At 70.8% G+C, this 56,768-nt stretch carries 54 protein-coding genes, 1 pseudogene and 1 riboswitch (2 of these 56 cut by a window edge); of the genes and pseudogenes, 24 read left to right on the top strand and 31 right to left on the bottom strand.

What is annotated here, in order from left to right; all coding sequences use genetic code 11:
- The 3 genes in view from CFN78_RS09165 to mshB are tightly spaced (each overlapping or abutting the next) and all read right to left on the bottom strand, a layout consistent with a single transcriptional unit that may run on beyond the window.
- Nucleotides 1-561, bottom strand: the 5' portion of a protein-coding gene (locus CFN78_RS09165; RefSeq protein ID WP_094862196.1) for a hypothetical protein. Its footprint begins 315 nt before the window's first position; the window shows 561 of its 876 coding nt (coding positions 1-561); the start codon lies at nucleotides 559-561; its stop codon lies off the left edge, out of view.
- The gene (locus CFN78_RS09160; protein WP_094862195.1) at nucleotides 554-976 is read right to left on the bottom strand and encodes a hypothetical protein; all 423 of its coding nucleotides are present in this window, start codon (nucleotides 974-976) and stop codon (nucleotides 554-556) included. The genes CFN78_RS09165 and CFN78_RS09160 overlap by 8 nt, the downstream gene beginning before the upstream one ends.
- Nucleotides 973-1,785, bottom strand: coding sequence for an N-acetyl-1-D-myo-inositol-2-amino-2-deoxy-alpha-D-glucopyranoside deacetylase (gene mshB / locus CFN78_RS09155; protein ID WP_240519356.1), 813 nt, complete (start codon nucleotides 1,783-1,785; stop codon nucleotides 973-975). Before mshB ends, CFN78_RS09160 begins: the two co-directional genes overlap by 4 nt.
- 172 nt (nucleotides 1,786-1,957) lie before the next feature.
- Between mshB and CFN78_RS09150 the strand changes: the two genes are divergently transcribed.
- Entirely contained in the window at nucleotides 1,958-3,739 is a 1,782-nt protein-coding gene (locus CFN78_RS09150; protein WP_094862193.1) for an ABC transporter ATP-binding protein, read from the top strand.
- Between the two features lie 215 nt (nucleotides 3,740-3,954).
- Here the strand turns inward: CFN78_RS09150 and CFN78_RS09145 are convergent, their stop codons facing one another.
- The 6 genes from CFN78_RS09145 to typA all read right to left on the bottom strand — a co-directional run bounded on the left by CFN78_RS09145 (nucleotide 3,955) and on the right by typA (nucleotide 14,162).
- On the bottom strand, nucleotides 3,955-4,884 hold the full coding sequence (locus CFN78_RS09145) for an ABC transporter permease (protein WP_165777497.1): 930 nt from the start codon (nucleotides 4,882-4,884) through the stop codon (nucleotides 3,955-3,957).
- A 1-nt stretch (nucleotide 4,885) separates the two neighbouring features.
- A complete protein-coding gene (locus CFN78_RS09140) occupies nucleotides 4,886-5,902 on the bottom strand; it encodes an ABC transporter permease (RefSeq protein ID WP_094862191.1) in 1,017 nt (338 codons plus the stop codon).
- Between the two features lie 176 nt (nucleotides 5,903-6,078).
- Nucleotides 6,079-7,863: an ABC transporter family substrate-binding protein gene (locus tag CFN78_RS09135; RefSeq protein ID WP_094862190.1), complete on the bottom strand. Its 1,785-nt coding sequence runs from the start codon at nucleotides 7,861-7,863 to the stop codon at nucleotides 6,079-6,081.
- A 317-nt stretch (nucleotides 7,864-8,180) separates the two neighbouring features.
- Nucleotides 8,181-9,971, bottom strand: coding sequence for an ABC transporter family substrate-binding protein (locus CFN78_RS09130; RefSeq protein WP_094862189.1), 1,791 nt, complete (start codon nucleotides 9,969-9,971; stop codon nucleotides 8,181-8,183).
- Nucleotides 9,972-10,222: 251 nt separating this feature from the next.
- Complete coding sequence (locus CFN78_RS09125; RefSeq protein ID WP_094862188.1) at nucleotides 10,223-11,971, bottom strand: ABC transporter family substrate-binding protein; 1,749 nt, start codon at nucleotides 11,969-11,971, stop codon at nucleotides 10,223-10,225.
- A 244-nt stretch (nucleotides 11,972-12,215) separates the two neighbouring features.
- A complete protein-coding gene (gene typA / locus CFN78_RS09120) occupies nucleotides 12,216-14,162 on the bottom strand; it encodes a translational GTPase TypA (protein WP_420807866.1) in 1,947 nt (648 codons plus the stop codon).
- A gap of 237 nt (nucleotides 14,163-14,399) precedes the next feature.
- Between typA and CFN78_RS09115 the strand changes: the two genes are divergently transcribed.
- Together CFN78_RS09115 and trpS are read left to right on the top strand one after the other, a co-directional pair.
- Entirely contained in the window at nucleotides 14,400-14,675 is a 276-nt protein-coding gene (locus tag CFN78_RS09115) for a hypothetical protein (RefSeq protein ID WP_094862187.1), read from the top strand.
- A 199-nt stretch (nucleotides 14,676-14,874) separates the two neighbouring features.
- On the top strand, nucleotides 14,875-15,840 hold the full coding sequence (gene trpS, locus CFN78_RS09110; RefSeq protein ID WP_094862186.1) for a tryptophan--tRNA ligase: 966 nt from the start codon (nucleotides 14,875-14,877) through the stop codon (nucleotides 15,838-15,840).
- A gap of 235 nt (nucleotides 15,841-16,075) precedes the next feature.
- On the opposite strand, the gene CFN78_RS09105 is transcribed toward trpS, so the two are convergent.
- The 3 genes from CFN78_RS09105 to CFN78_RS09095 form a co-directional block, all read right to left on the bottom strand.
- On the bottom strand, nucleotides 16,076-16,465 hold the full coding sequence (locus CFN78_RS09105; RefSeq protein ID WP_094862185.1) for a (deoxy)nucleoside triphosphate pyrophosphohydrolase: 390 nt from the start codon (nucleotides 16,463-16,465) through the stop codon (nucleotides 16,076-16,078).
- Nucleotides 16,466-16,797: 332 nt separating this feature from the next.
- Nucleotides 16,798-18,117 (bottom strand): sensor histidine kinase, encoded by a 1,320-nt coding sequence (locus CFN78_RS09100; RefSeq protein ID WP_094862184.1) that lies wholly within the window; start codon nucleotides 18,115-18,117, stop codon nucleotides 16,798-16,800.
- A complete protein-coding gene (locus CFN78_RS09095; protein ID WP_094862183.1) occupies nucleotides 18,117-18,833 on the bottom strand; it encodes a response regulator transcription factor in 717 nt (238 codons plus the stop codon). Before CFN78_RS09095 ends, CFN78_RS09100 begins: the two co-directional genes overlap by 1 nt.
- Nucleotides 18,834-19,002: 169 nt before the next feature.
- Here CFN78_RS09095 and CFN78_RS09090 point away from each other — a divergent pair, with 169 nt between their 5' ends.
- The 3 genes from CFN78_RS09090 to CFN78_RS09080 are packed head-to-tail and all read left to right on the top strand — an operon-like array spanning nucleotide 19,003 to nucleotide 22,048.
- Complete coding sequence (locus CFN78_RS09090; RefSeq protein ID WP_094862182.1) at nucleotides 19,003-20,130, top strand: LolA family protein; 1,128 nt, start codon at nucleotides 19,003-19,005, stop codon at nucleotides 20,128-20,130.
- 8 nt (nucleotides 20,131-20,138) lie between these two features.
- Complete coding sequence (locus CFN78_RS09085) at nucleotides 20,139-21,149, top strand: ABC transporter ATP-binding protein (protein ID WP_094862320.1); 1,011 nt, start codon at nucleotides 20,139-20,141, stop codon at nucleotides 21,147-21,149.
- Nucleotides 21,146-22,048, top strand: coding sequence for an ABC transporter permease subunit (locus tag CFN78_RS09080; RefSeq protein WP_094862181.1), 903 nt, complete (start codon nucleotides 21,146-21,148; stop codon nucleotides 22,046-22,048). Before CFN78_RS09085 ends, CFN78_RS09080 begins: the two co-directional genes overlap by 4 nt.
- Before the next feature lie 18 nt (nucleotides 22,049-22,066).
- On the opposite strand, the gene CFN78_RS09075 is transcribed toward CFN78_RS09080, so the two are convergent.
- Genes CFN78_RS09075 through CFN78_RS09065 form a run of 3 tightly spaced genes read right to left on the bottom strand, consistent with a single transcriptional unit; the run spans nucleotide 22,067 to nucleotide 25,794 of the window.
- Nucleotides 22,067-23,092 (bottom strand): ABC transporter ATP-binding protein, encoded by a 1,026-nt coding sequence (locus CFN78_RS09075; RefSeq protein ID WP_094862180.1) that lies wholly within the window; start codon nucleotides 23,090-23,092, stop codon nucleotides 22,067-22,069.
- A 3-nt stretch (nucleotides 23,093-23,095) separates the two neighbouring features.
- Nucleotides 23,096-24,727, bottom strand: coding sequence for an ABC transporter permease (locus CFN78_RS09070; protein WP_420807865.1), 1,632 nt, complete (start codon nucleotides 24,725-24,727; stop codon nucleotides 23,096-23,098).
- Complete coding sequence (locus CFN78_RS09065; RefSeq protein ID WP_094862179.1) at nucleotides 24,703-25,794, bottom strand: thiamine ABC transporter substrate-binding protein; 1,092 nt, start codon at nucleotides 25,792-25,794, stop codon at nucleotides 24,703-24,705. The genes CFN78_RS09070 and CFN78_RS09065 overlap by 25 nt, the downstream gene beginning before the upstream one ends.
- A 25-nt stretch (nucleotides 25,795-25,819) precedes the next feature.
- A riboswitch (TPP riboswitch) is annotated at nucleotides 25,820-25,928 on the bottom strand.
- A 102-nt stretch (nucleotides 25,929-26,030) separates the two neighbouring features.
- Between CFN78_RS09065 and CFN78_RS09060 the strand changes: the two genes are divergently transcribed.
- From CFN78_RS09060 to CFN78_RS09050, 3 genes are all read left to right on the top strand, one after another.
- Nucleotides 26,031-26,321, top strand: a complete 291-nt coding sequence (locus CFN78_RS09060; RefSeq protein WP_094862178.1) for a 4a-hydroxytetrahydrobiopterin dehydratase — start codon at nucleotides 26,031-26,033, stop codon at nucleotides 26,319-26,321.
- Between the two features lie 149 nt (nucleotides 26,322-26,470).
- A complete protein-coding gene (locus CFN78_RS09055; RefSeq protein WP_094862177.1) occupies nucleotides 26,471-26,689 on the top strand; it encodes a hypothetical protein in 219 nt (72 codons plus the stop codon).
- Nucleotides 26,690-26,928: 239 nt separating this feature from the next.
- A complete protein-coding gene (locus tag CFN78_RS09050; protein ID WP_205660469.1) occupies nucleotides 26,929-27,327 on the top strand; it encodes a GNAT family N-acetyltransferase in 399 nt (132 codons plus the stop codon).
- 11 nt (nucleotides 27,328-27,338) lie between these two features.
- Here CFN78_RS09050 and CFN78_RS09045 read toward each other — a convergent pair whose 3' ends face one another.
- From CFN78_RS09045 to CFN78_RS08995, 11 genes are all read right to left on the bottom strand, one after another.
- Nucleotides 27,339-28,022, bottom strand: a complete 684-nt coding sequence (locus CFN78_RS09045) for a hypothetical protein (RefSeq protein ID WP_094862176.1) — start codon at nucleotides 28,020-28,022, stop codon at nucleotides 27,339-27,341.
- A complete protein-coding gene (locus CFN78_RS09040) occupies nucleotides 28,019-28,939 on the bottom strand; it encodes an MbnB/TglH/ChrH family RiPP precursor modification enzyme (protein WP_165777496.1) in 921 nt (306 codons plus the stop codon). The genes CFN78_RS09045 and CFN78_RS09040 overlap by 4 nt, the downstream gene beginning before the upstream one ends.
- A 12-nt stretch (nucleotides 28,940-28,951) precedes the next feature.
- Entirely contained in the window at nucleotides 28,952-29,104 is a 153-nt protein-coding gene (locus CFN78_RS29105; protein WP_165777495.1) for a hypothetical protein, read from the bottom strand.
- A gap of 232 nt (nucleotides 29,105-29,336) precedes the next feature.
- Complete coding sequence (locus CFN78_RS09035) at nucleotides 29,337-30,065, bottom strand: class I SAM-dependent DNA methyltransferase (protein WP_094862174.1); 729 nt, start codon at nucleotides 30,063-30,065, stop codon at nucleotides 29,337-29,339.
- Nucleotides 30,066-30,573: 508 nt separating this feature from the next.
- Complete coding sequence (locus tag CFN78_RS09025) at nucleotides 30,574-30,777, bottom strand: CopG family transcriptional regulator (protein WP_094862173.1); 204 nt, start codon at nucleotides 30,775-30,777, stop codon at nucleotides 30,574-30,576.
- Nucleotides 30,778-30,814: 37 nt separating this feature from the next.
- Nucleotides 30,815-31,231: a type II toxin-antitoxin system death-on-curing family toxin gene (locus CFN78_RS09020; RefSeq protein ID WP_094862172.1), complete on the bottom strand. Its 417-nt coding sequence runs from the start codon at nucleotides 31,229-31,231 to the stop codon at nucleotides 30,815-30,817.
- Nucleotides 31,228-31,431, bottom strand: a complete 204-nt coding sequence (locus tag CFN78_RS09015; protein WP_094862171.1) for a CopG family transcriptional regulator — start codon at nucleotides 31,429-31,431, stop codon at nucleotides 31,228-31,230. The genes CFN78_RS09020 and CFN78_RS09015 overlap by 4 nt, the downstream gene beginning before the upstream one ends.
- Nucleotides 31,432-31,491: 60 nt before the next feature.
- The gene (locus CFN78_RS09010) at nucleotides 31,492-32,730 is read right to left on the bottom strand and encodes a type II toxin-antitoxin system HipA family toxin (protein ID WP_094862170.1); all 1,239 of its coding nucleotides are present in this window, start codon (nucleotides 32,728-32,730) and stop codon (nucleotides 31,492-31,494) included.
- Complete coding sequence (locus CFN78_RS09005; RefSeq protein ID WP_094862169.1) at nucleotides 32,727-33,014, bottom strand: helix-turn-helix domain-containing protein; 288 nt, start codon at nucleotides 33,012-33,014, stop codon at nucleotides 32,727-32,729. The genes CFN78_RS09010 and CFN78_RS09005 overlap by 4 nt, the downstream gene beginning before the upstream one ends.
- Before the next feature lie 108 nt (nucleotides 33,015-33,122).
- Complete coding sequence (ychF, locus tag CFN78_RS09000; protein WP_094862168.1) at nucleotides 33,123-34,205, bottom strand: redox-regulated ATPase YchF; 1,083 nt, start codon at nucleotides 34,203-34,205, stop codon at nucleotides 33,123-33,125.
- Nucleotides 34,206-34,241: 36 nt separating this feature from the next.
- Nucleotides 34,242-34,490 (bottom strand): hypothetical protein, encoded by a 249-nt coding sequence (locus CFN78_RS08995; protein ID WP_094862167.1) that lies wholly within the window; start codon nucleotides 34,488-34,490, stop codon nucleotides 34,242-34,244.
- 116 nt (nucleotides 34,491-34,606) lie between these two features.
- On the opposite strand from CFN78_RS08995, the gene CFN78_RS08990 reads away from it, so the two are divergent.
- Together CFN78_RS08990 and CFN78_RS08985 are read left to right on the top strand one after the other, a co-directional pair.
- Nucleotides 34,607-36,178, top strand: a complete 1,572-nt coding sequence (locus tag CFN78_RS08990) for a DNA-3-methyladenine glycosylase 2 family protein (RefSeq protein ID WP_094862166.1) — start codon at nucleotides 34,607-34,609, stop codon at nucleotides 36,176-36,178.
- Nucleotides 36,175-36,678 (top strand): methylated-DNA--[protein]-cysteine S-methyltransferase, encoded by a 504-nt coding sequence (locus CFN78_RS08985; RefSeq protein ID WP_094862165.1) that lies wholly within the window; start codon nucleotides 36,175-36,177, stop codon nucleotides 36,676-36,678. The genes CFN78_RS08990 and CFN78_RS08985 overlap by 4 nt, the downstream gene beginning before the upstream one ends.
- A gap of 3 nt (nucleotides 36,679-36,681) precedes the next feature.
- Here the strand turns inward: CFN78_RS08985 and CFN78_RS08980 are convergent, their stop codons facing one another.
- Nucleotides 36,682-39,648: an AAA family ATPase gene (locus CFN78_RS08980; protein WP_094862164.1), complete on the bottom strand. Its 2,967-nt coding sequence runs from the start codon at nucleotides 39,646-39,648 to the stop codon at nucleotides 36,682-36,684.
- Entirely contained in the window at nucleotides 39,645-40,817 is a 1,173-nt protein-coding gene (locus CFN78_RS08975) for an exonuclease SbcCD subunit D (protein ID WP_165777494.1), read from the bottom strand. The genes CFN78_RS08980 and CFN78_RS08975 overlap by 4 nt, the downstream gene beginning before the upstream one ends.
- 182 nt (nucleotides 40,818-40,999) lie before the next feature.
- Here CFN78_RS08975 and rmuC point away from each other — a divergent pair, with 182 nt between their 5' ends.
- Nucleotides 41,000-41,917 (top strand): DNA recombination protein RmuC, encoded by a 918-nt coding sequence (gene rmuC / locus CFN78_RS08970; protein WP_165777493.1) that lies wholly within the window; start codon nucleotides 41,000-41,002, stop codon nucleotides 41,915-41,917.
- Between the two features lie 127 nt (nucleotides 41,918-42,044).
- Nucleotides 42,045-43,034: a DUF6542 domain-containing protein gene (locus CFN78_RS08965; protein WP_094862161.1), complete on the top strand. Its 990-nt coding sequence runs from the start codon at nucleotides 42,045-42,047 to the stop codon at nucleotides 43,032-43,034.
- A gap of 202 nt (nucleotides 43,035-43,236) precedes the next feature.
- On the opposite strand, the gene CFN78_RS08960 is transcribed toward CFN78_RS08965, so the two are convergent.
- Nucleotides 43,237-44,268, bottom strand: coding sequence for a 4-hydroxy-3-methylbut-2-enyl diphosphate reductase (locus CFN78_RS08960; RefSeq protein WP_094862160.1), 1,032 nt, complete (start codon nucleotides 44,266-44,268; stop codon nucleotides 43,237-43,239).
- A gap of 103 nt (nucleotides 44,269-44,371) precedes the next feature.
- Between CFN78_RS08960 and CFN78_RS08955 the strand changes: the two genes are divergently transcribed.
- The 5 genes from CFN78_RS08955 (at nucleotide 44,372) to glpX (ending at nucleotide 48,254) form a co-directional block, all read left to right on the top strand.
- A complete protein-coding gene (locus CFN78_RS08955; RefSeq protein ID WP_133116310.1) occupies nucleotides 44,372-45,133 on the top strand; it encodes a lipid droplet-associated protein in 762 nt (253 codons plus the stop codon).
- Nucleotides 45,130-46,401, top strand: a complete 1,272-nt coding sequence (gene xseA / locus CFN78_RS08950) for an exodeoxyribonuclease VII large subunit (RefSeq protein ID WP_094862159.1) — start codon at nucleotides 45,130-45,132, stop codon at nucleotides 46,399-46,401. Before CFN78_RS08955 ends, xseA begins: the two co-directional genes overlap by 4 nt.
- Before the next feature lie 44 nt (nucleotides 46,402-46,445).
- Nucleotides 46,446-46,874 carry a hypothetical protein gene (locus CFN78_RS08945; protein ID WP_094862316.1) on the top strand — a complete coding sequence of 143 codons (429 nt, stop codon included), beginning with the start codon at nucleotides 46,446-46,448 and terminating at the stop codon, nucleotides 46,872-46,874.
- Nucleotides 46,871-47,107, top strand: coding sequence for an exodeoxyribonuclease VII small subunit (locus CFN78_RS08940; RefSeq protein ID WP_094862158.1), 237 nt, complete (start codon nucleotides 46,871-46,873; stop codon nucleotides 47,105-47,107). The genes CFN78_RS08945 and CFN78_RS08940 overlap by 4 nt, the downstream gene beginning before the upstream one ends.
- An 85-nt stretch (nucleotides 47,108-47,192) precedes the next feature.
- A complete protein-coding gene (gene glpX, locus CFN78_RS08935; protein WP_094862157.1) occupies nucleotides 47,193-48,254 on the top strand; it encodes a class II fructose-bisphosphatase in 1,062 nt (353 codons plus the stop codon).
- Between the two features lie 15 nt (nucleotides 48,255-48,269).
- On the opposite strand, the gene CFN78_RS08930 is transcribed toward glpX, so the two are convergent.
- Nucleotides 48,270-49,256, bottom strand: a complete 987-nt coding sequence (locus CFN78_RS08930) for an NAD(P)/FAD-dependent oxidoreductase (protein ID WP_165777492.1) — start codon at nucleotides 49,254-49,256, stop codon at nucleotides 48,270-48,272.
- Between the two features lie 100 nt (nucleotides 49,257-49,356).
- On the opposite strand from CFN78_RS08930, the gene CFN78_RS08925 reads away from it, so the two are divergent.
- Nucleotides 49,357-50,754, top strand: coding sequence for a class II fumarate hydratase (locus CFN78_RS08925; protein ID WP_094862156.1), 1,398 nt, complete (start codon nucleotides 49,357-49,359; stop codon nucleotides 50,752-50,754).
- A 113-nt stretch (nucleotides 50,755-50,867) separates the two neighbouring features.
- Nucleotides 50,868-52,931, top strand: a complete 2,064-nt coding sequence (locus tag CFN78_RS08920) for an acyltransferase family protein (protein WP_094862155.1) — start codon at nucleotides 50,868-50,870, stop codon at nucleotides 52,929-52,931.
- Nucleotides 52,932-52,934: 3 nt separating this feature from the next.
- Here CFN78_RS08920 and CFN78_RS08915 read toward each other — a convergent pair whose 3' ends face one another.
- Nucleotides 52,935-53,516, bottom strand: coding sequence for a TetR/AcrR family transcriptional regulator (locus CFN78_RS08915; RefSeq protein WP_094862154.1), 582 nt, complete (start codon nucleotides 53,514-53,516; stop codon nucleotides 52,935-52,937).
- Nucleotides 53,517-53,586: 70 nt separating this feature from the next.
- Here CFN78_RS08915 and CFN78_RS08910 point away from each other — a divergent pair.
- The 4 genes and pseudogenes from CFN78_RS08910 to guaB1 all read left to right on the top strand — a co-directional run.
- Nucleotides 53,587-54,420, top strand: a pseudogene (locus CFN78_RS08910) (DMT family transporter); the annotation flags it as partial.
- Nucleotides 54,421-54,476: 56 nt separating this feature from the next.
- Nucleotides 54,477-55,988, top strand: a complete 1,512-nt coding sequence (locus CFN78_RS08905) for an ATP-dependent DNA ligase (RefSeq protein ID WP_094862153.1) — start codon at nucleotides 54,477-54,479, stop codon at nucleotides 55,986-55,988.
- Nucleotides 55,989-56,060: 72 nt separating this feature from the next.
- Complete coding sequence (locus CFN78_RS08900) at nucleotides 56,061-56,684, top strand: MBL fold metallo-hydrolase (RefSeq protein WP_094862152.1); 624 nt, start codon at nucleotides 56,061-56,063, stop codon at nucleotides 56,682-56,684.
- A gap of 73 nt (nucleotides 56,685-56,757) precedes the next feature.
- Nucleotides 56,758-56,768: the 5' end (the start) of a GMP reductase gene (gene guaB1, locus CFN78_RS08895; protein ID WP_094862151.1), read on the top strand. It continues 1,429 nt past the right edge of the window; only the first 11 of its 1,440 coding nucleotides appear in the window; the start codon lies at nucleotides 56,758-56,760; its stop codon lies off the right edge, out of view.

Below are 56,768 nucleotides of genomic sequence, written 5' to 3'. Positions count from 1 at the left end.
GGCGATGTCCGGATCGACGTCCCGCTCGAACAGCACCCACGCCACCAGCCGCACCCGCTCGCCCAGGTCGGTGACTCCGTGCTCCCCCGCGATGGCGCACAGCAGCAGGCCCTGCGCGGAAGCACCGAGCGCGTCCTGGACCGGCAGCCGGTCGGCCAGCGCCCCGCCGAGGCCGGGGATCGCGGTGATCAGCGCGGTGAACCTGCCGACCCGGTTGACCCACCAGTCGGTGCGCTGCTCGACGCTCATCGCCGCCCACGCCTCGGTGCCCGGCACCTTGACCGAGGTCAGCCCGTCCAGCAGCTTGTCCCGCAGGCCCGGCTCCACGGCCTCCAGCTCGGCCCGGTCCAGCGCGTCGGCGCTCTCGCCCCCCGCCGCGGTGCCGGAACTCGCCTCGGCCGTGGTCCCGGTCGTGGCCCCGCCCGCACGGTCCCGCCGCTCGGCCCTGGCGAGCAGGCCCACCGGATCGGAATCGCGCAGCGCGTCGAGCATCGGCCCGGTCGCGCGCACGAACGGCCGCAGTACGTTCACCACGGCCTTGTCGGAGATCGCCTCAGCCACGACTTCCCGCCTTCCGTTCCGCGTCCGCCGCGCGTGCCGCCCGGCCGAGCGCCCCGCCGAGCACGAGCGCGGCGGGCAGCACACCGGCAGCCAGCAGCACGAGTGTGCGCCAGTCCTCCAGCAGGACCACGTCACGCCCCGGCCCGAACAGTCCCAGTATCAACAGTGTCAGCACCCACGCCACCAGTGGCAGCGCCGCGTACCTCGGCGGGGCGAACCGGGCCGCCACCCGAACCAGCAGCGGAGTGGTCAGCGCGGCCACCAGCACGGTCACCGGCGCGGGCACGTCACCCAGCTTCGGCAGCACCAGACCGTCCAGCCGCAACGGCAGGAAGAACAGTTCCAGCGCGGCCAGCAGCACCGCGTCGAGGACGAGCAGCGCCAGCAGGCCACCCTGGCGAGCGGGCGCCGTCACGGGGTCAGACCACCGAACAGCTCGGCCGCGCAGCCCTCGGCAGAACCACGGGCGAGCACGTAGTGCTCGGCGTCGCCGAGTGGCTGGGCGATGCCGTTGGACAGTGCGAAGTGGTGCTCACCGACGCTCACCTGGGTGGCGTGCGCGGTCAGCGCGGCGATCTTCGCCCGCCGGTACGGCTCGACGTCGACGACCGTGCTGATCCCGGCGTCGGCAACGGTGGGCAGCTCACCGTCGGCGGCCACCCGCGCGCCAAGATCGCCCATCCCGCGCAGGCCGGCCAGCCCTCGTCGCGTCTGCTCCTCGGAGGCGACGGTGTGGAACACGCGCGCCACGTCCGCGCGGCCCTCGGTGGCGGCCGTCGTCACCTGGTGCGCCCGGATGTGGTCGGGGTGGCCGTAACCGCCGAAGGCGTCGTAGGAGACGACGACCTGCGGGCGGAACTCGTCGAGCAGCGCGGCGAGCTGTGCGGCCTGCTCGTCCAGGGTGCCCCGGGTGAACGCGCGCGGATGCTCGGCGGACGGCGTCCCGGCCATGCCGGAGTCGCGCCAGCGGCCGATCCCGCCGAGGTAACGGTGCCGGACCTGGCCCAGTGCCGCGCAGGCGGCGGCCAGCTCGCCGGAACGGTAACCGCCGAGCTGGTCGGCGGCCCAGGCCCCGAGGCCGGCCAGCGCGGGCGGGATGATCTCGCCCTCCTCGCCGAGCGTGCACGTCACCACGGTCACCTCGGCCCCCTCGGCGGCGTAGCGTGCGATGGTCCCGCCGGTCGTCAGCGTCTCGTCGTCGGGATGGGCGTGCACGAGAAGCAGCCGTTTCGACTCGGGCGAGATCGCTGAGGCCGAAGAGGTCGACGAGATCGGCGAGGTCACAGCCCAAAGACTAATTGCCATGGTCTTCCCACCTTCGGCCCTACCTCCGTTATTCTCGCCGGGTTACGACTACAGGACGTAATACCCGTACCCCCATGAAGGGCACCTCCTGGTGAGCACTGAAGCCACTACGGCGATTCCCGCCGGCACTTCGAGTTCCGTCCTCTCCATCGAGGACCTGCACATCTCGTTCCAGACGGACGACGGCGTCGTCGACGCGGTCAAGGGCATCGGTTTCGATGTGGCCCCCGGTGAGATCGTCGCGGTCGTCGGCGAGTCCGGCTCGGGCAAGTCCGTCACCTCGATGTCGGTGCTCGGCCTGCTGCCCAAGACCAGCCGGATCAAGGGCGGCCTTCGCCTGGAGGACACCAACCTCGCGGGGATGAAGGACAAGGAACTCCGCAGGATTCGCGGCAACGAGATCGCGATGATCTTCCAGGAGCCGATGACGGCGTTGAACCCCGTCTACACGATCGGCTGGCAGATCCGCGAGTCGCTGCGCACGCACCAGGATCTCTCGAAGGCCGCCGCCGACGAGCGCGCCATCGAACTGCTGGACATGGTGGGCATCCCCAACCCGGCCGAGCGGTTCAAGCAGTACCCGCACCAGCTCTCCGGCGGTCTGCGCCAGCGCGTCGTCATCGCCATGGCGATCTCCTGCGACCCGAAGGTGATCATCGCCGACGAGCCCACCACCGCTCTCGACGTCACCGTGCAGGCGGAGATCCTCGGTCTGCTGCGCAAGCTGCGCGACACGCTGAACACGGCGATCGTGCTGATCACCCACGACATGGGCGTCGTCGCCGACCTGGCCGACCGCGTCGTGGTGATGTACCAGGGCAACATCGTGGAGACCGCGCCGGTCCAGGAGCTGTTCGCGAACCCGCGCGAGGAGTACACCCGCAATCTGCTCGCCGCGGTCCCGGTGCTGGGTCAGCGGCCCGAGGGGCACCGCCTGCTCGAGGACGCCGCCGTGGTCACGGACTCGACGGCGGCCGCGAAGATCGCCGACGACGTGCGTCTCGACGACGCCGAACTCGCCGCGAAGATCAAGGCCGACGCACCCGCCCTGGAGATCAAGAACCTGGTGCTGGAGTACCCGGGGCGTCGCGGCCAGGCCAAGAACCGCGCGGTGGACGACGTCTCGCTGACCATCCAGCGCGGCGAGATCGTCGGCCTGGTGGGCGAGTCCGGTTCCGGTAAGTCGACGGTGGGCCGCTGCGCGATCCGCCTGCTCGACCCCACCGAGGGCACCGTGCACATCGCCGGGCAGGACATCACCACGCTCTCGGCCAAGGAACTGCGGCCGCTGCGCCGGTACTTCTCCATCGTCTTCCAGGACCCGGCGTCCACTCTGGACCCGAAGATGACGATCGGCGAGTCGGTGGCGGAACCCCTTGTGCTGCACAAGGTTCTGCAGGGCCAGGAGTTGACCGACCGGGTCAGCTCGCTGCTGGACAAGGTCGAGCTGTCCGGTCACTACCGCAACCGCTACCCGCACGAGCTCTCCGGCGGTCAGCGTCAGCGCGTGTCGATCGCCAGGGCGCTCGCGCTGGACCCGCAGTTGCTGATCGCCGACGAGCCGACCTCGGCACTGGACGTCTCGGTGCAGGCCAGGGTGCTCGACCTGTTCCTGGACCTGCAGCAGTCGCTCAAGTTCGCCTGTCTGTTCATCAGCCACGACCTCGCGGTCGTCGACCTGCTCGCCGACCGCGTCGCGGTGATGCAGCACGGCAAGCTGGTCGAGGTCGGCGAGCGCGACCAGGTGCTGCACACCCCGCAGCAGGACTACACGCGCAGGCTGCTCTCGGCCGCCCCGGTCGCCGACCCGGTCATGCAGGCCGAGCGCCGCAAGGCGTGGCTGGCAGGCAAGATCGCGCCCGTCGCGGACTAGCACACCTGGGCCCTGCGGCCCCCGCACACCACGAAGCCCCGGTGGGAGCCCCTGGTTCCCACCGGGGCTTCGTCGTACGTCTGGCACCCCGCCAGACACCCGCACGCCCCTGCCGGACCGGTACGGCACAGTACGGCGACGGGACTTCCCTTCGCACGCACGAACGCCCTCCACCCTGGGCGGGTGGAGGGCGTTCGGTGGTACCGAAGGGCGGGTTACGCCTTGACGCGCTTCTGCCTCGGGTCGAACGCGTCCCGCAGGCCGTCACCGATGAAGTTGATCGTCAGCGAGATCAGGACGAGCACGATGAACGGGCCGAAGAACAGCGCCGGACGCCCCTGCAGTTCCGCGTAGTTCTCCGAGATGACGCGCCCGAGCGAGGTGTCAGGGAGCGCCACACCGAGACCGATGAACGACAGCGCCGCCTCGGCGAGCACGGCCTGCGCCACGGTGAGCGTGGCGTTGACCGTGATGCTGCCGACCATGTTCGGCACCAGGTGCTTGAAGATGATCCGCCCGGTGCCGGCGCCGGATGCCCGGGCCGACTCCACGAACTCCCGCTGGGAGAGGGACATCGACTCGGCCCGGGTGACCCGGGCGATGGACATCCAGCCGAACGCGGAGAGCACCAGTGCCACCACGTACCAGGTACCGCCACCGAGGACCTGCGCCAGGATGGCCGCGGCGGCGATCTGCGGGATGATCAGGAACAGGTCGGTCAGCCGGGAGATCGCCGAGTCGGAGAAGCCCCGCAGGTAACCGGCCAGTGCACCGAAGATGACGCCGATCAGCGTGGACAGGATCGTCACGGTGAACGCGATCAGCAGTGAGTACTGCGTACCGCGCAGAACCTGGGCGAGCATGTCCTTGCCGACCTGGGTGGTGCCCAGCGGGTATTCGGCGGACGGCGCGGCGAAGCCTTCGAAGGTCTCCTCGTAACCGTGTGAGTAGAACAGCGGCCCGATGAAGGTCAGCAGCACGATCAGCAGCAACAGGGCGGTACTGGTCATCGCCAGCTTGTGCCGCAGGAACTTCCGCAGGACCAGCTTGCCCTGACTGCGCGGTTCCGGAAGCTGCTTGTCCGGATCGGCGGGGGCGCTTTCGCCAGCGGACTTGGCAGTCTCGCTCGCTAGCACGGAGTTCATGTCAGCCAACGCGAATCCTCGGGTCCAGAATGCCGTACATCAGGTCAGCGATGAGGTTGAAGACGATCACCGTCGCCGCGATGATCACCAGCCAGCCCATCATCACGTTCGGGTCGTTCTTGTTGACGGCCTCTACGAGCACCGAGCCCATTCCGTTCCAGTTGAACACCTGCTCGGTGATGATCGCGCCGGTGAGCACCGCTGCGAAGTTCACCGAGAACAGGGTGGTGACCGGGATGAGCGCGTTGCGGAAGGCGTGCCGGAACATCACCCGGCCACCGGAGAGGCCCTTGGCCCGCGCGGTGCGCACGTAGTCGGAGTTCATCGTCTCGAGCATCGAGGCCCGCTGGAACCGGCTGTACGCGGCGAAGCTGATCGCCATGATGGCCAGTGTCGGCAGCAGGTAGGCACCGACGTACGAGATGATGAAGTCACCGAACCCGTCGGCGCTCAGATTCTCCGGACTCGTCGTTCTCAGCCACGGATTGCCGAGCAGATCGGTCAGCCCGAGATCCTTGACGACCACGTTCAGTTCGATCGCGTACTGCTTCAGCACGATGGCGACACAGAAGATCGGCAGCGAGAACATGAAGAACGCGATCGTGGTGGCCAGGTAGTCGATCACCGAGTACTGCTTGACCGCGGCCAGGACGCCGACGGCGACACCGATGACGATCGCCAGGATCTCGGCACCCAGCACCAGCTTGAAGGTGACGCCGAAGGCGGTCGTGACCTTCGGATAGACCTCTTGCAGTGCCTGTCCCTGCGCGATCGAGACACCCCAGTCGCCCTGCAGGAAACTGCCCAGCCATTCGAAGTAGCGCGGGATCAGCGGCTTGTCGAGGCCGAGCTGCGCCGCGGTGGCGTTGATGGCCTCTTGGCTGATGTTGGGCTGGCTGCGCAGTTCGCCGAGCGGGTCACCGGCACCGGCGACCATCAGGAAGCACAGGAACGTGGCGATCAACAGAATCGGTATGGAGATCGCCACGCGGCGTAGTACGTACAAAACCAGGTTCACAACGACTTGCTCCTCGTCCGGGACTGGCTCGCCAAGATTAAGCCATCGCCCGGGGGTCACCGTAATGCCGGTCGGGCAGGGGTCAACAGCTACTTCCGGAGGGGATCGGGGCCGGGCTTGTGGCCCGGCCCCGACTCCACCAGATCAATCAGTGCCGCGGCACGTCAGCGGTGGAACTACTCGGTCTTCTTCCACTCGCCGGCGTTCCACAGCGCACCGTTGTACGACTGCATGTACACCCGGTCGATACCGCGGAAGCCCCACATGGACGGGGTCTGGAACAGCGGCAGCGTCGCGTAGTTCTCCGCGATCGCCTTGTCCGCCTCGGCGTAGGACTTCGTCGCGGCGGCCTCGTCCGTGGCGGACGTGGCTGCCTTGAAGGCCTGGTCGATCCTCGGGTCGGTGAGGCCCTGGTAGTTCTGGCCACCGCCGGTGATGTAGATCGACGGCTGCTCGGCCTTGAACGGAGCCGCGGACCAGCCGAAGAGGGCGATGTCGTAGTCACCCTTGTCGAGACGGCCCTTCAGGAAGTTGGCGTCCGTCTCGTCCTTGATCTCGATGCCGGCCTTCGCCGCCTGGGCGATGATGATCTCGACGGTCTGGCTGCGACGCGCGTTCTCGTTGTGCGTGATCGTCGCCGAGGCGCGCTTGCCGTCCTTGGCGAAGATGCCGTCGCCACCCTTGACCCAGCCCGCGGCCTCGAGGGTCTTGGCCGCGGCCTCCGGGCCGAGGCCCGCCTTCTGGCTGTACTGGTCCTCGAAGCCTTCCTCACCCGGGAAGAAGACGATGCTGTTCAGCGGCTGAGCGTCGGCCTGGACCTCCTTCAGCAGCTTGTCCACGACCTCCTGCCGGTCGACCGTCTCGAAGAACGCCTTGCGCAGGTCCTTGTCGGCGAACATGCGGTTGAAGTTCAGGTCGAGGTGCTCGAAGGTGAGCTGCGAGGCGGAACCGTAGGTCACGCCCTGCGAGGACAGGCCCTTGATGGTGTTGGCCGCGGTGGCGTCCGGCTGGGTCGACGCCGCGACGTCGATCTCACCGTTCTGCAGCGCGGTGGCCATGGCCTTGGTGTCCGGGATCGGCCGGACGATGATCTTGTTCGGACCACCCTTGGCGCCGACCCAGTTCGGGTTCTTCTCCAGCGTCACCGTCTGCGAGTTCTCGTCGAAGGCGGTGATCTTGTACGGGCCGGAGGACGGCATCAACTCGGCGTTGAAGCCCTTCCACTTGTTGTTCCAGAACTCCGAGATCTGGGCGACCTCGGGGCTGGTCGGCGTCACCTTGGTGATGTCGGCGACGCCGGTGTTCTTCTCCAGGACGTGGGCGGGCAGCATCGCGGTGGAGGAGAACATGCCCTTGTAGTCGAGGTACGGCTCGGAGAACTTCGCCTCGAAGGTCAGATCGTCCTTGCAGGTGGGTGCGTCGACGAGCTGGTAACCGGCCGGGGAGGCGTTCTTGAAGACCGCTTCACCGTCGGGACCCTTGGCCTTCTCGCTGTGCGAGAGCCAGGCGAGGTAGAAGTCGTCGCAGTCCCAGGCCTCGCCGTCGGACCACTTGACGTTCGGCTTGATCTTCCACTCGACCACCTGCGGGTCGCTGGACGTGACCGTCCAGGACTCCAGCACGTCGTTGTTCAGCAGCACCTTGTTGTTGCCGTTGAGCACGTCCGCGCCGGACAGCACCGAAGTCAGCACGTAGGTGTTGTACGAGCTGTTCGCGGACACCTCGTCGTTGTTGTACGACGAGAAACCCTCATCGATGCCGACGATGACCTGGTCGCTGGCTTCGGCCTCGGCGAGCTTGTAGTTGTCGCCGCTCTCGGCCTTGCCCGTCGCCATGCTTTTGACATCGGCGCTCGAGCCCGTGTTGGGGTCCTCGCTCGAGTCACCACCGCCGCACGCGCTCACCAGCAGCGCGGTCCCGGCGACCAATGCCCAAGCAGAGACAGCCTTGGATCTCCTCATTAAGTGTGCCCTCCTAGCACTGGGCCGTGCGTCTGAACCACGGACCCACCCACTCCGGTTAGATGTGCCGGAGCCTATGACACGCCAAGCGACACTCAATTGGCGCACTGCCGGTGCACGCTAGGAACTTCAGGCACACCCGGTCACCTGTTCCCGCATGATCGTGACCAAAGGGTGACTTCCGCTCCTCCGGCAGAAATACGACGGTTACCTGCCGGAACTACCAGCGCACGGGCGAATGCGAACAGGTACCGCATACGAATCGGGGCCGAACCGCGCGGCCCGACCCCGATTCGTTGCAACATCAGTTTTTTCGGCTACTTGGTGCTGGCCCACTCGCCGACATTCCAGAGCGGCCCGTTGTACGACTGGTTGTACACCCGATCGATACCTCGGAAGCCCCACATGCCGGGCGTCTGGAACAGCGGGAGCGACGCGTAGTTGTCCGCGATCGCCTTGTCCGCGTCCTGGTAGGCCTTCAGGGCCACGGCCTCGTCGGTGGCCGAGACGGCCGTGGTGAAGGCCTGATCGATCGCCGGGTCGGCGAGAGCCTGGTAGTTCTGGCCGCCGCCGGTGATGTAGATGTCCGGCTTCTCGGCCTTGAACGGAGCCGCGGACCAGCCGAAGAGGGCGATGTCGAAGTCACCCTTGTCGACGCGGCCCTTCAGGAAGTTGGCGTCGGTCTCGTCGAAGACCTCGATGCCCGCCTTCGCCGCCTGGGCGATGATGATCTCCACGGTCTGGCTGCGACGCGCGTTCTCGTTGTGGCTGATCTTGATGGAGAAGCGCTTGCCGTCCTTGGCGTAGATGCCGTCGCCACCCTTGGCCCAGCCCGCGGCCTCCAGGGTCTTCATCGCCGTCTCGGCGCCCTTGTTGGTCTTGTCGCTGTAGTTGTCCTGGAAGCCGTCCTCGCCCGGCATGAACACGATGCTGTTCAGCGGCTGAGCGTCCGCCTGGACCTCCTTGATCAGCTTGTCGGTGATCTCCTGACGGTCGACGACCTCGAAGAACGCCTTGCGGGCCGACTCGTCGGCGAAGATCCGGCTGAAGTTCAGGTCGAGGTGCTCGAAGGACAGCCGCGGCGCGGAGCCGTAGACCACGCCCTGCGAGGTGAGGCCCTTCAGCGTGTTGGCGGCGGTGGCGTCCGGCTGCACCGAGGAGGCGACGTCGATCTCGCCGTTCTGCAGCGCGGTGGCCATGGCCTTGGTGTCCGGGATGGCGCGGACGATCACCTTCGCCGGGCCGCCCTTGGCGCCGAGCCAGTTCGGGTTCTTCTCCAGGGTGACGGTCTCCGCGTTCTCGTCGAACGCGGTGATCATGTACGGGCCGGAGGCGGGCATGATGCCGGCGGTGAAGCCCTTCCAGCCGTCGCTCCAGAAGTCGCCCGCCTTCTTCAGGTCGGCAGGGGCGCTGGCCGGCGTCAGGGTCATGACGTCGGCGATGCCGGTCTCCCGCTCCAGCACGTGCGCGGGCAGCAGCGCGGTCGAGTTGAACATGCCCTTGTAGTCGAGGTAGGGCTCGGAGAACGCGGCCTCGAAGGTCAGGTCGTCCTTGCAGGTGGCGCGGTCGACGAGCTCGTAGCCCGCGGTCGAGGCGGACCGGAACAGCGGGTTCTCGCCCTCCTTGGCCTTGCCGCTGTGCGAGAGCCAGGCGAGGTAGAAGTCGTCGCAGTCCCAGGCCTCACCATCGGACCACTTGACGTTCGGCTTGATCTTCCACTCGACCACCTGCGGCGAGCTGGTGGTGACCGTCCATGACTCCAGCACGTCGTTGTTGAGCAGCACCTTGTTGTTGCCGTTGAGCACGTTGCTGCCGGAGAGCACCGAGGTCAGCACGAAGGTGTTGTACGAGGTGTTCGTGTCCGGGCTGTCGTTGTTGTAGCCCGAGTAGCCCTCGTCGATGGCCACGATCACCTGGTCGCTCGGGGCGGCGTCGGCGAGCTTGAAGTTGTCGCCGTTCTCCGCCTTGCCCGTCGCCATGCTCTTGATGTCGCTGCTCGACCCGGTGTTGGGGTCGCTCCCGGTGTCCGCCCCGCCACCGCATGCGGTCAGCAGCAGCGCGGAACCGGCCACCAGCGACCAGACAGAGACCGCTCTGGTTCTCCTCATTACGTGTGCCCTCCTAGGACCCGACCCTCGAACGCGCCATGCGATCCGCATGTCGTCGTTGCCGCGAGACGCTAGAAAGCCGGAACACCACTGGTCACCTGTTCGGCGGCGATTGTGACCAAAGGGTGACGAGCTGGGCAAAACGCCGATTCAATCCGTTACCGAACGGGGAATTGACACGTTATTCAACGCGGACGGTGTTTTCCGGAATACCCCGGAATGGTCCGGCCGGCACCACGGAATGGCCGGAATTACTTACTGCCGCGAGTCCAATTGACCGCTGATCCGAACGGTCCGGCCAATGCCGGTCCCGGCGAGACCCCGGAAACGCCGGGACCGATCACCATCGTGTCGGCGAGCTGGAACAGCGGGATGACGACGTTGCGTTCCCACAGCGCCGGTTCCAGCTCCGCGAGCGCCTCCGGCATCGGGGTACGGCCGGTGAGCGCCTCGTCGACGAGCGGCTGGAGCTCCTCGTCGCAGAACGCCGCCGGGTTCGCCGGCACCTCGGCGGGCGGCTGGGCGACGGAGTCGCCGCGCTGCGGGCGGCAACCGAAGGTGGACGCGAGCATGGACGCCGCGTCGGTGCCCACCGGACGCGGCACCACGGCGATGTCGACGCCCACGGCGCCGGCGTTGTCCTCCTCCGGCGGCGCGGGCATACCGCCGTCCTGCACCGGGACGGCGAGCTGCTCGCTGTAGAGCTCGCGCGGCGGCGGATTCACCGCGCGGGCGTCCACCCCGGCGGCGACGAGCTGGCTGACCAGCTCCTCCGCCACGCTCACGTACGGTTCCTGTTCCGCGGGGGCGGCGATGACGAGGGCGAGCGGCCTACCCTCCTTGCGCCAGGTACCCGACTCCTTGGTGTATCCGGCGGAGGTCAGCAGCTCGCCCGCCCGGCCGGCGTCGGCCGCGGAGGGCGGGCCCGGCTGCGGGATCGTCGAGGCGTAGTCAGGCGACGAGGGCGCCAGTACCTGCGCGTCGGCACGCAGCCCGGCCGAGGGCCCGCCGCCCGTGCCCTCGTCGATCAGCTTGTTCCGGTCCAGCAGGGCGGCGATCCCGGCACGCACCCGGTCGTCGGACAGCGCCTCGCCGGTGGGGCGCAGCAGCACCGAGGCGACCTCGGGGCGGGCCAGCGTGTGCAGATCGAACCCTTCGCCCAGCTCGTCGAAGAGCTGCACGCCGGTGGCATCGGTCCTGGCGAGCGCGAACTGGTCGTTGCCACTGCGCATGGCCGCGGCGAGCCCCTGCTGGTCGGCCCTGCGGAAGACGAGCTGGTCGACCGCGGCGGGCTTGTCCCAGTACCGCTCGTTGCGTTCGAGGATGATCTCGCCGCGGTCGCGGTCCAGCGTCTTGATGGAGAACGGGCCACCGTACGCGGGGAAACTGGTCTCCAGCGCGCCTTCCCAGCCACCGGGGGCGTCCTTGAACAGATGCGCGGGAAGCAGTCCGGAGAACAGGGTCTGCCAGCCCGGGTACGGCTCGCTGAAGCTGACCTCGACCCGCTTGCCGCCCTCGCCCGGCTGGATCCCGGAGATGAGCCGGTACCCGGCGGGCTCGACGGCGCCGGTCTCGTCACGCATCGCGTCGGCCAGGTAGATGAAGTCCTCGACCGCGATCGGCGCCCCGTCGGACCAGGACGCGTCCGGCCGGATCTCGTAGGCGACCGTGAACGGCTCCTGCGAGACGACCTCGGCGGAGGTCATCAGGGTCTTGTCGAGCTGCCTCGCGCCGTCCGAGGCCTGCCGGAACACCGAGGGCAGCAGGAGCTGGGAGAGCGCGGAGGTGACCGTGGAGGAGTCGGCCAGGTTGTGCGGGTTGTAGCCACCGGTGATGGCGTCGATGCCGATGACGACCTGCGAGGGCGTCTCCTCCGGCGGGGCGGAGGTCTCCACCACCGGCGAGGTGACGACCGGTGGTGGCGGCGTGTTCGTGCAGGCGACGAGCACGGCGGCGCACAGCGTCGACAGCAGCAGTGCCGCTCTCCGATTCGCCCCCACAGCGAAACCTCCGTGCCACTCGCCCCGACGCCGAACCGGTCATGATGCCACGCGATGCTCCCACGTGGCCGTCGAGGGCCTGCACGCGGACATCCACCGGACGGGCGATGAAGTACCGCTGTACGGGTGACGCACGACAGACCCCCGGGGTTCCCTCGGCAGCGCTTTCCCGAGAGGCCAGGACACGCGGACGGGCCCGCCCCTTGAGTGGGGACGGGCCCGTCTCGGCTGCGCTGTGCGCGGGTCAGCCCGCGGCGTTGTCCCGCGACTTCATCTTGGACCGCTCCTTGCCACGAGCGTTGGCGTCCAGGATGGTCTTGCGGACACGGACGGCGTTCGGGGCGACCTCGACGCACTCGTCGACGGAGCAGAACTCCAGCGCCTCCTCCAGGTCCATCTTGCGCGGCCGGGCCAGCGTCTCCATCACGTCGGCGGAGGACTGCCGCATGTTGGTGAGCTTCTTCTCCTTGGTGATGTTGATGTCGAGGTCCTCGGCGCGCGGGTTCTCCCCCACGACCATGCCCTCGTACACCTCGGCACCCGGCTCGACGAAGAACGTGCCGCGGTCGGCGAGCTGGATCATCGCGTACGCGGTGATCGGGCCGGACCGGTCGGCGACCAGCGAGCCGCTGTGCCGGGTGCGGATCTCGCCCGCCCACGGGAAGTAGCCCTCGAACACGTGGTTCGCGATGCCGGTGCCGCGCGTCTCGGTGAGGAAGTCGGTGCGGAAACCGATCAGGCCACGCGCGGGCAGCACGTAGTCCAGCTTGATCCGGCCGGTGCCGTGCCCGCCCATGTGCTCCATCCGGCCCTTGCGGGAGGCGAGAAGCTGGGTGATCGCACCGAGGTGCTCCTCCGGCGAGTCGATCGACAGCCGCTCGAACGGCTCGTGCAGCTTGCCGTCGATGGTGCGGGTGACCACCTGCGGCTTGCCGACCGTCAGCTCGAAGCCCTCGCGGCGCATCTGCTCGACGAGGATCGCCAGCGCCAGCTCACCACGGCCCTGCACCTCCCAGGTGTCCGGGCGCTCGGTCGGCAGCACCTTGATGCTGACGTTACCGATGAGCTCCTGGTCGAGGCGGGCCTTGACCAGCCGGGCGGTGACCTTGTCGCCGCCGCCGCGACCCGCCATCGGCGAGGTGTTCACGCCGATGGTCATCGAGATCGCGGGCTGGTCGACGGTGATCCGCGGCAGCGCCTCGGGGTTCTCCAGGTCGGCCAGCGTGTCGCCGATGGTGATGTCCGGGATGCCCGCGATCGCCACCAGCTCGCCCGCCCCGGCCTCCTGGGCGGGCACGCGGGTGAGCGCCTCGGTGACCAGCAGCTCGGAGATGCGGACGGACTGCGTCGTGCCGTCCTCGCGCATCCAGGCGACCGTCTGGCCCTTGCGCAGCTTGCCCGCGTGGATGCGGATCAGCGCGATACGGCCGAGGAAGTTGGAGGCGTCCAGGTTGGTGACCAGTGCGCGCAGCGGACCGGTCGAGTCGACGTGCGGCGCGGGCACGTGCGTCAGCAGCGTCTCGAACAGCGGGTCCAGGTTCTCGCTGTCCGGCACGCCACCGTCGGCGGGCTGGGTCAGGCTGGCCTTGCCCGCGCGGGCGGAGGCGTAGACGACCGGCAGCGACAGCATCGTGTCGAGCGCGGCGTCGTCCATGTCCTCGATGTCGCCCGCCAGGTCGAGCAGCAGGTCGTGGGTCTCCTCGACGACCTCGGCGATCCGTGCGTCCGGCCGGTCGACCTTGTTGACGACGAGCACGACGGGCAGGCCTGCCTGCAGGGTCTTGCGGAGCACGAAGCGGGTCTGCGGGAGCGGGCCCTCGCTGGCGTCCACCAGCAGCACCACGCCGTCGACCATGGCCAGTCCGCGCTCGACCTCGCCGCCGAAGTCCGCGTGGCCGGGGGTGTCGATCACGTTGATGGTGACCGGGCCGTCCTCGGTCTGCCTGCGAATGGCCGTGTTCTTGGCCAGGATCGTGATGCCCTTCTCACGTTCCAGCTCGCCGGAGTCCATCACGCGGTCGACGAGCTCCGCGCGCTCGGCGAAGGCACCGGACTGCCGGAGCATGGCGTCGACCAGGGTGGTCTTACCGTGGTCGACGTGCGCGACAATGGCCACGTTGCGCAGGTCGGGCCGGGTCTCCCCGGTGATGGGCCGGTCGGCTCGCGAGGCGATGACGCTGGCTGCGGGCACGGATGAACTCCTGAAACCTCGAGTGTGAGTAGGTGATCGCGCCCGCCGTGTACATCGGCCAGTCCGCCGTCGTTGGCGCGCTGCGGCCTCAGGTGCGTTCTCGAAATCTCACGATGGCCACACGCGATCTCAGGCCAGGATACCTGGCCACCCGGTGTGACTAGGCGCACGCCCGGGGAACGGTTAGCCTCGGCTGACGCAGGGCCGTCGCCAGGACCGTCGACGCTGGAGCGTGGAGTGGGCAAGAAGGACCGGGACAAGAAGGCCCCGGACAGCAAGGGCAAGAAGGGCGCCGGCAAGAAGAAGGGCGCTGAGAAGGGCCTCGGCAAGCGCAAGGACACTGTCAAGCGCAAGGACGCCGGCAAGGACGATCCCCGGACCGTCGTCCGCAAGCTGATGAAGGCCGGCAAGGTCAAGAAGAAGTGCTGCCGGTCGAAGCCACGCTGCAAGAAGTGTCCCGTCCTCGCGCTGAAGAAGGCCAGGGCGAAGGCCGAGACGGGCAAGGCCGCCTGAGGCCCCTTCCCGCTACCGGCGCGAACCCGCTCGCCAGTACGATCGGCCCGTGCGCACGCGTTCCGGTAGCTGGCAGCCGCCCCTCGGCGGCTCCGTACCCGTGCGCTGAACCCGTTCAGCAGCCAGGCCGCCCGAGTGGGCGGCCTTCGTTGTGTGTGAGGGCTTTCCACCGGTGGCACGACCTCCAGGGAAGGCACTCATGACCAGGCTCTCCGGCATCACCCCGTCCGGGCACGTCCATCTGGGCAACCACCTCGGCGCGATCCGCCGGTGGGCAGCCGAGGGGCGGGCGGACGACCTCTACTTCGTCTCCGACCTGCACGCCATGACGTCCGCGCACAACCCGGCCCGGTTGCGGGGCCTTGCCAGGGAACAGCTCGCCGTGCTCGTCGCCGCCGGGGTGCCGGAGGAATCGGTGTTCGTGCAGTCGGATCTGGTCCGCGAACTCGGTGCGCTCAACTGGGTCATGGAGTGCACCGCGACCTACGGTGAGGCCGCCAGGATGATCCAGTTCAAGGAGAAGGCGAAGGGGCGGTCCGGTGTGCGGCTGAGCCTGCTCACCTACCCCTCGCTGATGGTCGCCGACATACTGTTGCAGGGCGCGTCCGAGGTGCCGGTCGGCGAGGATCAGCGTCAGCACGTGGAACTGGCGAGGGCGCTGGCGCGGCGGTTCAACACCACCTACGGCGAGGTGTTCACCGTGCCGAGGGCCGTGCTGCCCCAGGCGGGCGCGCGGGTACGGGACCTGTCCGATCCGAGCCGGAAGATGTCGAAGTCCACCCGGGACGCGGCGGGGATCGTGTTCGTCCTCGACAAGCCGGACGCGATCGAACGCAAGGTCCGGCGCGCGGTGACCGACGGGGAGTCCACAGTGGAGTACGCACCGGACACCCGGCCGGGCGCGGCGAACCTGCTGGAGATTCTGGCCGCCTGCAAGGAAATCACTCCGGAGAAGGCCGCGGCGGACTGCTCCTCGTACGGTGCGCTGAAGGACGCGGTGACCGAGGCCGTCGTGGAGACGCTGCGGCCGATCCGGGAACGTGCGGGCGCGCTGCTGGACGACGGCGGTGAACTGGACCGGCTGCGCCGGGCTGGTGCGGACCGGGCGATCGCACGTGGCGAACACCGTCTGCGGTCGGCACTACGGCTGATCGGCGCCTGCTGACCCGGCCGTGGACCGGGGTGTGCCGGGGTGTGCCGGGGTGTGCTCGGCCGTCTCCCGCGTGTACCGGACGGTCCGCGGTGACCGCGGTCGCGGCGCCTGCCCGCGCCCCGGCATACGGTGCCCGGTGCGGTCTCCGGCTCGCGGTAACGGTCGCGGTCTGGTCCGGCGCGGTGCCAGGTATGCGGTAACGGCTCGCGAAGTGGGGCGGTGCCGGGCTTTCCGGGCCCGGCACCGCTCACGCGGCGAGCAGGAGGGCGTGCAGCGCGGGCAGGAGTACGCGGTCGGCCGGAAGCCAGTCGAGGGCGTCGATCCCATCGGCGGGCACCCAGCGAACCGCGGCGTGCTCGACGGGACGCGGTTCGGCGCGGGGGTCGGCCAGCGTTGCCGCGTAGATGCGCAACACCTTGGCGCGCGGCAAGTCCACGTCGGCACCGACGCGATCGGCGACCTCGATACGTACCGCCAGCTCCTCGTGGCATTCCCTGGCCAGAGCGTCCACTTCGGACTCCCCCGGCTCCACCCGCCCGCCGGGCAGTTCCCACTTCCCGGCGGCGTCCTCCGGGAAAGAGCGTTGCTGGGCAAGCAGCAGCCCGGAGCGCACGATGGCGGCACCGACGATCACCACAGGTCTCACGCCCCGGCAACCTACCCCCACCGCGTCCGTGTCACGCCCAACGGCACCCCGTGTCGGGCGCCCTGACACCCCGTGTCACGCCCAACGGCACCCCGTGTCGGGCGCCCTGACACCCCGTGTCACGCCCAACGGCACCCCGTGTCGGGCGCCCTGACACCCCTGCCGCACAGCGGATGCTCAGCAGCCCAGTCGGAACGGTGCCCACCCAGCGGCCGACACCGTGCGCATGCCCCACCGCCCGACACAGGGTGCCGAACCGCCCGACACGACATGCCCCACCGCCCGACACGGGGTGCCGAGACGCGCGACACGGGGTGGGTGGTTCAGGGGGTGCGCCAGTGGACCTGGACGCGGGCGCCACCCTCCGGGGACTCGCCGACGCGCACCTCCCCGCCACGACGGCGGACGGCCTCCGCGACGAGCGCGAGGCCTAGCCCGGCCCCGCCGGAAGTACGGGCGCGATCGCCGGAAACCCGGTAGAACCGATCGAGCACCCGTTCCCGGTGCTCCGGTGCGATCCCGGGACCGTCGTCGTCGACCACCACCCGCACCCGGGAACGGGATGCCAGCACCGAGACCACGATCTGCGCCTGGGCGTACCGGGCGGCGTTGCGCAGCAGGTTGTTCAGCACCAGCTCGACCTCGGCCGGGGCGGCGAACGCCCACGCGTGCGGGACGGCCGCCGTGACACGGGCCCGCGGGCAGCCCGCGGGCAGCCGGTAGACGGCCGCCCGCGCCTCGGTCACCAGCTCCACCGGCTCGCCGGGCGTCACCTCACCGGCGTCCGAACGGGCCAGCGCCAGCAGCCCGTCCAGCAGGACGGACAGTCGCTCGGCCTCCTCCAGCACGTCGGCGAGGGTCTCCTGGGCGAGGTCAGGATCCGGATTCGCGACGGCCACCTCGGCCTGCACCCGGATCGAGGCGACCGGCGAACGGAGTTCGTGCGCGGCGTCGCCGGTGAACCGGCGCAGCCTGGCGTTGACCTCCTCCTGACGGGCGAGCAGGGCGTTGAAGTCGGCCGCCAGATCGCGGACCTCGTCGTGCGCCTGCGGCAGCGGCAGCAGCGCACCGGGCGGCAACCTGCGGACCAGCCTGCGCATCCGGCCGACCGGACGCAACGCCGAGCGCACCACCAGCCAGGTCGCCCCTCCCGCCAGCAACACCCCCACCGAGGCGGCGAGCAGCAGCCATCGTGCCCCCTCCGTCGTCGCGCCCGCGGTGAACAGCCCGGCGGCCCCGACGACGAGCCGCTGCGCACCGTCGGGAGCGGTGACCACCTCGCCGAGCCACCGCGCGGCGGGGCCGGGGCCCTCCGGCTCGGTGCGCACCGGCTCCCCCGCCTTGAGCGCCCGTACCTCCCGTGGACCGAGCCCGGTGTCCGTGCCGCCGTCGACGGGGGTGCCCGCGGTGTCGAGTACCCGTATCCGCACCGTCGGCGACTCCGGCACGACCGTGCCCGCCTCGACGAACGGGCGCGCCGAGGACAGTGCCGAGCGCAGTTCGGTGTCGGTGGACTCGGTGAGCATCGGGCCGAGCCCGCGCCCGGCGAGAAACGCGAAGCCGAGCAGGACGACGAGGGTGACCGTGGCGGCCATCGAGGTGATGCGGAACCGCAGGCTCCGGCGCAGCCACCAGCCGCGCATCACGCAGGGCCGGCCGGGGCGATCACATCGTCGATGTGCTGGTCGGACGCCAGGTAGCCGTGGCCGCGCACCGTACGCACCAGGTCGCCCGCCCCCACGGCGTCGAGTTTGCGGCGGACGTAGCCGACGTAGACCTCCACCACGTTGCGGGTGGCGGCCTGCTCGTCACCCCACACCGCGCGCAGCAGTTCGTCCTTGCCGACGACGGTGCCCACCCGCCCGGCGAGCACCTCCAGCAGCGCGAACTCGCGTGGGCTGAAGGCGACGGGCACACCCTCCCAGCGCACCTCCCGGGTCGCCCGGTCCACCTCGAGCGAGCCGATGCGCAGCGAACCGCGGGAACCGGCGGACTCCGCGCGCCGCAGCACCGCGCGAAGCTGGGCGACCAGCACCACGAAGGAGAACGGCTTGACCAGGTAGCCGTCGGCGCCGAGATCCAGGCCGTCGGCCTGGTCCACCTCCCCGTCCTTCGCCGAGACCAGCAGCACCGGCGTGATCACGCCGTCGGCGCGAAGTCGTTGCAGCACACGGTATCCGGAGAGTCCGGGCAGCATGATGTCGAGCAGCAGGACGTCGAACGCGCCGGTCTGGGCGAGGCGCAGCCCACTCGGCCCGTCGGCGGCGGTGACAACGTCCATGCCCTCCGCGCGCAGCCCGCGGTGCAGTGCCTTGCGTACGCCGGGTTCGTCGTCCACGACCAGTACTCGGGGTTTCACGCTCTCAGGATGCACTTTCCGGGCGGGCGCCGCGCGCGCTCTCAGCGGTCTCTCAGCGTCGGCGGCGGTCTCAGCCCGATCTCAGCCTCGGGAGGGAAGCGTGAGCGGTGCGACACGAGCACACTGGCACAGGGTCGAGGAGCGTGCTCGCCGACACAGGGAGAGAAACGTGAAGACGAAAACGAAAGCAGTGGCAGCCGCACTCACCGGTACGGCGCTGGGGGTGTCCGGGCTGGCCGTCATCGCCATGCCGGCGGGAGCGCAGGACGCTCCGGCCCTGCCCTCGGTGAGCGCCGAGGAACTGGTGAGTTCGGTGCTGACGGCGGAACCGTCCGCGCTGGCGGGCACGGTGACCGTGGACAACCAGCTCGGCCTGCCCGCCGTGCCCGGTCTGGACGCGCTCACCGCGGGCACCGCACGGGTCTACAACGACGGGGCGGGCAAGACCAAGCTCTCCCTGCAGTCCGAGGGTTCGGAACGGACGATCGTGCACGACGGCGCCACCGTCTGGGACTACGACTCGGCCGATCGCACCGCCACGAAGCTCACCGTTCCCGAGGGCGAGGGCTCCGCCGGGAAACGCGGGCAGGCCGCGGGCGAAGGCCGGATCACCGACCCTGCCCAGGTCACCGCGACGGTCCTGGAGCACGTGCGGGCGACCAGCACGGTGGCGGTGGACGGGACCGCGACGGTCGCCGACCGGCCCGCGTACGAGCTGGTGCTGACGCCCAAGCCGGAGGAGCGGACGTTGCTGCGGGAAGTTCGGGTGGCCGTCGACTCGGCGACCAGGACACCGTTGCAGCTCTCGGTGCTGGCCAACGGTTCGGCGGATCCGGCGCTGCAGGTCGGCTTCAGCGAGGTCGAGTTCACCCCGCAGCCCGCCGAGACGTTCGCGTTCACCCCGCCGCAGGGCACCACCGTCACGGAGAAGCAGCCAGGGGACGAGCGTCCCGGCGCGCAGGCACCGGGAAAGGCACCGGAGCAGGCGCCGATCGAGGCGCCGCGCATCATCGGCGAGGGCTGGGACACGGTGGTCACCACTCGCGTTCCCGCCGAGCTGATGGCAGGCGCCCCGGCGCAGGGCCGCGGCGACCGGGACGATGACGCCGGGGAGCAGGGCATGCCGATGGACCCGAAGGCGCTGCTCGACCAGTTCGGCAAGCCGGTCAGCGGGGCGTTCGGCTCCGGGCACGTCGTCACCACCAAGGTCGCCACCGCACTGATCACCGAGGACGGCCGGGTCGCCGTGGGCGCCGTTCCGGAGCAGGTGCTGATCGAGGCGCTGGGATCCCGGTGACCTCGGCCATCACGGCGGCGGGCTCATCGGGCTCGGCATCGGGCGTGGACGTTCCGGCAGGGGCGTCCACGCCCGCCGCGCCGCTGGCCGCGCGGACCAGGGGGTTGCGCAAGGTCTACGGACGGACGGTCGCGGTGGACCAGGTGGACCTGGACGTGCCGGAGGGCGCGGTGCTCGGCATGCTGGGCCCCAACGGTTCCGGCAAGACCACGACGATCCGGATGCTGCTCGGCCTGATCCGCCCGACCGACGGCGAGGCCTGGCTGCTCGGCCACTCGATGCCGGAGGAGGCGGGCCGCGCGCTGCCCGACGTCGGCGCTCTCGTCGAGGGCCCCGGTTTCCACCCGTTCCTGTCCGGCCGGGACAACCTGCGCCGGATGGCCGCCGCCGAACCACGACTGTCCACATCGGACGCCCCGGCGGCGATCGGTGACGCACTGGAACGGGTCGGGCTGGCCGGGGCCGCCGACCGCAGGTACCGGGGCTACTCGCTGGGCATGAAGCAGCGTCTCGGCCTGGCCGCGGCCCTGCTGGTACCCCGGCGGATGGTGGTGCTCGACGAGCCGACGAACGGCCTGGACCCGTCCGGCACCCGGGAGATCCGCCGGGTCATCGCCGAACTGCACGCGGCCGGGGTGACCGTGCTGGTGTCCTCGCATCTGCTCTCCGAGGTGGAGGCCACCTGCACGCACGTCGCCGTGCTGCACACCGGCAACGTCGTCGCGCAGGGCGAGCTGGGTGAACTGCTCGACTCGGGCAGCCCGGCCCTTCTGGTGTCCACACCGGACTCGGCGGCCGCGATGGAAGCCTTGCGGCACAAGCGTATTCCGAGCCGGCTGATCCCGGACGGTGTCCGCGCGGATCTGACGGCCAGCACCGCTCCCGCCGTACTGGAGACGCTGGTGCTGGCCGGCGTGCCGGTACACGAGGCGACCAGGGCGCGCACCGGCCTCGAAGATCTCTTCGCCCGGCTGACCCAGCCCGACACCGCGGGCATCGACCAGGAGGAGGGCCGATGACCACGGCGACGGCGGCAACGTCCGCCCCGGCGACGGGGAACACGCGCGGCCGCGACACGGTCGGTGTCCCCCGGCTGCTGCGGGCCGAACTGCGCTGGATCTTCCGCCGGCCGCGCACCCTCGTCGTGCTGGGGCTGCTGGCCGTCATCCCGATCGTGCTCGGGCTCGGGCTGACCCTGGTGGACACCACCGCGAGCGGCGGCGGTGGCGACGGACGAGAAGGCGGGGGCGCGGGGGCGAACCTGCTGGTGTCCGCGGCGGGCAACGCGCTGGTGCTGCCGATCGCGGCCCTGATGCTGACGATCACCCTGTTGTTGCCGCTGGTCGCGGCGATGGCCTCGGCCGACGCGCTGGCCGGGGAGACCGCGCACGGCACCCTGCGCGGCTGGCTGCTCGCCCCGGTGAGCCGGGGCAGGTTGCTGACCGTGAAGGCACTGGGCGTGGCGGCGGTCGTACTGGCCTCGGTGCTGCTGATGTCGCTCACCGGCATCGTCACCGGGCTGGTGATCAACGGCTCCGGCTCGCTGTTCACCCTGTCCGGCAGCACGCTGTCGTTCGGCGCGGCCCTGCTGAAGGTCGCGCTCGCGGCGGGCTGGGTGGCGCTGCAACTCTGCGCGGTGGGCGCGATCGCGCTGGCCATCTCGGCCGGCACCGAGCATCCGATGCTGGTGGTGGCCTCGGTGCTGGCGGGCACGATCGTCTTCTCGATACTCGGCATCCTGGACTCACTGAGCTGGCTGCACCCGTTCCTGCTCACCGAGTCGTGGCCGGCGATCTCCGACGTGCTGCGTGATCCGGTGCCCGGGGGCGATCTGGCCGAGGGCGCGGTGCGCGCGTTCTGCTACATCGTGATCGGCCTCTCGATCGCCTACGCGCGGCTCACCACCAAGGACGGCTGAGTCGCTTCGGCGGCCCGATCAGCCGCCCAGCACGGCCATCCCGTCCGCTACGAGCAGCAGGCGCACCCGGTCGCCGGGGCGCACATCGTCACTCGACGCGGCGACGGCGTCCACTGTGGACTCCCAGTCGGTGGGGCGGACGAGCAGCCGGGTGTGGTCGCGGCGGTGCGCCCGGCCGAGCACCTCGGCCGGGAGCCCGTCGCCGCCGCCCGGCAACGCCCGCACCCCGTTGGGGCGCAGGCCGATCCGGACGGTCCCGTCCTCGCGCCCCGGCCAGCCGACGGTGCCCAGCGGACTGTGCAGCACACCGTCGAACACGGTCGCGTCCAGCGTCGTCGTCACCCCGAGGAAGCGGGCGACGGGCTCGGTCGCCGGGCAGCGCCACACGTCGTCCACATCGCCCACCTGCCGGATCTCGCCGCCGTCGAGCACGGCCACCCGGTCGGCCAGCGTGAACGCCTCCTCCTGGTCGTGGGTCACCAGCAGGGTGGTGATCTTGGTGCGGCGCAGCAGTTCGGTGAGGTCGAAGGCGAGCTGTTCGCGCAGGCCCGCGTCCAGGCCGGACAGCGGTTCGTCGAGCAGCAGTAACCGAGGTTCCGGCGCCAGCGCGCGGGCCAGTGCCACCCGCTGCGCCTCGCCGCCGGAAAGCTGCGTGACCCGCCTGCGCTCGTATCCACGCAGGCCCACCAGTTCCAGCAGCTCGGCGACCCGCTCCGCCCGCCGGCGTGGCTCGACGCCGTGCATCCGCAGGCCGAACGCGACGTTGCCGGCCACGTCCCGGTGCGGGAAGAGCTGCCCGTCCTGGAACACGAGGCCGAACCCACGCTGGTGCACCGGTACCGCCGCGAGGTCGGCGCCGTCCCAGCGGACGGTGCCCGCGGCCATCTGCTCCAGGCCGGTGATCGCCCGTAGCAGCGTCGACTTGCCGGAACCGGATGGGCCGAGCAGTGCCAGCACCTCGCCGTCGGCGATGTCCAGGTGCGCTCCGGCGACCGCGGTGAGCCCGCCGAAGCGGACCGTCAGGCCGTCCACGGACAGTGCCATGGGTCAGAACTCCCCTACCGCGCCACGGCCCGGGGCGTTCCCGAGCCGGTCGATCACCGTCACCACGGCCGCCGTGACGAGCATCAGCAGAACGCACGCCGCGTACGCCATCTGCACGTTCAGCGCCCCCGGCCTGCCGATCAGCGAGGCGATCGCCACCGGCAGCGTCGGCGACTCCGGCCGCGCCAGGAAACTGGTGGCCCCGAACTCGCCGAGCGCCACGACGTAGCCGAAGCCCGCCGCGGCCAGCACCGAGCGGAACACCAGCGGCACGTCGACCTCCCGCCACACCCGCACCGGGCCCGCGCCGAGCGTCGCGGCGGCCTGCCGCAAGCGGCCGTCCACCGAACGCAGCACGGGCAGCACCATCCGCACGATCAGCGGCATGATCACCAGCGCCTGCGCGAACGGCACCAGCAGCGGCGAGGTGCGCAGGTCACCGGGCAGCGCGTCGAGCGTCACCAGGTAGCCGAAGCCGACCGTCACCGCCGACACGCCCAGCGGCAGCATCAGCGCGGCGTCCATCGTCTCGGCCATCCCGCCGCGCAGCCGGCCGGGCGCTCGCCGCAGCGACACCAGCACCACGGCCGCCAGCAGGCCCACCACGAGCGCGAGCATCGTGGCGTCCGAGGCGGTGCGCAGCGAGTTGAGCGCCGCGTCCCAGCCGGAGACCTGCAAGGTGCCGTCAGCTCCCCGGCCCGCCAGCGCGCGGTACCCGGCCAGCGACCAGCCGTCCGGCCCGGACACCGAACGCAGCAACAGCGCGGCGATCGGCGCCAGCAACAGGGCCACCACGGCCAGCGCCGCACCGACCACCCACCACTCGCCGCGCTCCGGTGGCCGTGCCGTCTCCGCCACCGACCGCAGCCGCGCCGCCGACTCCCGGCGCCCGCGGGCCAGCGCACCGACCGCCAGCGCCGCGACCACGGCGGCGAGCTGCACCAGCGACAGCGCCGCCGCACCGGAGAGGTCGAGCAGGTTGACCGTGCGCAGGTAGATCTCGGTCTCCAGCGTCCGGTACCGCGTCCCGCCCAGCATCAGCACGACACCGAAACTAGTGGCGCAGAACAGGAAGACGACCGCCGCCGCCGAACCGATCGCGGGCACCAGCGCGGGCAGGGTGACCCCGCGGAACGCCCGCCAGCGCGAGGCTCCCAGTGCCCTGGCCGCGTCCTCGGCGCGACGATCGAGATGCGACCACAGCCCGGCGACCGTGCGCGCCACCACCGCGACGTTGAAGAACGAGTTCGCCAGCACGATCGCGCCCACCCCGCCGTCCGGCCACAGCGCCTTGAACGCCAGCCCGACGACGACCGTCGGCAGCACGAACGGGATCAGCACCAGCACCCGCACCACGCCGGCCCCGCGCAGTCGCGTGCGCGCCAGCAGGAACGCCACCGGCATCCCCGCCAGCACCGCGACCACCGTCGACGCCGCCGCCTGCCCCACGGTGAAACCGGCGAGCCGCCACGTCTGCGCCTGCCCCAGCGCCTCGGCCACGCCCCCGTCGCCGACCCCGAGGCCGACGATCGCGACCACGGGCCAGGCGAAGAAGACGACCAGGAAACCGATCGGCGCCAGCGCCAGCAGCGCCGTCCCGGCTCCCGGCCTCAGCCCTCCAGCAGCCCGCGCCACTGCTCGACCCACCGCTCCCGCCCGGCCTGCACCGTCTCACCGGGCAGCGAGGCCGGTTCCGCGGGCAGCGGTGCGGCCGTCGCCCAGGTGGCGGGCAACTCCACTCCCTCACGGGCCGGGTAGACGTACATGTTCTCCGCGAGGATCGCCTGGAACTGCTGGGACAACAGGAAGTCCACGACCTTGCCCGCCGTCTCCGGCTGCGCGCCGCCCGCCAGCACCCCGGCGTACTCGACCTGCCGGTAACAGGTGTCCAGCAGCGCCTTCGTCGGCGCGACCCCGTCCGCGCCGACCTCGGCGGCGGGCGAGGAGGCGTAGGAGACGGCGATCGGCCGCGGCCCCTTCCCGGCCGAACCGGAGAACTCCTGCGAGTACGCCTCCGTCCAGCCCGCGACCGCCTTCACCCCGTTGCCCTTCAGTTTCGTCCAGTAGTCCGCCCAGCCCTGCTCGCCGTACTCCGCCACCGTGCCGAGCAGGAACGCCAGCCCAGGCGAGGACGTGGCCGGGTTCTCCACCACCGTCAGGTCCTTGTACTCCGGTTTGAGCAGGTCCTCGTACCCGGTCGGCTCGGGCAGTCCCTTCTCCGCGAACCACGCCGAGTCGACGTTCACGCACACGTCACCGAGATCCACCGCGGACAGCCCCTGCGAACCGTCCACCGCGAAGCGCTGCGCACCCCGGTCACCCTCCGGGCTGGTGTAGGGCGCGAACACGCCCTCGTCGAGCGCGCGGGAGGCGAACGTCGAATCGACCCCGTAGGCCACGTCGGCGATCGGGTTGGCCTTCGTCAGCACCAGCTTGTTCGTCAGCGCCCCCGCGTCGCCCTCCTTCAGCACCTCGATCCGGATGCCGGACTGCTGGGCGAAGGCATCGAGGATCTCCTGCGGCACCGAGAACGACTCGTGCGTCACCAGCTTCACCACCGCGCCACCGCCACCACCCTGCGGTTCCTCCGCGGCGAACAGCGTGCAGCCACTCGCCACGATCGCGGTCAGGCCCAGTGCGAGCCCGGTACGCAGCCGCGCCGGACCGCCGCCGCTGGGACGAACACGTCGGGGGGAAGTCATAGCCACTCCTATGCCCCGGCGGACAAGGACGGCGATGTGCCCTCCCTGCGCCGGCATGATCCGGATCAGGTGCGAACGGTCGCGGGCCAGGCCCGCCTCTCAGCCCGGCGTACCGGACTCCCGTGGCGAACATGCAGCCTACCTCTCCGGGGCCCACCATTGGTGACGGCGGATCGAGACATCCGCCCACACCGCCGTCCCGGCGCGGGCGGAACGCGACGACGAAAGGCAGACCGATGGCAGACCTGCTCACCGACACCCAGATCGAGACAGCGCTCGCCGGGCTCGGCGCGTGGAGCCGCGAGGGCGACTCCATCACCCGCACCGCCGAGCTCGCCGATTTCCCGCAGGCGATCCAGGTGGTGAACGTCGTCGCCGAACGCGCGGAGACCGCGCAGCACCACCCGGACATCGACATCCGCTGGCGCACCCTGACCTTCACCCTCAGCACCCACTCCGAGGGCGGGCTCACCGAGAAGGACACCGCACTCGCCGCGCGGATCGACGAGGCGATCTCTTCCGTGTGACTTCGTCGGCCCGGGCAACGAATCCGCGGTCCCGTGCGTTACACCGGTGGAAGTAAACACACTTCAACCATGTGAATGGAAGAATCTTGTTGCAGGGTAAGGGTTTCTCGACCATCCGCGAATCCGCACGCCGTTGGGGACGGCCCCGGGTGGCCGCGGTCGCGACAGTGCTGAGCGCGACGCTGCTCGTGCTGTTCGGCTGGACGTTCCCGGCCACGGCCGCGGTCGAGCAGGAGCAGGCGGCGACCGGCACGGACGACGCGACGCAGGCGATCGTCGTCGGCAGCATCGCCTTCGTGATCATGATCGCCGCCGCGGGCGCGGTCATGTGGTTCACCGCGAAGGCGCGTGCCGCCGAGATCCGCTGACCCGGGCGTGATCCGCCTTACAGTCCCGAAATTCTGGTAACACCCAAGAAGATCGACGCGCTCTCACCCACGAGAAGCGCCGTCTACGCGTGTTTGGAAGCCGCCATGAACAGCACCACCGCCCCCGCCCTCTCCGCCGCTCAGCGCACCTGGGTCACCGTCCTCGCGACGACCGTGACCCTGCTCAGCGTGATCCTGCTGGGCGCCGCGGGCTGATCGTCCGGGGGCATGATTCCCCGGTGATCACTTATCAGGACGATCTGTCGGCGATCACCGCCGACGATCTGCGAGGTTTCTTCGTCGGCTGGCCCAGTCCGCCGACGCCCGCACAACATCTCGCCGCGCTCCGCGGCAGTCACCGTGTGGTCGTCGCGCGGGCCGGGTCCGGTCGCGTCGCCGGTTTCGTCAACGCCATCGGCGACGGCGTCCTCACCGCGTTCGTCCCATGGCTCGAAGTGCTTCCCGAGCACCAGGGGCAGGGCATCGGCGGCGAGCTCGTACGGCGCATCCTCACCCAGCTCGACGATGTGTACTCGGTCGACCTGGTCTGCGACGCCGAACTCCGGCCCTACTACGAACGGCTCGGCCTGACGGCCGTGCAGGGTATGGGACTGCGGAACCGGACCGTGCTCGGCTGAGCCGTACGGACTCAGCCGGACGCGGTCACCGCACCCGCCCGGACCAGTTCGCCGAGCGCCTCGCCCAGCCCGGCCGGAAGCGAACCGGCAGCCCGGCCCGCGGCCAGCGAATCCCACAGTTCCACCTCGTCCGCCGTGGCCACCCGGACCCAGCCGGGCAGCCCCGGGGCGACCAGGATCTTCAGCCCGGCCGGTTCCGCTTCGGGCTGCTCCCCGCGCCCTGCCAGCCAGAGCAGCAGTCGATGCGGATCGAACCGCGCCTCGCGGATCCCGGCCCGGCACGCCCGGCGCAACGTCCCCGGGGGCGGCGGATCCTCCACCTCGGCCGGCAGGCGCGCGGTGAGGAAGTCCCGCTCCAGCGCGGCGATCTCCGCCAGGTGCACGTCATCCGGGATCGTCCGCACGGCGAAGCGCAGGAAGCCCTCGGCGTCGGTCGCCGCGTACGAGGTGGATCCCGGATTCGCCGCCAGGTAGGCGGCGACCACCACATCGGCCTGATCGCGGAGGGCGGCGAGCGTCAACGGCGCGACCGACCGCAACCGGAAGACGCGCCACTGGCGGTAGAGCGCCGTCGTGATCGCCCAGCCTGAACGTTCGGCCGGGGTGCCGTCCGCGGGCGCGTCCCGCGGTGCCCCTTCGAGCAGCGCGGCACTGATGTCCCGCTGCCAGGTCGCCAGGTCGGGGGTGCCGGTCACCGGGCGTCCCAGATGGAGCGGGCCGTCGCCAGTTGCTCGCCGATGGCATCCGCGCCCAGCTTGCCCGCGTAGACGTCGAGCACTTCGACCGTCACCCCGGCCAGCCGGGAAGCCTTCGGCACCACCGTCTCCAGCATCCGCCACACCGGATCCGGCACCGCGGCACTGTGCGAGTCGAGCAGCAGGCCGTCGCGTTCCTCGCCCCCGGCCACGTGGATCTCCACCACCCGGTCCAGGGGCATGCGCGCGAGCAGTTCCTGCGGATCCAGCCGGTGGTTCACGCAGTTCGTCCACAGGTTGTAGAGGTCGAGAAGCAGGCCGCCGCGGCTGCGCTCGGTGATCGCGGTGAGGAACGCCGGTTCGTCCCAGCCCGGGTCGCGCGGCAGGTCCGGCAGATAGTTCGCCGGATTCTCCAGCAGGAACATCATCCCGTAGCGATCCATCACCAGGTCGGCGCGCGTAGCGACGAGCTCGGCGCACTCCGCGGTGAACGGCAGCGGCATCGGCAGCCCCAGCTCGATCACCGAGCCGTCGGCGGCCGTGGTGTTCAGGAAGTTGAGATGCTCGCTGTGCCAGAGCACCTCGCGCAGTTCCAGGAAACGGTCGAGGCAGTGCAGCGCGACCTCGTTCCACCCGTGTGCCGATCCGATGGACAGTTCGAGGCCGTGCAGGACCACGGGCAGGTCACCGGCCAGCCGCAGCGCCGCCTCCGCGGCCTCGGTGTCGAAGGCGATCCGTTCGTCGCCGGTGGCCCTGGCGAACAGCTCGGGACCCATCTCCACATAGTCGGCCGAGGGCAGCAGCTCGGTGACCAGGTCGGGCCGGGACGGCAGGAAGGACATGCCCACCCCGGCCGGCTCCGGCCACGACGGCCCGGAAGTCGCCGTGGACGAGAGCGAACCGGTCGGCGCGGGCATGCCGTGCATCTCCTAGTTGCCGTTCACCGGCTCAAGGGCGTCCAGCGTGAAGCTGAGCTTGCCGCAGGCGAGACAGCCGGGGGTCTGGTACAGGTCCGCAACGACGGCCTGCACCTGCTCCAGGCGGTCGATGGCGGTGGGCTCGTTGACGTCGAGAGTGTTCATGCTCGTACCGCTTTCTTCCGTGGCGTCCGTCCGACCGGCCGATGCCGTTGCGTGCCAAGGAGGCCACGGCCACCGGGGTGGCGACTATCCGGCTGTCTACGGACCCTCCCAGTTGGAATCTGACCGCATTACTGTGCTGGACAAGATCGGACCGGGATAGAGCCGGATACGCCAACCACGCGCCGCCAAATGGCGTCAACTCCGTTCGGCTGCGAAGTGGTATGAGCCGGGTTCAGACGGGGCGGTGGGCGAGGAAGACGAACTCGCGGCCGGGCCGGTCCGGCGCGTCCCGGACCTCGTCGACGGTGAAGCCGGCCGCCGTGAGCGAATCGGCGACCTCCTCCCGTTCCCGGAACCGCAGGGTCGAGTCGGAGGTCAGCACGGAACCGTCGGCCTCGAACACGAAGGTGTGGCGGAAGGAGACGAGGCCGTCCCGGACGTCGGTCAGGTCCGCCCAGCTCTCCACGACGCCCACCTCGGGGATGTCCACCCGGTTGTGCCGCTGCTCGCGGTTCCAGGTGAGCCAGGCACGCTTCGCCGGGTCCCGGACCTCGAACACCAGTCGCCCGCCCGGCCGCAGGGCGGCATGCGTCCCCCGCAGCGTCGCGTCCCACTCCTCGTCGGTCACGAACACCTGCGCGACGTTCGCGGTCATGGTGGCGAGGTCGACCCGCAGCGGTGGCAGGGCCGTCGCGTCCCCGTGCAGCCAGCGCACCCGGTCCGCGCCGGGCTTGGTGCGCGCCACCTCCAGTGAGGCCGCCGCGGGATCGACGCCGACGACGCCGATCCCGCGCAACGCCAGCAGGCAGGCGAAAGTGCCTGTCCCGCAACCGATGTCGAGCACACTGCGCGCGCCGAACTCCTCCACCATCGCCGCGTAGGCGTCCAGATCACCGCGATCGGGGTCCAGCGGATCGTAGATCTCGGCAAGACGACGCTGCGCGTAGATGGCATCAGGCATGACCGGAACGTAAGCGCCCGGACGCACGGCGGGCCACCGAATTACCGGAGGCCACCTCGAGCGCGCTCGGCCGCGTGGCGTCTGTGGCCGATCTACTCGGCACGGTGAGCGAGACTGGAGCGGTTTCCGTGGCGGGGTGACTCTGCCCGAGTCCATTCCGAAAGACTCGCGGCGACCTCGTCATAGGCGGCCGCACCGGTAGCGGTCGCGATTACGAGGTCGTACGCGTCATCGTCGGGCGCTTCCGGATCAACGCCGTTGAGACCATGGAAAACGAAGACCGCCATCCAACCCAGCCGCTCGTCGCCGTTGATGAGCGGGCAATTGCGAACGACCGATCCCGGCAGGACCGCGGCCTTCTCGTGCAGGCCCGGACAGGCGTCCTGCCCATCGGCGAGGACTGCGGCCGATGCGCCGCCGCGTAGAGTAACCCCAGATCCCGAACCCGAGAGACATTCGGGTGGACCGCAACGGCAAGCAGGTCCTCCAGAAGTCAGGTACTCGAACGTCACTGTGCCAGGCGATCAAGCAACGAGGCGTACCGATTGCGCCCGTCCTGCGACAGAACGCGAATCCGATCGTCGCGAACCGACCTGGCCCCGGCCTCGGTGATCGTCCGCACGACCGCTTCGTGCTTGCTCACCCCGTTGGCTTCAGCGAGCATCGCCAGGGCGCGCTCATGCTCCTCGTTCAGCCTCAAGGTCATCGCCATGAATGCTTGACACCATGATCAACTCCGAGGCGAGAACTCAGACGTTGAAGCGGAGCTTGACCGGATTCCGCGGTGGTGCAACGACTGCGCAAGTCCACCTCGCCAGGCTTCGCGCGACCTCGCCGTAGGCAATCGCACCGGTCGCCGTCGCGATCACGAGGTCGTACGCGTCGCCCTCGGGTGCCTCCAGGTCGACGCCGTTGAGGCCGTAGAAAACGAAGACGGCCATCCAGCCCAGTCGCTTGTTGCCATCCGCGAGCGGATAATTGCGGACGAGCGACTCCAGGAGAACCGCTGCCTTCTCGTCCAGGCTCGGGTAAGCGTCCTGCCCCATCAGCGAAGACTGCGGCCGATGTGCCGCCGCGTCGAGTAGCCCCAGGTCCCGGACGCGGGACACACCCAGATCAGCCGCGAGCGCGAGCAGGTCGTCCAGCGTCAGATATTCGATCTTCACTGCGCCAGACGATCGAGCAATGCGGCGTACCTCGGGCGCCCGTCCCGGGACAGGGCCCGCACCCGGTCGTCACGGACGGACCGAGCGGCGGCCTCGGTGATCGCCCGCACCACCGCTTCGTGCTTGCTCACCCCATTGACCTCGGCGAGCATGGCCAGAGCACGTTCCTGCTCGTCGTTCAGCCTCAACGTCATCGCCACAAGACAATGATACCACTCCGGTATCATGATTGATTGCTGCTCGAACGTCGAACCTGAAGTTCAGGTTCGGCCGGCCTTGGCGACAGCTTCCAAGCGTGGGTCGATCGACTCGGCCATCATGGCGATCTCGCGCTCGCCGATCCGGTGCTTCCGTGCCTGCTCGCGCCAGCCAATCAGCGCCGAGGCGATGCCCCGCATCCTCTCGCGGCTCTGGTCGACCGTCAGGCTGCAGTCCTCGGCGAGGGCCAGCAGGCCGTCAACCTCGTCGGGTTGCGCGTCGGCTCCCATGATCGAAGTCGAGCGGCCCCTCCACTGATCCGGGGTCGGGTTCACGTCGAACACGGGGCTCAGCGTCCACGAGCCGTGATCGGCCAGGAATCCGTGATTGCGGAGGTGGTCGTCGGTGTTGCCGAGCGCGACGCTGGCGACGACGCGGTCATAGAGCTCGTGATGGTCCGCCCTTGGCGAGCGCGACAGGTCCCGCATCGCCTCGGCGATGTCGGCGTAGTCCCGGTGCTCGCCGTCCTTGGAGCCGGTCGCGGTCATGGCGCTGATGTAGCCGATGCGGTCTCCGCCGCTCGTGCGGTCGAACCTGCGCAGGATCAGCACGCTGCGCTCTCCCACGCGCGTCAGTCGGCGCTGCGGCGCACGGATCCCCGCGCTCTCCAACAGGTCCAGCGCGGTCGCCTCCCACGCCATGACGTCCCACCCGTCGCTGGAGTGCGGGAACTTCGCGATCGCCAGGCTTCCGTCTTCGATGCGCACGGAGGCCTTCGGCCGCGCGCCGCCCAGTCCCGTGGTCCCGGTGTCGAGGAGCTGCTTGACGGCCACTGCAGGATCGTCATCGGCCGCCAGCTCGTCGGAGGCATGCAGCAGCTGCGGCAACGAGATGAGCCGGGGAACACTCGATGGCCTCCCGAGGAACTCCTCGTGGCCTGGCAGGCGGTACCGCAGAGCACCCTGGCGGGTGTCGTCGCTGACCCCAAGAAGGAAGTCGAGATCGTCGAGCCGCCGGGGCGCTCTGCCCTCCTCGCGGGCTCGTATCCGCTCCGCCTTCTCGATGAGGTTGCGGCCCCATCGGTCGGGGGCGCTGTCGGCGAAGGCACGGACAAGCCCGCTCTGGTGCTGCGAGCCGGACACGAGGGGCAGCGCGGGGTCGATGCCCATGCCGTCACCCGAGAGGTAGCCGGGATCGTAGAGGAACGTGGTGGATATCTGGCCGCGCGTCCGGGTGAAGTGCGCCTGGGCCACCGGCCTGATGCGCCCGGCCTCGTCGGCGAAGACCTCGACGCTGGTCATCGCGCGCGCCTCTTCGCGAGACTGCCAGCGCGCAGTCGGCCGATGTCGCTGCTGAGCGGGTCGATCACGTCGACAACCTGGTCGAGCACGCCGAGCGCGCGGAGGACCTGGGCGACGTTGCGGAAGCTCACACTCGGATCTCCGGTCTCGATTTTGCGGAGAGTATCCCTCGTGATGTCCGCGCGCTCGGCTACCTGCTGCGCCGTCAGGCCCAGGACCATGCGCCACCCGCGCACGTGCTCGCCGAAGGCGACGATCTGCCGGTCGATCCGGTATCCAACCATGACTTCTCCTCATCCTATGACGAGCATACCAGTCACAGTGAGCCGATATGGCGAGCAGAGTCGTCGTAGATTGCGTACGGGAGCGAGAAGGCGCGAGTCCCCGGTGCGTTAAACGTTGAAGCGGAACTCGACCACGTCGCCATCGGCCATCGAGTAGTCCTTGCCTTCCATACGGACCTTGCCAGCGGCGCGGGCGGCGGCCATGCTGCCCGCGTCCATCAGGTCGTCGTAGGAGACGATCTCGGCCTTGATGAAGCCGCGCTCGAAGTCGGTGTGGATGACGCCCGCCGCCTGCGGCGCGGTGGCGCCCTTGGGGATCGTCCACGCCCGGGCCTCCTTCGGACCCGCCGTGAGGTAGGTCTGCAGGCCGAGCGTGTGGAAACCGGCACGGGCGAGCGCGTTCAGGCCGGGCTCGTCCTGGCCGACCGACTCGAGCAGTTCGCGCACGGACTCCTCATCGTCGAGTTCGAGCAGTTCCGCCTCGACCTTCGCGTCGAGGAACACGGCGTCGCCGGGTGCCACCAGCTCGGTCAGCTCGGCACGCTTGGCCTCGTCGCTGAGCACGCCCTCGTCGGCGTTGAACACGTACAGGAACGGCTTCGTGGTGAGCAGGCTCAGCTCGCGCAGCAGGTCACCGTCGATTTCCTTCTGTGCGGCGAAAAGCGTGCGACCCCCGTCGAGGATCTCCTTCGCCTTGCGCGCCTCCTCGAAGGCCGGGCGGGCCTCCTTCTTGGTGCGCGCCTCCTTCTCCAGTCGCGTCAGAGCCTTCTCCAGCGTCTGCAGGTCGGCGAGGATCAGCTCGGTATTGATCGTCTCGATGTCCGACGAGGGGTCGATGCGCCCGTCGACGTGCACCACGTCCTCGTCGTCGAAGACCCGGATGACCTGGCAGATGGCGTTGGCCTCGCGGATGTTCGCGAGGAACTTGTTGCCCAGCCCGGCGCCCTCGGACGCGCCCTTGACGATGCCCGCGATGTCCACGAAGGACACGACGGCGGGCACCAGTTTCGCCGAGCCGAACACCTCGGCCAGGCGATCCAGCCGCGGATCGGGCAGCGGGACGACACCGACGTTCGGCTCGATGGTGGCGAACGGGTAGTTCGCGGCGAGGACGTCGTTGCGCGTCAGGGCGTTGAACAAAGTGGACTTGCCGACGTTGGGCAGGCCGACGATGCCGAGGGTCAGGCTCACGGAAGGGCAGTCTACGGGTAGCGCCCCGGGCCCCGATCAGCCGTCGTCGCCGTCCTCGCCGTCCTGCTCGTTCTGGTCGTCGTCCTGGCCGCCCTGCTGGTCGTCCTGCTGGTCATCGTCCTGCTGGTCGTCCTGCTGGTCGCCGTCCTGCTGCTGACCGCCGCCGTCCTCCTGCTGGGTGTCGTCCTGGGGCGCGGCCTCGTCGCAGGAGGCGGCGAAGGAGATGGCACCGGTGGCACCGAGAATCGCGGCGAACGTACGGAAGGAACGCGTGCGTGTGCTCATGAACCCGACCGTACGGGAGGATTCGGGCTCCGCGCAGCCCGCCCGCCACCCGCCCCTGCACGGCCGTGTCGGATTCCCGCCAGTGACGGTGTCCTGCCGGTGGCAGGATCGTGCCCATGGCGAATCCGACGGCGGCACCCGGCAGCGGGACGCGGTCCCTCTGGCGTGACCCGGAACGCTGCTATCGCGCGGTCGCTTCCCGGGACGCGCGCTTCGACGGGCAGTTCATCGTCGCCGTGCGCACCACCGGCATCTACTGCAGGCCGTCCTGCCCCGCCGTCACCCCGAAGTCGGAGAACGTTCGCTTCTACCCGACGTCGGCGGCCGCCCAGACGAGTGGTTTCCGTGCCTGCCGCCGCTGCCTGCCGGATGCCGTCCCCGGTTCCCCGGAGTGGAACGTCCGCGCCGACCTCGCCGCCCGTGCCATGCGGCTGATCGGCGACGGGACGGTGGAACGGGAGGGCGTACCCGGCCTGGCGCGCAGGCTCGGCTACTCGGAACGACAGCTCGGCCGGGTACTGGGCACCGAAGTCGGTGCCGGCCCACTCGCACTCGCGCGCGCACACCGCGCCCACTCGGCGCGCCTGCTCATCGAACTGTCCGCGATGCCGTTCGCCGACATCGCCTTCGCCGCCGGGTTCGCCAGCGTGCGGCAGTTCAACGACACCATCCGCGAGGTCTTCGACCGCACACCGACCGCGCTGCGCGGCGGCGCGAAACGGGGCCCCGGACCCGCCGGTGACGAGGCCGGCCCCGGCGTCCGGTTGACCCTGCGGTTGCCGTTCCGCCCGCCGTTCGACGCCGAGGGCACGCTCGCGTTCTTCGCGCACCGCGCGGTGCCCGGCGTGGAATCGGTGACCAGGACCGGCGGGGGGATCACGGCGTACGGGCGGACGCTGCGCCTGCCGCACGGCTCGGCCACGGTGCGCCTCGAACCCGCCGACGGGCACGTACGGTGCGCGCTGCTGCTCGCCGACGTGCGCGACCTCGGCAGCGCGGTCGCCAGGGTGCGGCGGCTGCTCGACCTCGACGCCGACCCGGTCGCCGTCGGCAGGGCGCTGGGCGCCGATCCGGCACTCGCCCCGGTGGTGACGGCGACGCCCGGCATCCGCGTACCCGGCGCGGTCGACGGCGTCGAGCTGGGGATCAGGGCGATGCTCGGGCAGCAGGTCTCGGTCGCCGCGGCCAGGACGGCCGCGGCGCGGCTCGCGACGGAACTCGGCGACCGGCTGCCCCTGCCCGGCGGAACCGGACCGGACGCGCTGACCACCGTCTTCCCCGGCGCGACGGTGATCGCCGAACGCGGCCACGAGGTGCTGCGCGGTCCGCGCAGGCGGGTCGAGTCGATCCTGGCGTTCGCCGCGACCGTCGCGTCCGGTGACCTCGAACTGCACGTCGGATGCGATCCCGGTCAGTTGCGCGAGGAGCTGCTGGCGCTGCCCGGGATCGGGCCGTGGACCGCCGACTACGTCCTCATGCGGATGCTCGGGACGCCCGACGTCCTGCTCACCGGGGACCTGGTGCTGCGCAAGGGCGCCGCCGCACTCGGCCTGCCCGATGACGTCGCCGGGCTCACCGAAGCCGCCCGCGGCTGGCGGCCGTGGCGCTCCTACGCGGGCATGTACCTGTGGCGCGCGTCCGCACTGAGCACTCCGGAAACCCCGAAGGAAAAGGCAAAGATCCGATGAGCATCGCGTACACGTCCACAGTGGACACACCGGTCGGCCCGTTCACCGCCATCGTCACCGGCGACGGTGCCGTCCTCGGCTCGGGCTGGACCGCGCGCACCGAGGACCTCACGACGGTGATCTCACCGAGCCTGCGCCCGACGGAACTGCGCGTCCGGCGCGACCTCGGGCCGGTGAGCACGGCGATCCGCGACTACCACCGCGGCGAGATCGGGGCGATCGACGGCATCGTGGTACGGCAGCGTTCCGGCGAGTTCCTGCAACATGCCTGGGAGGTGCTGCGGACCGTGCCGCCGGGCGAACCCGTGACCTACAGCGACTACGCAGCGCTCTCCGGACGACCGGCCGCGATCCGGGCGGCGGCCTCGGCGTGCGCGCGCAACGCCGCGGCGTTGTTCGTGCCGTGCCATCGGGTGCTGCGCATCGGCGGGGCGCTCGGCGGTTTCCGCTGGGGTCTCGACGTCAAGCGCTGGCTGATCGCGCACGAAGCACGCCGCTGACCGTCACCGGTGCAGTTCGAGGGTCGAGCCGGTGCGGGCCTTACGCACCCGCAGCCTGGTCGGGATCCGCTGCCGCAACTCTTCGACGTGGGACACGAGCCCGACCACCCGCCCGCCCGCGCGCAGTTCGTCGAGCACGTCCATGACCACGTCGAGTGTCTCGGCGTCGAGCGAACCGAAACCCTCGTCGACGAAGAGCGTGTCCAGCAGCGCTCCCCCGGTCTCCGCGGCCACGACGTCCGCGAGCCCGAGAGCCAGGGCCAGCGAAGCCAGGAAGGACTCACCGCCGGACAGCGTCTTCGACGGCCGCACGGTTCCCGAGTAGTCGTCGAGCACGTCGATACCGAGCCCGCCGCGGGTGCCCCGGGCGCCCGCGGCGTCGGAGTGGACGAACGAGAACCGGTCCTGGCTCATCGTGTTCAGCCGGGCCGTTGCCGCGACCGCGACCTCCTCCAGCCTGGCGGCGAGCACGTAGGAGCGCAGCGACATCCGGCGCGCGTTCTGGCCGCGGCCGTTGACCGCGTCGGTGAGCGCGTCCAGTTCGGCGAACTCGGCCTCCATCGGTGCCAGTCCGGCGATCTTCTCGTCCAGGAGCGCACAGAGGCGATCGATCTCGGAGGTACGGGAGGCGGCGGCGCGGGCGGCGGAGACGGCGGTCTCCGACTCCTGCCTGGCCCGTTCGACGACCTCCTCGGCGGTGTCGACGTCCACGCTCTCGTCCGGGGCGATGTCCGCGAGTTCGGGTTCGGCGAGCGTGGCGCGCGCCGCCGCCTCGGCCGCCTTGGCCTCGGCCAGCCCGGCCTCCAGCCGGTCGATCGTCTCGGCGGGCCGGGCCGCCGCCCTGGCCCGTTCGGTGCTGTCGAACTCCGCGCGGCGCAGCGCCTCGCGTACGGCGTGCTCCTGCTCGGCGAGCCGGTCCTGGGCGTGGGCACGTTCACCGCGCGCCTCGGCGAGCCGGTCGAGTGCGTCCACCAGCCGCACCAGGTGGGCCCGTTTCGACGCCACGTCCCGGTGCTCCCCCCGGGCGGCGTCGAGGCGGTGCGCACGTTCGGTGACCTGCGTGCCGAGTGCCGCCGACTCGGCCTCGGCGCGGGCGAGAGCGCGTTCGGCGGAGGTGCGGCGCTCCCGAAGACGATCGGCCTCGGCCTCGGCCTCGCCGATCTCCGCGTCCAGTCCCGGCACCTGCCCAGCCAGCGCGGCGGCCGCGTCGAGTTCGGCACGGACCCCTGCCAGCAGCGTGTCGATCTCCTCCGGGGAGCGCTCGCCCAGTTTCTCCCGCGTCGAGAGGAGATCGCGGTCGGCGTCGTGCCGGGCATCCACGGCGCGCCCGCGTGCCAGGTCCGCTTCCTGTTCGGCGGTCGCGGCCGCCTCCTCGGCGGCCCGGTCCACCGGGTCGTCCACCGGCACGGCCGGGGCGGGGTGCTCGGCGGAACCGCAGACCGGGCAGCCCGATCCCGCGTGCAGTCCGGCCGCCAGTTCGGCCGCCATGCCGTTGAGCCGGCGTTCCCGCAGGTTCAGCAGACGCGCACGCGCCACCTGATGCGCGTCGACGGCCCAGCGTTCGGCATCCGCCGCCCGCTGCGAAGCGGCGAGCAGACCGGGAAGCCGGGCAGCCGCCGCGGCCGCGCCGGTCAGCTCGTCCCGCCTGCCACCCAGACCGTCCACAGTGGATTGCGCTGACCTCGCGGCGGTACGCCGTTCGTGCAGCAGGCGGACCCGCTCGGGTAGTCCGTCCAGCCGCACGGAGACCTCGTCGCGGGTACGGGCTGAGTCCGTCACCGACTCGGCGAGTTCCGCGATCCGGGCACGATCGCGTTCCTGCTGCCGGGACTCGGTGACCAGCCCGGTCAGCGCGCCCGCGTCCTCGCGCAGGGCTCCGGCGCGCTCGCGCAGCGAGTCCACGGGTTCGTCGGCGAGTTCCGGCACCAGCTCGGCGACCAGCTTCGCGTGCAGGGTCTCCCGCGCCTCCGCCGTGCCGAACAACTCGGCCAGCCGGTCGGCCTCCGCCACGGCGTCCATCACGGCGGACGCGCGACGGGCCTCGGACACTTCGGCGGCCCAGCGGATCCGGTCAGCGCACTCGTCGTCGATCGCCTCCAGCCGGGCTCGTGCCGCCCGCGCCCGGCGCACCCGCTCGGCCCGGGTACGCCGTTCCAGCAACAGCGCGGCGGCCGCGTCCTGCACCTCGCGGGCGGTCCGCTGCTGCTCGGCGGCCTCCGCGGCTTCGGCTCCGGCACGCTCCCGGAGTCCGGCCGCCCAGCCCGCAGGCCCGGACTCGTCCTCCACCGGTTCGACGCCGGCCTCCTGCGCCAGCCGGGAGACGACATGGCCCACGTCCTCCCGGTCCCGCGCCAGTTCCCGGTGCTTCTCGGTGCGGATCTCGCGGAACCAGCGCTCGACGTCGGCGAACCGGCGGGTACCGAACAGGCGTTCCAGCAGGCGTTCGCGTTCGGTGGTGTCGGCACGGAGAAACCGGGCGAACTCGCCCTGCGGCAGCAGCACCACCTGGAAGAACTGGTCCGCCGTCATGCCAAGCAGGCGTTCGACGGTGCGGGACACCTCGTCGACGCGGGTGATGCCCTCGGGCACCAGCTCGTCCGGGCCGGCGCCGATCCAGGACAGCGCGGCCTTCGCGTGCTGCGTCGTCGTGCCGCTTCCCCGCTTCTTCGGCCGCTCGTACTCGGGATTGCGCACGACGCGCAGCCGCTGCCCCTGCACGGTCAGCTCCAGTGCGACCTCGGTGACCGCGTCCGGTTCGGCGAGATCGCAGCGCAGCCGCTTCACCTGCCCGCGCGCCCCGGGGACCGTGCCGAACAGGGCGTACGCGATGGCGTCGAGCAGGGTGGTCTTGCCGGCACCGGTGTCGCCGTACAGCAGGAAAAGCCCATCGGCGCCGAGCACCTCGAAGTCGACGACCTCACGTGCGCGGTAGGGACCGAAGGCGGTGACCTCCAGCCTGTGCAGCCTCACTCACTCTCACCCGCCCGCTCACCGGTCGCCTCTGCCTTTCCGGCACTTTCCAGCGCCCTCGACAGTAAGTCCGCCTCGCGGTCATTCGGTGGAGCGCCACGGGTGTCGGCCAGAAAGTTCTTCGTGATCTCCTCGTCGCCACGGCCGCGGACCGCCTCGGCGTAGCGCGGCGAGGCGGGCCCGCCCCCTGCCGGACGCCAGTCGAGATGCACGGCGAACGGGAACCGCTCGCGCAGTTTCCGCATGGCATCGAGGGGACGCACGCGGTCGATCAGGGTGACCGACAGATAGCTCTGTTCCACCGCCGTCAGTTCCGGATCGGCGAGCAGCCCGGCGAGCTCCCCCTCCACCGTCGCCAGCGGCCGGGGGACGGGAAGCTCGTGCCTGCGCACCTCGGCGAGACCCTCCGCGCCCAGTTCGGCCAGCCACACGCTCTTGCGCTGCCGCGCCTCGGAGAAGGAGTACGCGAGCGGGCTTCCCGAATAGCGCAGGTGCTCGGCGAGACGCTGCGGGCCGTGCAGGTGACCGAGGGCGACGTAGTCCACCCCGTCGAACACCGATCCGGGTACCTGCTCGACGCCGCCGACGGCGATCGTCCGCTCCGACTCGCTCGCCGCACCGCCGGTGACGAAGGCGTGCGCGAGCACGACGGACCTGATCCCCGCGTCCCTGCCTGCCAGGTCCGCGCGGATGCGGGTCATGGCCTCGGTGAGCACCCCGGTGTGCCCGCGCGCCTCCGGTACGCCGAGCGCGTGCCGGGCCGGTTCCGGCTCCAGATAAGGAATGCCGTAGATCGCGACCGGTCCGTGCTCGTCGCGCAGCAGCACCGGCTCGGCCAGCCCCGCGATCGTGGTGCGCAGGTGCAGCCCGCCGGCGGCGGCGAAACCGGCGAAGGCGCCGAGCCGGGCCGCCGAGTCGTGGTTTCCCGGGGTGATCACGAGTTCCGCGCCCGCCTCGCGCAGGCGGGTCATGGCGGCCGTGGCTATCCGCACGGCCTCCGCGGAGGGCACCGCGCGGTCGTAGACATCGCCGGACACCAGTACGACGTCGACGTTCTCCTCCTCGACGACGCAAGCGAGGTGGCCCAGCACCGCTTCCTGCTCCGCGAGCAGGTCGGCACCGTGGAACGTCCGGCCGATGTGCCAGTCCGAGGTGTGCAGGATCTTCACGACGGCCACGCTATGCGCACGACCCGACATAAATCCGCCAACCCCCCGGCGCTACACTCGAACGTGTGTTCGATCGACGGCCGGCTCGATTTCTGTCGTAGTCCTGGTCCATGATCGGTTTCGCGTCCCGGGGCACGGTGCCCGGTCCTCGCGTGAGACCCGTACGGGAAGGGAGCGGTTCGGTGGATTCCACGGTGCTCAGCACGGCGGCCGTCGTGCTCGCGCTGCTGCTGGCGGTCGCCGTCCTCCTGCTGTGGCGGCTCTACAACGACAGCATGCGCCGGGCCGACGCGGCCGCGCTGCAGGTCGTCGCGGAACGATCCCGGGTCGACGAGCAGCAGCTCGCGCTGCGCCGGTACGAGGTGGCGTTCGCCTCGATCCGCGGGCGCGGCGAACTGGGCGAGCAGGTACTGCTGGAGACCGCCCGGTCGCTCGGCCTGCGCGAAGGCCTGCACTTCAGCCTGCAGACCGATCTCGGCGGCGGAGGCTCGGCCAAACCGGACCTCGTGCTGCGCGTCGGCGGGGACCGCTCGGTGCCGGTCGACGCGAAGGCCAGTCTCGCCTGCTGGGCCGAGGCGATGGAGACGAACGACCCCGACGAGCGGCTGGACGCACTACGGGTCCACGTGCGCAATCTCAGGTCCCGCGCGGCCGAACTGGCGGGCAAGGGCTACGAGCGCTGGGCGGACGCCATCTACGGCACGATCATGTTCGTCCCGTCCGACGCCGCGGTCGTGGCCGCGCTGGACACCGATCCGGAACTGCTGCGCTGGACGCTCGACCGGCGCGTCTTCCTGTGCGGCCCGACCGGCTTCGCCGTGCTCGCCTCGTCCGCGCTGTTCGCGGCCAGCGAGCGTGCCATCGTCGCCGACATCGAACACGTCCGCTCGCACGCCGCGGCTGCCCACCGAGCAGCGGGCAGCGCCGTCGACGCCGTCAACCTCTCCAGCACCCACCTCCAGCGTTTCATCTCGGCCCGGCGGCGGGAGCTGGACGCACTGGAGAGTTTCCGGGGCGCCGTCTCGCCACTGAGCGACACGGCGGCGAGCCCGTCGCCGGTGGCCTCGATTCGGAAGGGGGACGAGATCGCCGCAGGTTGAGGGCTCGCGCGGGCCAAGTCACCGGCCCGTGGAGTGGCTTTTCCGCGGCAGCGGAATGTGACCGGTGGATGCCAAGCTTTGGGCACGGTAGGCGCGGGACGCCCCGCACCGGATACGGTGTCGTCTCGTGACCGCGATTCGCGATCGCCAGAGCGATCCTGACACCGATGACGCCACCGTTCCGTGGGACGAGCGTCCCGTCGTCGGTTCCAGACGTGGTCTTCCGTGGTGGGGGGCCGTCCTCGGCGCCTTCGGCCTCGCCCTCGTCGGCGCGTTCATCGACCTGCAGACCGGCGAAGGCCTGGGCATTCTCTTCCAGGCCTGTTACTTCCTGGGTGCCGCCGGAGCGGTCGCCGGGGTGCGCCGCCGCAGTCTTTTCGGGCCGATGGTCCAGCCACCGCTGATCCTCGCGGTCACCGTTCCGACCGTGGTGCTGATCGGCTCCGACGACCTCGCCACGGGCAGCGACACCCTGCAGAAGGCCCTGGTCATCAGCGAACCGCTGATCAACGGCTTTCCCACGATGGCGATCACCACCGGAGTGACGCTGGCGATCGGCATCGCCCGCTACTTCCGGGAACGCGACCCGGACGCGCCACCCCGCAAGGGGGCTGCCGCGAAGCAGGAGGCGGCCGACCGGACCGCGGCGGCGAGGCGCGAGGCCAAGGACGCCAAGGCCACCTCCCGGGCAGACGCCGCAGCGGCCAGGGGCCGTCGGCCGGACGGTCGCCGTCCGGACGGTGCGGAAGGCGACCATCCGCGCAAGCCGGCAGGCGGCAAGCCCCCCGAACGCAGGACCAGGTCGGCCGGTGCCGTGCCGCCGGAGGAGCGCAGGCGGCGCGACCGGGACGAGGATCCCGGGGCACGCGGACGCACCGCCGGTGACCCCGCCGCGCGCAAGCCACGGCAGCCACGCGAGCCCGGTGCCCCCGAGCGGCGCAGGCGGGAACCGCCGCCACCGGAGCGCGACCGCAACCCCAAGGCCCCGCGACGACGTCCGCCACCGGAGGATCGCCGCCCGGGCCCCGAGGGCGGTCGCGGCGGGCCACCTCCCGACCGTCGCCGCGGCGGACCGCCGCCGGGACGGCAGCCCCGCGAACGCCCGTGGGACAACTGACCGTCCGTCGCCGGCAACGTCGCGGAAAACGGCCAGGTCAAACGCTCAGCGCGCCGGCCCGAAACGGCGGCCACGCGAAACCGTGCGGCGAGAACGACACTCCGGCGATCGGACTCCCTCGCGAACGACTGTGCGAAACGGCCCGGCACCCATCCATCAGGGGTGCCGGGCCGGTTCGTGTGTCCGGGTGGGGTCGCGGTGCTCAGCGCACGTCGCTGGTTCCGCCCCCGTGCTCGCCGGCCTTGCGCAGTTCGCGCGGCAGGGCGAACGCGATCTTCTCGTTGGCCGTGGTGACCTCCTGTACCTCGCCCCAGCCACGCTCGGCGAGCCAGTCCAGCAGGTCCATCACCAGGATGTCCGGCACCGAGGCACCGCTGGTGACGCCGACGGTGTCCACACCCTCCAGCCAGGACTCGTCGACCTCACGGGCGAAGTCGATCAGGTGCGAGGCCCGCGCGCCCGCCTTCAGCGCCACCTCCACCAGTCGCTTCGAGTTCGACGAGTTCGTCGAGCCGACGACGAGCACCAGGTCGCACTCGGCGGCCATCGCCTTGACGGCGACCTGACGGTTCGTGGTGGCGTAGCAGATGTCGTCACTGGGCGGGTCGGAGATGGCCGGGAACCGCTCGCGCAACTGGTCGACGCGCTCCATGGTCTCGTCCACGCTCAGCGTCGTCTGGGACAGCCAGATGACCTTCTCCGGGTCGCGGACGTCGACCTTGCCGACGTCGTCCGCGGTGTCGACGAGTTGCACCCGGTCCGGAGCCTCGCCCGCCGTGCCCTCGACCTCCTCGTGTCCCTCGTGGCCGATGAGCAGGATGTCGTAGTCGTCCTTCGCGAAACGGTTGACTTCCTTGTGCACCTTGGTGACCAGCGGGCAGGTCGCGTCGATCGTGCGCAGGTTCCGTTCCTCCGCCTCGGTGTGCACCGCCGGGGAGACACCGTGCGCGGAGAAGACGACCAGGGCGCCCTCGGGCACTTCGGAGGTCTCGTCGACGAAGATCACCCCGCGTTCGGACAGCGTGTCCACGACGTGCCGGTTGTGCACGATCTCCTTGCGCACGTAGACGGGCGGGCCGTAGAGCTCGAGTGCCTTCTCGACGGCGATGACCGCCCTGTCCACTCCCGCGCAGTAGCCGCGCGGTTTGGCCAGCAGCACCCGCTTGGTGCCCTCGGGCGCCTGGCGGATCGGGTCGATGGCGGCGGGCTCGGTTCCGGGAGTCGCTGCACTCATGCCGCCAGGGTACGGGCAGCTCCCGTGTGCGGCGGGTCACCCGGCACCCTCAGGTCAGCCCGTTCGGTTGGGCAAGAGGGGGCCGGTACGGCAGGCTGGGCACATGAAGCCGATCCCGTTTCCGCTTCGCGTCGCCGCGGGGCTCGCCGTCACCACCGCCGAGCGGGTTCGCGAGCTGCCGAAACAGGTCGCCGGGTTCCCGGTGACCGTCGCCAGCCAGGTGCTCCAGGCGTCGATGCGGGTCCAGCAGCAGGTGACCGAACTCGCCATCAGGGGTGACGATGTGCTCTCCGCGCTCCGTCCCGCCGAGGAGACCCCGGGCTGGGCGACCTTCGACGAGGAGTTCGTGACCGATCTCTCGAAGGGCACGTCCGTCAGGACCGTCACCGACACGGCGGCACCCGACCCGGCAGCATCCGACACTGCGGCCCTGGCCAAGACGGCACCGGCCCGGGAAACGCGGCCCGCGGACGTGCCGGTGCCGCGCGCCGCCGTCAACGGCAACCGTCCCGCCACTCCCCCGCGCACCACGGGCTCGGCAGCCGGTACGCCCTCGCGGACGCCTTCGCCGGACTCCACCGAACAGGACACCACCAAGCAGGACACCATCGCGCCGGGCGGCGTCGAGGGTTACGACGAGCTGTCCCTGCCGCAGCTCCGCGCGAAACTGCGGCACCTGTCGGTCGAGCAGCTCACCGAGCTGCTGTCCTACGAGCGGGCCCGCGCCGACCGGCCGTCCTTCACCGGCATGCTCGCCCGCCGCATCGGCAACGTGCGCAAGGCAGCCGGGGAAGCCACCACGGAGGCCACCGGCGACGACGCGCCGGACAGCGGAGGCCAGGCCACCGGCGAGACCGGACGGTGACCGGGGAGACCGACTCCGGCCCCCGGCAGGGCACCACGGCCGACAACCCGTGGCCGGTGCGCACGGTCGCCCGCAAGATCGCCGACTGGATCAATCGCCTCGGCACCGTGTGGGTCCAGGGCCAGCTCACGCAGATCTCCGCGCGTCCAGGGACGTCCACGGCGTTCCTGACGATGCGCGATCCCTCCGCCGACGTGTCGATGACGGTGACCTGCCCGGCCCGGTTGCTGCGCTCGGTCGAGCCGCCACTGCGGGAGGGTGCGAGCGTGGTGCTGCGCGCCAAGCCCACGTTCTTCCTCGGCCGCGGCACGCTGTCGCTGCGCGCCGACGACATCCGCGCGGTCGGTATCGGCGAACTGCTCGCCCGGGTCGAACGTCTGCGCAAGCTGCTCGCCGCCGAGGGCCTGTTCGCCCCGGAACGCAAACGCGGGCTTCCCTTCCTGCCCAAGGGAATCGGCCTGATCACCGGCCGCGCATCCGCCGCCGAGCACGACGTGCTGGCCAACACCCAGGCCCGCTGGCCCGCGGTGCGCTTCCACGTCCGCAACGTCGCCGTGCAGGGCCCGCAGGCCGTTCCGCAGATCCTGCACGCACTGTCCACACTGGACAGGAACCCGGAGGTCGAGGTGATCGTGCTGGCTCGCGGCGGTGGCAGCGTCGAGGACCTGTTGCCGTTCTCCGACGAGGCGCTGTGCCGTGCGGTCTCCGCCGCCGGGACGCCGGTCGTGTCCGCGATCGGGCACGAGCCGGACACCCCGCTGCTCGATCACGTCGCCGATCTGCGCTGCTCCACGCCGACGGACGCCGGCAAGCGGATCGTCCCGGACGTGCGCGAGGAGACCGAGCGGGTGCGGCAGTTGCGCGACCGGGCCCGGCGCGCGCTGCACGGCTGGGTCGACACCCAGGACCGGCTGCTCGGCCAGCTCCGCAGCCGTCCCGTACTGGCCGACCCGCTGGCTCCGATCGAGCAGCGGTCCGAGCACATCGCCACCGGGGTGGACCGTGGGCGTCGCGCCATCCTGGCCACCCTCACCCGCGAGGAGACCGCGCTGGAGGCCACGCGCGCCCGGTTGACGGCGCTCGGGCCGGCCGCGACCCTCGCCCGCGGATACTCGGTCGTGCAGTTCGCCGACGATCGGGGCAACCTCCGGGTACTCCGCTCCGTCTCGGAAGTGTCACCCGGCACGCCGTTGCGGGTCCGGGTGGCCGACGGCGCGACCCACGCCGTCGGTACGGACGCGGCGAGCGACGCCGAGCAGGACGGGTGACCCTGCCTCGGCGGGAACGGGCGGGAGCAGTGCACCGGATCGCAGTGCCCTCCGCCCGCCGCGCCTTCTTCCTGCCACTGACCGCGGAGGCCGCCGCCGAACTGGGGGCCTGCCTCGGTGGTGCGAGCAGGCGGCGCGTGCTCGCGGTGCGGGACCGCGCCGAGGACGCCGACGTCGCCGCCCAGCGGTGCTGGACGGCGCTGCTGGCCGGCTGCGACTCCGCCGACCGCTGGGCGCTGACGCCCCGGCTGCGCGGTCTGTCCGAGGCGACCTCCGCTTTCGTCGGCGCGCTCTGGTGGGCGGGTGCCGGTGCGGCGCATCGCGGGCGCGTCGCCCGCGCCCAGCTCTGGATCAGCGAGGCGATCTCCGACGGCGACGGGCAGGAGTTCGCGCGCGCGTTCGTCGGTTACGACCATGCCGTGGCCAGCACGGTAGTGTGCGCGAACCAGCACACAGGGAGTTCAACAGCGTGAGCGAGACCGACGGCGGCGACGCCGAACTCGGATACGAACAGGCCCGCGACCAGCTCGTCGAGGTGGTCCGCGGGCTCGAGGCGGGCGGGCTCTCACTGGAGGAGTCGCTGGCGCTGTGGGAGAAGGGCGAGCGGCTGGCGAAACTGTGCGAACGTCACCTCGCCGGTGCCCGGGAGCGGGTGGAGTCGGCGCTGGCCTCGGTGGAGAGCGAGGACGAGGCCACCTCCGGCTGAGCGGTTCGCCTCAGTCACACCGGTCCGCGGCCGCTCGTCTGAGAGAATCACCGTGCTGAACCAGCACGCGACCGGAGGAGGCAGCATGACCACCGCCAGCCAGTCCACCAGCAGTTCTCGTCGCCGGGAGGCTCCGGACCGGAACCTTGCGATGGAACTGGTCCGGGTCACCGAGGCGGCCGCGATGGCGGCGGGCCGCTGGGTCGGCAAGGGCGACAAGAACGGTGGCGACGGCGCCGCCGTGGACGCCATGCGCCAGCTCATCGGCACGGTGTCCATGCGCGGTGTGGTGGTGATCGGCGAGGGTGAGAAGGACGAGGCGCCCATGCTGTTCAACGGCGAGGAGGTCGGCAACGGCGACGGTCCCGACTGCGATGTCGCGGTGGACCCGGTCGACGGCACGACGCTGATGGCGAAGGGAATGCCCAACGCGCTGGCGGTGCTGGCCGTGGCCGAGCGGGGCGCGATGTTCGACCCCTCCGCGGTGTTCTACATGGAGAAGCTGGCCGTGGGGCCGGAGGCGGCGGGGACCGTCGACCTGGCCGCGCCGATCGCGGAAAACATCCGCCGGGTGGCGAAAGCCAAGCACAGCGGCGTTTCCGACGTCACCGTGTGCATCCTGGACCGCCCGCGGCACGAGCGGATCGTCAAGGAGGTCCGCGAGGCGGGCGCCCGGATCCGCTTCATCTCCGACGGCGACGTGGCCGGTGCGATCGCGACCGCGCGGCCGTCGACCGGGGTGGACATGCTGATCGGTATCGGCGGTACGCCGGAAGGGATCATCGCGGCGAGCGCGATGAAGTGCCTCGGCGGCGAACTGCAGGGCAGGCTGTGGCCCAAGGACGACGAGGAGCGCCGGAAGGCGATCGACGCGGGCCACGACCTCGACCGGGTGCTCGGCAACGACGACCTGGTTCCCGGCGACAACGTCTTCTTCTGCGCCACCGGGGTCACCGACGGCGACCTGCTGCGCGGGGTGCACTACCGGGCGGGCGGCGCGACGACGCAGTCGATCGTGATGCGCTCCAAGTCCGGCACGGTGCGGTTGATCGACGGCTACCACCGGCTGGAGAAGCTGCGCGGCTACTCCTCGGTCGACTTCGACGGCATGCCGGAGGACGACGACGTGGCGCCCCCCATCCCCTGAGGAGGAGCCGCCGGGTCAGCCGTCGTTGCTGGAATGGCCGGGGAACAGGTGCGCCTGGGGATCGAGCAGCACGGCGATGTTGTTGACGGCCGTGGCCGCCTCGCCGAAACCGGTCGCGATCAGCTTGACCTTGCCGGGATACGCGGCGACGTCGCCCGCGGCGTAGACCCGCTCGCGCGCGGTCGCCATGGTGGTGTCGACGGCGATGGAGCGGTGGTCGATCTCCAGTCCCCAGTTCTCGATCGGGCCGAGGTCTGCGGTGAAACCGAGGGCGGCGACGACGGTCTGCGCGGGCAGCACGACGGTGCCCTCCTCCTTCGCCTCGATCTCCACCTCGGCCAGCCCTCCGTCCTCGTCGTCGCGCATGGCGATCACCTCGGCGTCGGTGATGATCCGGGTGCCGAGCGCACGGGCCTGCCCGACGATGGACTCGGCCGCGCGGAACCGTGCTCGCCGGTGGACGAGCGTGACGCTGCGCGCGATCGGGTGCAGCGCGATCACCCAGTCGAACGCCGAGTCGCCGCCGCCGACGACCACCACGTCCTGCCCGGCGTGCACGTCCAGGGCGGGTACGAAGTGGACCATGCCGCGGCCGAGCCAGCCGTCGCCCGCGGGCAGCGGCCGCGGGGTGAACTCGCCGATGCCCGCGGTGATCAGCACCGCGCCGGCGCGCACCACCTGACCGCCGTCGAGGGTGACGTCCACGCCGTCCTCGGTGTGCGCCAGCCCCTCCGCCTTGCGTCCAAGCAGGTACGCCGGTTCGAACGGTGCGGCCTGTTCCACCAGCCCCTTGACCAGGTCGCGCCCGCGTACGGCCGCGAATCCGCCCACGTCGTAGATCATCTTCTCCGGGTACATCGCGGTGACCTGCCCGCCCGCCTCCGGCAGCGAGTCGACGACGGCCGTGGAGAGCCCCCGGAACCCCGCGTAGTAGGCGCCGAACAACCCGGTCGGCCCGGCCCCGACGATCAGCAGGTCCACCTTCAGATCGCGCACGCTCATGGACGTCCTTCCGCCAGTGGTGGGTGGCAGCCGCCGAAAGCCGAGCCTAGTGCGGAACGCCATAGCGCGGGGGAAAGCGCGAACGGGTAAGACTGGCGGCATGGCTGAGCAGGAATTCCGCATCGAGCACGACACGATGGGCGAGGTCCGGGTACCGGCCGCCGCCCTGTACCGCGCGCAGACACAGCGAGCCGTGGAGAACTTCCCGATCTCCGGCCGGGGGCTGGAACGGTCGCAGATCCGCGCGCTGGGACTGCTCAAGGGAGCGGCCGCGCGGGTGAACGGCAGGCTCGGCGTGCTCGACACCGATGTCGCCGGGGCGATCGCGAGCGCGGCGGACGAGGTCGCCGGAGGCACGCACGACGAGCACTTCCCCATCGACGTGTTCCAGACCGGTTCCGGAACCTCGTCGAACATGAACGCGAACGAGGTCATCGCGACGCTGGCGACCCGCGCTCTCGGCCGCGACGTGCACCCGAACGACCAGGTGAACGCCTCCCAGTCGTCCAACGACACCTTCCCGACGACGATCCGGGTCGCGGCCACCGAAGCGGTGCTGACCGAGGTGGTGCCCGCGCTGGAGACGCTGGCGACCTCGATCGAGGCGCGCGCGGCGGAGTGGGCGGAGGTGGTGAAGTCGGGACGTACGCACCTGATGGACGCCGTGCCGATCACCCTCGGCCAGGAGGCCGGCGCGTGGGCGGCGCAGGTGCGTTTCGGCGTGGAGCGGCTGCGTTCCGGGATCGGCAGGCTTGGCGAGCTGCCCATCGGCGGCACGGCGGTCGGTTCCGGGCTGAACGCGCCGGAGGGTTTCGGCGAGGCCGTGGCTGCGGAACTGGCGAAGGTCACCGGCCTGCCGCTGACCGAGGCGCGGGACCACTTCGAGGCGCAGGCCGCGCAGGACGGGGTGGTGGAGACCTCCGGGCACCTGCGCACCGTGGCCGTCTCGCTGAACAAGATCGCGAACGACCTGCGCTGGCTGGGTTCCGGCCCGAGGACCGGTCTGGCCGAGCTGGCGCTGCCGGACCTGCAGCCGGGGTCGTCGATCATGCCCGGCAAGGTCAACCCGGTCATCCCGGAGGCGACCCTGCAGGTGGTGGCGCAGGTGATCGGCAACGACGCGGCCGTCGCCTTCGCCGGGGCGCAGGGCAACTTCCAGCTCAACGTCAACCTGCCGGTGATCGCGCGCAACGTGCTGGAGTCGGCGCGGCTGCTCGCCGCCGTCTCGCGGCTGCTCGCGGAGAAGGTGTTCGACGGGGTCACCGCCGACGTCGAGCGGGCCCGCGAGTACGCGGAGGGCTCGCCGTCGATCGTCACCCCGCTGAACTCCTACCTCGGCTACGAGGAGGCGGCGAAGATCGCGAAGCAGGCGCTGGCGGAGCGGAGGACGATCCGCGAGGTGGTGCTGGATCGCGGTCACGTGGCGAAGGGAACGCTCACCGAGGCGCAGCTCGACGAGGCGCTGGACGTGCTGCGGATGGCTCGCGGCGGCAGGTGAGTCCGTCTCGCGGCGGCCGGTGGACGGTCAGGTGACCGTGCCGCCGCCGGCCCGTCGTAGAGTGTCCGGACTTCGCGTGAATTGTTCACCGATCCGGTGAGGAGCCGCCGCCGATGACCGATCTGCGCACGGATCCGATCGGTTTCCCGGCTGTGGCCTCGGACGGGACGGCCGGCGGCCCCCGAGTGGCGGACAAGCGGCGGTTCCGGCCGGAGATCCAGGGCCTGCGGGCGCTGGCCGTGCTGCTGGTCGTCGTCTACCACGTGTGGCTGGGCCGCGTCTCCGGCGGCGTGGACGTGTTCTTCCTGATCACCGGTTTCCTCATCACCGGGCAGCTTTTCCGGGCGGCGGGCCGTGGCGGCATCCGGTTCGGCCCGATGTGGGGCCGGATGATCAGGCGCCTGTTCCCGGCGGCACTGACGGTGCTGCTGGTGACGATGGCGGCGAGCACGGTGCTGCTGCCGGAGACACGCTGGCTGCAGACGATCCGGGAGATCATCGCCTCGGCGCTGTACTTCGAGAACTGGCGCCTCGCCGTCGACTCGGTGGACTACTTCGCGCAGCACCAGGCGGCGAGCGTCGTCCAGCACTTCTGGTCCCTGTCGATCCAGGGTCAGTTCTATCTGGTGTGGCCGTTGCTGGTGGCACTGGTCGCCGTGGTGGCGGCCCGTACCCGGACGAATCTGCGCGCGACGCTCGGCGGCACGCTCGCCGTGGTGTTCGCCGCCTCGCTGGCGTACTCGGTGGTGCTCACCGTGACGAACCAGCCGCTGGCCTATTTCAGCTCGCTGACCCGGGTGTGGGAGTTCGCGCTCGGCGGGCTGCTCGCGTTGTTCCTGGACGCCGTCGTGCTGCCGGGGGCGGTGCGGGTCGTACTGGGCTGGCTCGGCGTGCTGGCGCTGGTGTCGTGCGGACTGGTGTTGCAGGTCGGCACCGTGTTCCCCGGTTACCTCGCGTTGTGGCCGACGCTGGCCGCGGTGCTGGTGATCGTCGCGGGGAGCACGGGCAGCGCGGCCGGTGCCGACCGGTTCCTGTCCGCGCGGCCACTGCGGTACCTGGGCAAGCTCAGCTACTCGCTCTACCTGTGGCACTGGCCGGTACTGGTGCTACATCTGGTGGCGCAGAACAGGTCCGAGCCCTCGCTGCTGACCGGCGCGCTGGTGATCGCGTTCTCGCTGGCGCTGTCCGCGCTGACGTACCACCTGGTGGAGACGCCGCTGCGGGAGCCACGGCCGGGCCCCCGGCCGACGTGGGCGGCGTACCGGCTCGGCGCGATCGCCCTGGTGCCCGTGCTGGTGGCGGCGCTGTCCTGGCAGTGGATCAGCACCGACCGGGCGACGGCGCAAACCTCCGCGATCGGGGACGTGGACCATCCCGGTGCCGCCGCACTCCAGGACGGCTTCGAGTACCGCGGCTCCCCCGACGCCGAACTCGTACCGCCACTGCTGACCGTGAACGATGACTATGGCCGGATCAACGACTGCGTCACTCCGGACGGCAGCCAGGTCAAACTCTGCTCCTCGCCGACCGCGGGAACACCGGAGCGACGGATCATGGTCGTGGGCGACTCTCACGCGCAGCAGCTCATCGGCGCGATGGTTCCGATGGCCGAGACCCGGAACTGGCAGATCGTGTCGGCGATTCACTGGGGCTGCCCGCTCACCGCGGACGCGGAGGAGTCGGAGGCGACCTACGGCGAGTGCTCGGACTGGAACGAGGACCTGGTGCGGGAGATCGACCGCACCAGACCGGATGCCGTGGTCACCCTCGCCAGTCGTGACGCGGGCGCGGGGAAGACCGAGCGGACCCCACAGGGGTACGTCGATCAGTGGCGGAAACTCGAACAGTTGGGGATTCCGGTGGTCGCGATCCGCGACAACCCGCGTTTCGACACCAAGCCGGTCGACTGCGTGCAGGCATCCGGACCGTACTCACCGGAGTGCGATGTACCTCGTTCGGAGGTCTACGCCTCCGAACCTCCCTACACATCGATGGAAACGCCTCCGAATGTGTCCTACATGGACCTCAGCGACCATTACTGCCGACCGGACGTATGCCCGGCCGTGGTCGGCAACGTTGTCGTCTATCTCGATGATGATCACATCACCGCGACGTACATGCGCACTGTCGCGCCGTTGATCCAGCAGGAGTTCGAGGACGCGCTGGGATGGCGCTGAGGATCAGCGGGCGGCGTCGAGCAGGCCCTTCGCCAGCTCCCTCGCGGCGGCGACGGCATCGGGCAGGACACCGATCGGCGCGGTGACGGTGGCACCCTCCAGCAGGAGCAGCAGGGCGCCCGCCAGCTTCCGCGGATTGCGCAGCCCGGCCTCGCGGACGAGGTCGCGCAGGTAGTCCAGCATCCACCGCTTCTGCGCCGCGATGGCCTGCCTGCCGGGGTGGTCACCGTCGGGCAGTTCGGCGTGGGCGTTGACGAAGGCGCAGCCACGTGGCGTGCGTTCGGCCATCCACTGCTCCAGCGCGTCGAAGACGAGTAGCGGCCTGCGGGCGGGGGCGACCCGGGTGCCGCGCTCGACCGTGTGGCGGACGTGCTCGCGCCAGTTCTCGTCGCGCCGGGTCAGGTACATGCCGACGAGCGTGTCCTTGGAGCCGAAGCGATCGTAGAGCGTCTTCTTGGTGACCCCCGCCGTGCTCGCGATCAACTCGACGCCGACGGCGTGGATCCCGTTGTCGTAGAACAGTTCCGCGGCCACCCGCAGGATGCGCTCGGCCGCCGGGGTCAGTGACGCCATCGTCTCGGACATGATTTGACTGTATACCGATCGGTGTAGTTAAGCTAGTAACCATACCGGTCGGTATACACCAGAGGGCGATATGCGTGGCGAACTGCTGCCCGCGACGGGCTTCGTACTGATGTGGAGCTCCGGCTTCGTCGGGGCCAGGCTCGGCACGGAGGAGACCGGGGCGGCGACCCTGCTGATGTGGCGCTTCCTCGCCGCGTTCGCCCTGCTGGGGTGCTGGTGGTGGGTCACCCGGCGCAGGCGGATCGCACCCCGCGCGGTCGCCGTGCACGCCGGTATCGGGCTGCTCGCGCAGGGCGTCTACCTGCTGGGCATCGTGCTGGCCGTGGAGTACGGCGTGCCGGTCGGGACGGCGGCGCTGATCGCGGCACTCCAGCCGGTCGTGGTCGCCACGCTCTCCCGCCTCCTGTTCGGCGAGCGGTCCGGCCCCGCCCAGTGGGCCGGTCTCGTACTCGGCCTCGGCGGGGTGGCACTGGTGGTCGGCGGGGACCTCGCCGGCGGCACCGCCCACCCGCTCGTCTACGGCCTGCCGGTGCTGGCGATGCTGGGCCTGGTGGCCGCGACGTTCGCCGAGACACGGACCGGTTCCCGCCTGCCGCAGGCGGATTCGCTGCTGGTGCAGTGCGGGGTGAGTGCCGTGCTGTTCACCGTCCTGGCCACCGCGAGCGGGGGCGTGGTCCCGCCGTCCTCGGGTTCGTTCTGGGCGGCCGTTGCCTGGGTGGTGCTGCTGTCCACCTTCGGCGGCTACGGCTTCTACTGGATGAATCTGCGTCGCGGCTCGGCGACCAGGGTGTCCACGCTGCTGTACCTGACCCCGCCGGTGACGATGCTGCTCGGCCTGGCGATGTTCGGCGAGCCGGTGACGCCCGGCGGGCTGCTGGGGCTCGCGGTGTGCCTGCTCGGCGTGCTGCTGGTACTGCGCTCACCGGGCGGAATGTCGGTGCGGACGGGGAGGATGTCGACATGTTGCTCGACGAGGTCGTCACCGCATCCGCCGAGGTCGCCGCGACCCGGTCCCGCAAGACCAAGATCGGCGTGCTCGCCGGAATCATGCGGGCGGCACCGGAACACGAACTGCCCGACGCGGTCGCGTTTCTCACCGGGCAGCTCCCGCAGGGCCGGATCGGCACCGGCTGGCGCACCCTCGCCGACCTCGACGCGCCGGTCGCGGCGTCCCCTGAACTGACGCTCGGCGAGGTGCACGCGGCGCTGGACGAGGTGGCGGCGGCGACCGGTAGCGGCTCGGCGGGGCGGCGGCGCGAAGCGCTGCTCGGCCTGTTCGGCAGGGCCACCGAGGCCGAGCAGCGCTTCCTGTTGCGGCTGCTCACCGGCGAACTGCGCCAGGGCGCGCTGGAGGGCGTCATGGTGGACGCCGTCGCCGCCGCGAGCGAGGTGCCCGGCGATGCCGTGCGCCGCGCGTTCATGCTTTCCGGGCGGCTGCCCGCGACCGCCGTGGCGGCGATGACCGGCGGGGTGGACGCGGTGGCCGCCTTCCGGCTGGAACTGGGCAGGCCGGTGCGGCCGATGCTCGCCTCACCCGCCGAGTCGCTGGACGAGGCGCTGGCCGGAATGGGATCGGTGACCGTCGAGTACAAAATGGACGGTGCCAGGATCCAGGTGCACCGGGACGGCGAGGAGGTGCACGTCTACACCCGCACCCTGCGCGAGATCACCCCGCACGTGGCGGAACTGGTGGAACTGGTGCGCGCCCTGCCGTGCGAGTCGGTGGTGCTGGACGGCGAGACGCTGGCGCTGACCGACGACGGCAGGCCGAGACCGTTCCAGGAGACGATGAGCCGCTTCGGCAGCACCAGGGACGAACAGGTGCGTGCGCTGCTGCTGCGGCCGTACTTCTTCGACTGCCTGCACCTGGACGGCACGGACCTGCTGGACGCGCCGCTGCGCGAGCGGCACGAGGCGCTGCGCCGGGTGGCCGCCGGGCACCTGATCCCGGGTGAGGACGAACCCGCCGAACCGGCCACGCTCCTCGAAGCGTCGATGGCGGCCGGGCACGAGGGCGTGATGGTGAAGGATCTCGGCTCGGTGTACGCGGCCGGCCGGCGCGGAAGCGCGTGGCTGAAGGTGAAACCGGTGCACACCCTGGACCTGGTCGTACTGGCCGCCGAATGGGGGCACGGCAGGCGCACCGGTTACCTGTCGAACCTGCACCTGGGCGCCAGGGACCCCGACGGGGGCCCGCCGATCATGGTCGGCAAGACGTTCAAGGGGCTCACCGACGAGCTCCTCGGCTGGCAGACGGCGGCGTTGCGGGAGATCGAGTCGCGGCGCGACGAGTGGACCGTGCACGTCCGCCCGGAACTGGTGGTCGAGATCGAGCTGGACGGGGCGCAGGTGAGCACCCGCTACCCGGGCGGGGTGGCGCTGCGGTTCGCTCGCGTCGTCCGGTACCGGCCGGACAAGGAGGCGGCGGACGCCGACACTCTCGATGCCGTCCGCGCCACGCTGCGTTCCTGAGTCCGGCCCGCGCCGAATCTTCCCGGTTCGCCAGCTCGCGTCCGGCGGAGCCGGGCCGTTAGGGTCTGCGGCATGACGGCGATTGTGCAGAACGTGGTGACCTCGGGTGTGTTCGAGCTGGACGGCGGGAGCTGGGCGGTCGACAACAACGTGTGGCTGGTCGGTGACGACACCGAGGTGATCGTCATCGACGCGGCGCACGACGCGGACCGGATCCTGGACGCGGTCGGCGACCGGAAGGTGCTTGCCATCGTCAGCACCCACGGCCACAACGACCACGTCAACGCGGCCCCGGACCTGTCGAAGCGGACCGGCGCGCCGATCCTGCTGCACGCCGAGGACCGCGTCGTCTGGGACCTGACGCACCCCGACCGCGCACCGGACGGCGAGCTGACCGAGGGGCAGACCATCACCGTCGCCGGAACGGACCTTCGGGTGCTGCACACGCCGGGACACGCCCCCGGGGCGGTGTGCCTGTACGCGGCCAAGCTCGGCGCGCTGTTCAGCGGCGACACCCTGTTCAACGGCGGCCCCGGCGCCACCGGCCGCTCGTACTCCGACTACCCGACGATCGTCGACTCGATCACCGAGAAGCTGTTCGCGCTGCCGGACGAGACCGTGGTGCACACCGGGCACGGCGAGCGCACCACCATCGGCGAGGAGAAGGCGGGCTCCACGGGCTGGGACGCTCCGTAGCCGGTGCGGCCCCGGGCGTGATCCTGGCGGACCCGCGTGCCGCCGGGCCCGGAGCCGTCTACCGTGGTCTCCCGTGCGCTTCCT

This window comes from Amycolatopsis antarctica (assembly GCF_002262875.1).
Classification (GTDB): Bacteria; Actinomycetota; Actinomycetes; order Mycobacteriales; family Pseudonocardiaceae; genus Amycolatopsis; species Amycolatopsis antarctica.
Note: the sequence above shows the minus strand (reverse complement) of the source record. Positions and strands in the feature narration are given on the sequence as shown.

Bases quoted from the DNA above. Each gene is read 5' to 3' on its own strand.
- CFN78_RS09145 (WP_165777497.1), bottom strand. From the start codon at position 4,884: ATGAACTCCGTGCTAGCGAGCGAGACTGCCAAGTCCGCTGGCGAAAGC.
- CFN78_RS09135 (WP_094862190.1), bottom strand. From the start codon at position 7,863: ATGAGGAGATCCAAGGCTGTCTCTGCTTGGGCATTGGTCGCCGGGACC.
- CFN78_RS09130 (WP_094862189.1), bottom strand. From the start codon at position 9,971: ATGAGGAGAACCAGAGCGGTCTCTGTCTGGTCGCTGGTGGCCGGTTCC.
- trpS (WP_094862186.1), top strand. From the start codon at position 14,875: ATGACCAGGCTCTCCGGCATCACCCCGTCCGGGCACGTCCATCTGGGC.
- CFN78_RS09100 (WP_094862184.1), bottom strand. From the start codon at position 18,117: ATGCGCGGCTGGTGGCTGCGCCGGAGCCTGCGGTTCCGCATCACCTCG.
- CFN78_RS09080 (WP_094862181.1), top strand. From the start codon at position 21,146: ATGACCACGGCGACGGCGGCAACGTCCGCCCCGGCGACGGGGAACACG.
- CFN78_RS09075 (WP_094862180.1), bottom strand. From the start codon at position 23,092: ATGGCACTGTCCGTGGACGGCCTGACGGTCCGCTTCGGCGGGCTCACC.
- CFN78_RS09065 (WP_094862179.1), bottom strand. From the start codon at position 25,794: ATGACTTCCCCCCGACGTGTTCGTCCCAGCGGCGGCGGTCCGGCGCGG.
- CFN78_RS09060 (WP_094862178.1), top strand. From the start codon at position 26,031: ATGGCAGACCTGCTCACCGACACCCAGATCGAGACAGCGCTCGCCGGG.
- CFN78_RS09040 (WP_165777496.1), bottom strand. From the start codon at position 28,939: ATGCCCGCGCCGACCGGTTCGCTCTCGTCCACGGCGACTTCCGGGCCG.
- CFN78_RS29105 (WP_165777495.1), bottom strand. From the start codon at position 29,104: ATGAACACTCTCGACGTCAACGAGCCCACCGCCATCGACCGCCTGGAG.
- CFN78_RS09035 (WP_094862174.1), bottom strand. From the start codon at position 30,065: ATGCCTGATGCCATCTACGCGCAGCGTCGTCTTGCCGAGATCTACGAT.
- CFN78_RS09025 (WP_094862173.1), bottom strand. From the start codon at position 30,777: ATGGCGATGACCTTGAGGCTGAACGAGGAGCATGAGCGCGCCCTGGCG.
- CFN78_RS09010 (WP_094862170.1), bottom strand. From the start codon at position 32,730: ATGACCAGCGTCGAGGTCTTCGCCGACGAGGCCGGGCGCATCAGGCCG.
- CFN78_RS09005 (WP_094862169.1), bottom strand. From the start codon at position 33,014: ATGGTTGGATACCGGATCGACCGGCAGATCGTCGCCTTCGGCGAGCAC.
- CFN78_RS08995 (WP_094862167.1), bottom strand. From the start codon at position 34,490: ATGAGCACACGCACGCGTTCCTTCCGTACGTTCGCCGCGATTCTCGGT.
- CFN78_RS08990 (WP_094862166.1), top strand. From the start codon at position 34,607: ATGGCGAATCCGACGGCGGCACCCGGCAGCGGGACGCGGTCCCTCTGG.
- CFN78_RS08985 (WP_094862165.1), top strand. From the start codon at position 36,175: ATGAGCATCGCGTACACGTCCACAGTGGACACACCGGTCGGCCCGTTC.
- CFN78_RS08960 (WP_094862160.1), bottom strand. From the start codon at position 44,268: ATGAGTGCAGCGACTCCCGGAACCGAGCCCGCCGCCATCGACCCGATC.
- CFN78_RS08955 (WP_133116310.1), top strand. From the start codon at position 44,372: ATGAAGCCGATCCCGTTTCCGCTTCGCGTCGCCGCGGGGCTCGCCGTC.
- glpX (WP_094862157.1), top strand. From the start codon at position 47,193: ATGACCACCGCCAGCCAGTCCACCAGCAGTTCTCGTCGCCGGGAGGCT.
- CFN78_RS08930 (WP_165777492.1), bottom strand. From the start codon at position 49,256: ATGAGCGTGCGCGATCTGAAGGTGGACCTGCTGATCGTCGGGGCCGGG.
- CFN78_RS08925 (WP_094862156.1), top strand. From the start codon at position 49,357: ATGGCTGAGCAGGAATTCCGCATCGAGCACGACACGATGGGCGAGGTC.
- CFN78_RS08920 (WP_094862155.1), top strand. From the start codon at position 50,868: ATGACCGATCTGCGCACGGATCCGATCGGTTTCCCGGCTGTGGCCTCG.
- CFN78_RS08915 (WP_094862154.1), bottom strand. From the start codon at position 53,516: ATGTCCGAGACGATGGCGTCACTGACCCCGGCGGCCGAGCGCATCCTG.
- CFN78_RS08905 (WP_094862153.1), top strand. From the start codon at position 54,477: ATGTTGCTCGACGAGGTCGTCACCGCATCCGCCGAGGTCGCCGCGACC.
- CFN78_RS08900 (WP_094862152.1), top strand. From the start codon at position 56,061: ATGACGGCGATTGTGCAGAACGTGGTGACCTCGGGTGTGTTCGAGCTG.